Source organism: Parafrankia discariae (assembly GCF_000373365.1).
Classification (GTDB): Bacteria; Actinomycetota; Actinomycetes; order Frankiales; family Frankiaceae; genus Parafrankia; species Parafrankia discariae.
On the sequence record NZ_KB891102.1, the window covers coordinates 300,819 to 358,489 of the forward strand.

General features: G+C 73.3%; 45 protein-coding genes and 4 tRNA genes (1 of these 49 only partly in view). 19 read left to right on the top strand and 30 right to left on the bottom strand.

The features are described 5' to 3' along the window. Together metF and B056_RS0101240 are read right to left on the bottom strand one after the other, a co-directional pair. Positions 1–428, bottom strand: the start of a protein-coding gene (gene metF / locus B056_RS0101235) for a methylenetetrahydrofolate reductase [NAD(P)H] (RefSeq protein WP_035749742.1). 475 nt of this gene lie to the left of the window's left edge; only the first 428 of its 903 coding nucleotides appear in the window; its start codon is at positions 426–428; its stop codon lies beyond the left edge, outside the window. Positions 429–529: 101 nt separating this feature from the next. Further along, on the bottom strand, positions 530–1,216 hold the full coding sequence (locus B056_RS0101240; protein WP_018500084.1) for a DUF4097 family beta strand repeat-containing protein: 687 nt from the start codon (positions 1,214–1,216) through the stop codon (positions 530–532). 372 nt (positions 1,217–1,588) lie between these two features. On the opposite strand from B056_RS0101240, the gene crtI reads away from it, so the two are divergent. From crtI to B056_RS0101265, 5 genes are all read left to right on the top strand, one after another. After that, the gene (crtI, locus tag B056_RS0101245) at positions 1,589–3,109 is read left to right on the top strand and encodes a phytoene desaturase family protein (RefSeq protein WP_026239197.1); all 1,521 of its coding nucleotides are present in this window, start codon (positions 1,589–1,591) and stop codon (positions 3,107–3,109) included. 152 nt (positions 3,110–3,261) lie between these two features. After that, on the top strand, positions 3,262–4,467 hold the full coding sequence (locus B056_RS0101250) for an AAA family ATPase (RefSeq protein WP_018500087.1): 1,206 nt from the start codon (positions 3,262–3,264) through the stop codon (positions 4,465–4,467). After that, positions 4,464–5,669 carry a DUF58 domain-containing protein gene (locus B056_RS0101255; protein ID WP_018500088.1) on the top strand — a complete coding sequence of 402 codons (1,206 nt, stop codon included), beginning with the start codon at positions 4,464–4,466 and terminating at the stop codon, positions 5,667–5,669. Before B056_RS0101250 ends, B056_RS0101255 begins: the two co-directional genes overlap by 4 nt. Beyond that, positions 5,666–6,625, top strand: a complete 960-nt coding sequence (locus B056_RS0101260; protein WP_026239198.1) for a VWA domain-containing protein — start codon at positions 5,666–5,668, stop codon at positions 6,623–6,625. The genes B056_RS0101255 and B056_RS0101260 overlap by 4 nt, the downstream gene beginning before the upstream one ends. Before the next feature lie 110 nt (positions 6,626–6,735). Continuing rightward, on the top strand, positions 6,736–7,743 hold the full coding sequence (locus tag B056_RS0101265) for a phytoene/squalene synthase family protein (RefSeq protein WP_018500090.1): 1,008 nt from the start codon (positions 6,736–6,738) through the stop codon (positions 7,741–7,743). 213 nt (positions 7,744–7,956) lie between these two features. On the opposite strand, the gene serS is transcribed toward B056_RS0101265, so the two are convergent. Continuing rightward, complete coding sequence (gene serS / locus B056_RS0101270) at positions 7,957–9,219, bottom strand: serine--tRNA ligase (protein ID WP_018500091.1); 1,263 nt, start codon at positions 9,217–9,219, stop codon at positions 7,957–7,959. Between the two features lie 400 nt (positions 9,220–9,619). On the opposite strand from serS, the gene B056_RS0101275 reads away from it, so the two are divergent. Then, entirely contained in the window at positions 9,620–10,477 is an 858-nt protein-coding gene (locus B056_RS0101275) for a peptidylprolyl isomerase (protein WP_018500092.1), read from the top strand. A 112-nt stretch (positions 10,478–10,589) separates the two neighbouring features. Here B056_RS0101275 and B056_RS0101280 read toward each other — a convergent pair whose 3' ends face one another. Then, positions 10,590–12,386: a DEAD/DEAH box helicase gene (locus B056_RS0101280; RefSeq protein WP_018500093.1), complete on the bottom strand. Its 1,797-nt coding sequence runs from the start codon at positions 12,384–12,386 to the stop codon at positions 10,590–10,592. Positions 12,387–12,602: 216 nt separating this feature from the next. On the opposite strand from B056_RS0101280, the gene B056_RS0101285 reads away from it, so the two are divergent. Beyond that, positions 12,603–14,072 carry a helix-turn-helix domain-containing protein gene (locus B056_RS0101285; RefSeq protein ID WP_026239199.1) on the top strand — a complete coding sequence of 490 codons (1,470 nt, stop codon included), beginning with the start codon at positions 12,603–12,605 and terminating at the stop codon, positions 14,070–14,072. A 135-nt stretch (positions 14,073–14,207) separates the two neighbouring features. Here B056_RS0101285 and cutA read toward each other — a convergent pair whose 3' ends face one another. From cutA to pdxS, 13 genes are all read right to left on the bottom strand, one after another. Continuing rightward, on the bottom strand, positions 14,208–14,537 hold the full coding sequence (gene cutA / locus B056_RS0101290) for a divalent-cation tolerance protein CutA (protein ID WP_018500095.1): 330 nt from the start codon (positions 14,535–14,537) through the stop codon (positions 14,208–14,210). A 195-nt stretch (positions 14,538–14,732) separates the two neighbouring features. Further along, positions 14,733–17,576, bottom strand: coding sequence for a RelA/SpoT family protein (locus tag B056_RS0101295; RefSeq protein ID WP_018500096.1), 2,844 nt, complete (start codon positions 17,574–17,576; stop codon positions 14,733–14,735). A 17-nt stretch (positions 17,577–17,593) separates the two neighbouring features. Beyond that, on the bottom strand, positions 17,594–20,245 hold the full coding sequence (locus B056_RS0101300; protein WP_018500097.1) for a RelA/SpoT family protein: 2,652 nt from the start codon (positions 20,243–20,245) through the stop codon (positions 17,594–17,596). Positions 20,246–20,447: 202 nt separating this feature from the next. After that, positions 20,448–21,002 (bottom strand): adenine phosphoribosyltransferase, encoded by a 555-nt coding sequence (locus B056_RS0101305; protein ID WP_018500098.1) that lies wholly within the window; start codon positions 21,000–21,002, stop codon positions 20,448–20,450. A gap of 132 nt (positions 21,003–21,134) precedes the next feature. After that, entirely contained in the window at positions 21,135–22,388 is a 1,254-nt protein-coding gene (secF, locus tag B056_RS0101310; RefSeq protein WP_026239200.1) for a protein translocase subunit SecF, read from the bottom strand. 1 nt (position 22,389) lies between these two features. Next, a complete protein-coding gene (secD, locus tag B056_RS0101315) occupies positions 22,390–24,444 on the bottom strand; it encodes a protein translocase subunit SecD (RefSeq protein ID WP_018500100.1) in 2,055 nt (684 codons plus the stop codon). A gap of 235 nt (positions 24,445–24,679) precedes the next feature. Next, positions 24,680–25,255 (bottom strand): preprotein translocase subunit YajC, encoded by a 576-nt coding sequence (gene yajC / locus B056_RS0101325; protein WP_018500102.1) that lies wholly within the window; start codon positions 25,253–25,255, stop codon positions 24,680–24,682. A 112-nt stretch (positions 25,256–25,367) separates the two neighbouring features. After that, a complete protein-coding gene (gene ruvB, locus B056_RS0101330) occupies positions 25,368–26,429 on the bottom strand; it encodes a Holliday junction branch migration DNA helicase RuvB (protein WP_026239202.1) in 1,062 nt (353 codons plus the stop codon). Between the two features lie 76 nt (positions 26,430–26,505). Then, the gene (gene ruvA, locus B056_RS0101335; protein WP_018500104.1) at positions 26,506–27,198 is read right to left on the bottom strand and encodes a Holliday junction branch migration protein RuvA; all 693 of its coding nucleotides are present in this window, start codon (positions 27,196–27,198) and stop codon (positions 26,506–26,508) included. Further along, the gene (gene ruvC, locus B056_RS0101340; RefSeq protein WP_018500105.1) at positions 27,195–27,758 is read right to left on the bottom strand and encodes a crossover junction endodeoxyribonuclease RuvC; all 564 of its coding nucleotides are present in this window, start codon (positions 27,756–27,758) and stop codon (positions 27,195–27,197) included. The genes ruvA and ruvC overlap by 4 nt, the downstream gene beginning before the upstream one ends. Before the next feature lie 115 nt (positions 27,759–27,873). Beyond that, positions 27,874–28,629 carry a YebC/PmpR family DNA-binding transcriptional regulator gene (locus B056_RS0101345; protein ID WP_018500106.1) on the bottom strand — a complete coding sequence of 252 codons (756 nt, stop codon included), beginning with the start codon at positions 28,627–28,629 and terminating at the stop codon, positions 27,874–27,876. Further along, on the bottom strand, positions 28,626–29,237 hold the full coding sequence (pdxT, locus tag B056_RS0101350) for a pyridoxal 5'-phosphate synthase glutaminase subunit PdxT (RefSeq protein ID WP_018500107.1): 612 nt from the start codon (positions 29,235–29,237) through the stop codon (positions 28,626–28,628). Before pdxT ends, B056_RS0101345 begins: the two co-directional genes overlap by 4 nt. Continuing rightward, on the bottom strand, positions 29,234–30,199 hold the full coding sequence (pdxS, locus tag B056_RS0101355) for a pyridoxal 5'-phosphate synthase lyase subunit PdxS (RefSeq protein ID WP_018500108.1): 966 nt from the start codon (positions 30,197–30,199) through the stop codon (positions 29,234–29,236). Before pdxS ends, pdxT begins: the two co-directional genes overlap by 4 nt. Before the next feature lie 1,020 nt (positions 30,200–31,219). Here pdxS and B056_RS34670 point away from each other — a divergent pair. Beyond that, positions 31,220–31,804, top strand: a complete 585-nt coding sequence (locus B056_RS34670) for an LppU/SCO3897 family protein (protein ID WP_230202756.1) — start codon at positions 31,220–31,222, stop codon at positions 31,802–31,804. Here the strand turns inward: B056_RS34670 and B056_RS0101365 are convergent. From B056_RS0101365 to pgsA, 4 genes are all read right to left on the bottom strand, one after another. After that, complete coding sequence (locus B056_RS0101365) at positions 31,772–32,332, bottom strand: hypothetical protein (RefSeq protein ID WP_018500110.1); 561 nt, start codon at positions 32,330–32,332, stop codon at positions 31,772–31,774. The two genes, B056_RS34670 and B056_RS0101365, sit on opposite strands and share 33 nt — an antisense overlap. Positions 32,333–32,396: 64 nt before the next feature. Then, positions 32,397–33,530 (bottom strand): glycosyltransferase family 4 protein, encoded by a 1,134-nt coding sequence (locus B056_RS0101370; protein ID WP_018500111.1) that lies wholly within the window; start codon positions 33,528–33,530, stop codon positions 32,397–32,399. A 13-nt stretch (positions 33,531–33,543) separates the two neighbouring features. After that, positions 33,544–34,404 (bottom strand): phosphatidylinositol mannoside acyltransferase, encoded by an 861-nt coding sequence (locus B056_RS0101375; protein WP_018500112.1) that lies wholly within the window; start codon positions 34,402–34,404, stop codon positions 33,544–33,546. A gap of 25 nt (positions 34,405–34,429) precedes the next feature. Continuing rightward, the gene (gene pgsA / locus B056_RS0101380; protein ID WP_018500113.1) at positions 34,430–35,269 is read right to left on the bottom strand and encodes a phosphatidylinositol phosphate synthase; all 840 of its coding nucleotides are present in this window, start codon (positions 35,267–35,269) and stop codon (positions 34,430–34,432) included. A 307-nt stretch (positions 35,270–35,576) separates the two neighbouring features. On the opposite strand from pgsA, the gene B056_RS0101385 reads away from it, so the two are divergent. Then, entirely contained in the window at positions 35,577–37,844 is a 2,268-nt protein-coding gene (locus B056_RS0101385; RefSeq protein ID WP_026239204.1) for an elongation factor G-like protein EF-G2, read from the top strand. 78 nt (positions 37,845–37,922) lie between these two features. On the opposite strand, the gene B056_RS0101390 is transcribed toward B056_RS0101385, so the two are convergent. Beyond that, complete coding sequence (locus tag B056_RS0101390; RefSeq protein WP_018500115.1) at positions 37,923–38,492, bottom strand: HIT family protein; 570 nt, start codon at positions 38,490–38,492, stop codon at positions 37,923–37,925. A 303-nt stretch (positions 38,493–38,795) separates the two neighbouring features. Between B056_RS0101390 and B056_RS0101395 the strand changes: the two genes are divergently transcribed. Beyond that, the gene (locus B056_RS0101395) at positions 38,796–40,220 is read left to right on the top strand and encodes a cytochrome P450 (protein ID WP_035749832.1); all 1,425 of its coding nucleotides are present in this window, start codon (positions 38,796–38,798) and stop codon (positions 40,218–40,220) included. 268 nt (positions 40,221–40,488) lie between these two features. Here the strand turns inward: B056_RS0101395 and B056_RS0101400 are convergent. Then, a tRNA-Val gene (locus tag B056_RS0101400) sits at positions 40,489–40,560 on the bottom strand. Positions 40,561–41,098: 538 nt separating this feature from the next. On the opposite strand from B056_RS0101400, the gene B056_RS0101405 reads away from it, so the two are divergent. After that, entirely contained in the window at positions 41,099–41,530 is a 432-nt protein-coding gene (locus B056_RS0101405; RefSeq protein WP_018500117.1) for an SsgA family sporulation/cell division regulator, read from the top strand. Between the two features lie 147 nt (positions 41,531–41,677). On the opposite strand, the gene B056_RS34675 is transcribed toward B056_RS0101405, so the two are convergent. After that, on the bottom strand, positions 41,678–42,814 hold the full coding sequence (locus B056_RS34675) for a chorismate-binding protein (protein WP_018500118.1): 1,137 nt from the start codon (positions 42,812–42,814) through the stop codon (positions 41,678–41,680). Positions 42,815–43,371: 557 nt separating this feature from the next. On the opposite strand from B056_RS34675, the gene B056_RS0101420 reads away from it, so the two are divergent. The 3 genes from B056_RS0101420 to B056_RS0101430 all read left to right on the top strand — a co-directional run bounded on the left by B056_RS0101420 (position 43,372) and on the right by B056_RS0101430 (position 43,646). Continuing rightward, positions 43,372–43,443 (top strand) — tRNA-Gly (locus tag B056_RS0101420). Positions 43,444–43,486: 43 nt separating this feature from the next. Further along, positions 43,487–43,558: transfer RNA gene (locus tag B056_RS0101425), tRNA-Cys, on the top strand. A gap of 13 nt (positions 43,559–43,571) precedes the next feature. Further along, positions 43,572–43,646, top strand: a tRNA-Val gene (locus tag B056_RS0101430). Positions 43,647–43,866: 220 nt separating this feature from the next. Here the strand turns inward: B056_RS0101430 and B056_RS0101440 are convergent. Together B056_RS0101440 and B056_RS0101445 are read right to left on the bottom strand one after the other, a co-directional pair. Further along, entirely contained in the window at positions 43,867–44,745 is an 879-nt protein-coding gene (locus B056_RS0101440; protein WP_026239206.1) for an N-acetylmuramoyl-L-alanine amidase, read from the bottom strand. A 661-nt stretch (positions 44,746–45,406) separates the two neighbouring features. Further along, on the bottom strand, positions 45,407–46,216 hold the full coding sequence (locus B056_RS0101445; protein ID WP_018500121.1) for a DUF3097 domain-containing protein: 810 nt from the start codon (positions 46,214–46,216) through the stop codon (positions 45,407–45,409). Positions 46,217–46,331: 115 nt separating this feature from the next. On the opposite strand from B056_RS0101445, the gene B056_RS0101450 reads away from it, so the two are divergent. Further along, complete coding sequence (locus B056_RS0101450; protein WP_018500122.1) at positions 46,332–46,928, top strand: isochorismatase family protein; 597 nt, start codon at positions 46,332–46,334, stop codon at positions 46,926–46,928. A gap of 93 nt (positions 46,929–47,021) precedes the next feature. On the opposite strand, the gene B056_RS0101455 is transcribed toward B056_RS0101450, so the two are convergent. The 4 genes from B056_RS0101455 to B056_RS0101470 form a co-directional block, all read right to left on the bottom strand. Beyond that, the gene (locus B056_RS0101455) at positions 47,022–47,315 is read right to left on the bottom strand and encodes a DUF4193 domain-containing protein (protein ID WP_018500123.1); all 294 of its coding nucleotides are present in this window, start codon (positions 47,313–47,315) and stop codon (positions 47,022–47,024) included. Positions 47,316–47,519: 204 nt separating this feature from the next. After that, complete coding sequence (locus B056_RS0101460; RefSeq protein ID WP_018500124.1) at positions 47,520–48,053, bottom strand: DUF3145 domain-containing protein; 534 nt, start codon at positions 48,051–48,053, stop codon at positions 47,520–47,522. Between the two features lie 275 nt (positions 48,054–48,328). Then, complete coding sequence (locus tag B056_RS0101465) at positions 48,329–49,300, bottom strand: SPFH domain-containing protein (protein WP_018500125.1); 972 nt, start codon at positions 49,298–49,300, stop codon at positions 48,329–48,331. Positions 49,301–49,340: 40 nt separating this feature from the next. After that, positions 49,341–49,805, bottom strand: coding sequence for an NfeD family protein (locus B056_RS0101470; protein WP_026239208.1), 465 nt, complete (start codon positions 49,803–49,805; stop codon positions 49,341–49,343). 126 nt (positions 49,806–49,931) lie between these two features. Between B056_RS0101470 and glgX the strand changes: the two genes are divergently transcribed. The 4 genes from glgX (at position 49,932) to B056_RS0101495 (ending at position 57,628) form a co-directional block, all read left to right on the top strand. Continuing rightward, the gene (gene glgX, locus B056_RS0101475; RefSeq protein ID WP_018500127.1) at positions 49,932–52,109 is read left to right on the top strand and encodes a glycogen debranching protein GlgX; all 2,178 of its coding nucleotides are present in this window, start codon (positions 49,932–49,934) and stop codon (positions 52,107–52,109) included. After that, positions 52,099–54,657 (top strand): malto-oligosyltrehalose synthase, encoded by a 2,559-nt coding sequence (gene treY, locus B056_RS0101480; RefSeq protein WP_026239209.1) that lies wholly within the window; start codon positions 52,099–52,101, stop codon positions 54,655–54,657. Before glgX ends, treY begins: the two co-directional genes overlap by 11 nt. Before the next feature lie 93 nt (positions 54,658–54,750). Next, complete coding sequence (treZ, locus tag B056_RS0101485; RefSeq protein ID WP_018500129.1) at positions 54,751–56,589, top strand: malto-oligosyltrehalose trehalohydrolase; 1,839 nt, start codon at positions 54,751–54,753, stop codon at positions 56,587–56,589. Between the two features lie 181 nt (positions 56,590–56,770). Beyond that, positions 56,771–57,628, top strand: coding sequence for a pyrimidine reductase family protein (locus B056_RS0101495; RefSeq protein WP_018500131.1), 858 nt, complete (start codon positions 56,771–56,773; stop codon positions 57,626–57,628). The last annotated feature ends 43 nt before the right edge of the window (positions 57,629–57,671 follow it).

The following is a 57,671-nucleotide window of genomic DNA, read 5'->3' on the forward strand; positions in this document are numbered from 1 at the left end:
AGCTCGTCGGCGTACTCCAGGCCTTCGGGATGGCGCACCCATTCCGCCTGCGGGTCACCGGGCGGATCACCCCGCAGGGCCAGCACGTTGCGCACTCCCGCGCCGGCGTAGCCGCCGATGACCCGCCGCAGCTCGCCCACCGAGTGGTTCACCGCGGTCAGGTGCCCGATGGGTGTCAGCGTGGTCTCGGTGGCGATGCGCTCGGTGACCCGGATGGTTCCGTCCCGAGTGGAACCGCCGGCTCCGTAGGTCACCGACACGAAGGTCGGGTGCAGGGCCTCGATCTCACGCAGCGCGGTCCACAGCTGCCGCTCGCCCTCGGCCGTCCTCGGTGGGAAGAACTCGAAGGAGAAGGAGGTACGTCCGGAGGCCAGGCACTCGGCCACCGTTGGGGTCGACATCCGCGTCGTGCTCCCGACCGCCGTCATGAGAGGGACCCTGTCATGCAGAAGAGAGTAATCCGGTGGGGTCCCGCCCCCGGACACGGCCATGCCGGGCCCACGACGGCCGGCGGGGCGCCGGATCGGCGCTAGATCCGGACCGGGCCGCGCGGTGAGGCGGACCTGATCCTGATCCTGCCGGTGACGCTGCGGGCCAGCACCCGGCGCGCGGCTCCCGGCACGCTCGCCAGGTCGACGACGGCGGACTGCGGGTTTCCGGCCTCCGCCTCGACCGCGTACTCCCCCTCGGGCAGCACGAGGGTCACCATGCCGTCCTCGCTGACCGCGGACAGGTCCTCCGGCGGGCCGTCGAAGTGCAGGTTGACGTCACCGGTGCGGCTGCGGGCGCTGACCCGCCCGCCGGAGAGCTCCCGCCCGGTGATGCCGCCGCCCTCGGTGACCAGCACCAGGTCACCGGCGGAGCCCCAGAGGGTGATCTCCCCCAGCCGGACCTCGGCCCGGGCCTTCGTCCCGCGCGGCAGCTTCAGCCGGGCCAGCGCCTCGCTCGTCCGGCCGTCGATCCGCAGCACACCGCCCGAGCGGGTCATGGTCGGCCGTGCCCGCCCGGGCCGGCGGCGCGCGAGGATCTCGACGGCGACGTCCGACCGGTCGTACTCGCCGATCTCGACCCGGCCGGCGGCGAGCCGGACCTCCACGGACGTCACCTCGTCGACCGTGCGCTCGAGCCGTTCCGGGGGCATCCGGAGCAGGACGAGAGCGCTGCCGGTCACCACCAGCAGCGCGACGCCGAGCGCGACGACGACGAGATCGGACACGACACCTCCGCACGACCGCGGTACGACCGTTGTACGGCCGCCACCCGGCCTCGGTACGCGGCGACCCCACCGGGTCGCCGATCAGGACGGTCGAACGCTACCCGCTGCCACCGACACCGGGCCGCGGACCGAGGCCCCCGCCCCGGTGAGATGTTCGGCGCACGGCCGCCCGGGCCCGGGCCGACGGATGCTCCGGGAGGCGGTCCAGCGCGCGCGGCGCGCGGCGGCCACCGGCCCGGCACCCGGCTGCCCCACCGAGGTGGCCCCACCGACGAGGCCGCGGCGGCGGGCGGACCGCGGACCCGGCCGGGCCTGGTGAGACGGTGACCACCCGCCCGATGGACGGCCGGGCGGGTGCAGAAAGGATCTCCGATGCGAACAGTGACCGGGCCGACGGACCACGTCGTCATCGTCGGAGCCGGGCTGGGCGGACTGTCGGCCGCGCTCCGGCTGACCGGCGCGGGCCGGCGGGTCACCGTCCTGGAACGTGACGACGCCCCCGGCGGCCGGGCGGGGTCGCTGCGGCTGGGCGGCTACCGGTTCGACACCGGGCCGACCGTCCTCACCATGCCCGACCTGGTCGCGGACGCGCTCGACTGCGTGGGCGAGGATCTCGACCGGTGGCTGCCGCTGCGCCGCCTCGACCCGATGTACCGGGCCCGCTTCGCGGACGGGTCCGAGCTGGACGTCCGGGCCGACCCGGAGCACACCGAGCAGGGGGTGCGGGAGCTGTGCGGGCCGGCCGAGGCCGCCGGGTTCCGGGAGTTCACCCGGTTCGCGACCCGCATGTTCCAGGCGCAGATGCGTGACTTCATCGACGCCCAGGTCGACTCGCCGCTGGCCCTGCTGCGGCCCTCACTGGCCCGGATCACGGCGCTCGGCGGGTTCCGCCGCCTGGACACCGTGGTCGGACGGTACCTTCGCGACCCGCGGACCCGGCGACTGTTCTCCTTCCAGGCGATGTACGCCGGGCTCGACCCGCACGAGGCGCTCGCGCTGTACGCGGTGATCGCCTACATGGACTCGGTGGCCGGCGTCTTCCACGCCGACGGCGGCCCGCACGCGGTCGCCGCGGCCATGGCCGGGGCGGCGGCCCGGCACGGGGCCACCTTCCGCTACGGCACCGAGGTGAACCGGGTGGAGGTCCGCGGCGGGCGGGCGGTCGCCGTGCACACGACCGCCGGCGAGCGGGTGGCGGCGGACGTCGTGATCCTCAACCCGGACCTCCCGGTGGCCTACCGCGACCTGCTGCCCGCCTCCGCCGCCCCGCCGCGGCTGAACCGGCTGCGGTACTCGCCGTCCTGCTTCCTGCTGCTCGCCGGCGCCCGGGGCGCCCACCCGTCCGGGACGCACCACACGATCCACTTCGGCGGCGCGTGGCGGCGCACCTTCGACGAGATCATCCGGCGCGGGGAGCTGATGAGCGACCCGTCGTTCCTGGTCAGCACGCCGTCGGTCACCGAGCCCGCGGCCGCGCCGGACGGCGGGCACAGCTACTACGTCCTGTTCCCCACCCCGAACCTGACCGCGCCACTGGACTGGTCGGTCCTCGGCCCGCGCTACCGCGACGAGGTCGTCGCCACCCTGGAACGCGCCGGCTACCCCGGGTTCGGGACGTCGATCGACGTCGAGCGGGTGACCACGCCCGCGGACTGGCGGGCGCGGGGGATGGCCGCCGGCGCCCCGTTCGCGGCGGCGCACACCTTCCGTCAGACCGGCCCGTTCCGGCCGTCCAACCTGGCGCCGGGACTGGCCAACGTGGTGTTCACCGGCAGCGGGACCCGGCCGGGGGTGGGAGTTCCGATGGTGCTGATATCGGGCCGGCTGGCCGCCGAGCGGGTTCTCGGCCGTGATCGCGGCTACCGCACGCGAGCACTGAGGGCTATTCCCTGACGCCCCTTTGTGTCAGCGGGGTTTCGCGCCCCGGCGTTTCGGCACTGCATTAGGTGAGAACTTCCTGAAGGGTGTCTTAGAAGAGGCTTCCGACCACACTGTCCCGAGTCCGTTGGCACTCGATTCCGCACAGCGTCTGGGAGGATGGCGCCATGAACGAGTGGACGACCGATCCCGGCGTGGCGGCACCCGGTGTCGAGGTCCGGGTGCCCGCCGGCTCGGGTGCGGCGGCCAGCCGTCCGGCCGAGCCCCCCGTGGTCGAGGCGGCCACCGACGCGGCCCTGCTCGAACGGGCGTTGTTCGAGGTCAAGAAGGTCATCGTCGGCCAGGATCACATGGTCGAGCGCATGCTCGTCGCGCTGCTGGCCCGGGGGCACTGCCTGTTGGAGGGCGTGCCCGGCGTCGCCAAGACGCTGGCCGTGCAGACCCTGGCGACGGTCGTCGGCGGCTCGTTCGTGCGGATCCAGTTCACCAGCGACCTCGTCCCCTCGGACATCATCGGAACGAGGATCTTCCGCAGCAGCCGGGAGACATTCGACATCGAGCTCGGCCCGGTCTTCGCGAACTTCGTTCTCGCGGACGAGATCAACCGCGCGCCCGCGAAGGTTCAGTCGGCGCTGCTCGAGGTGATGTCGGAACGGCAGGTATCCCTCGGCGGGGTCACCCATAAGCTGCCTCGGCCCTTCCTGGTGCTGGCGACGCAGAACCCGATCGAGTCGGAGGGCGTCTACCCGCTGCCCGAGGCGCAGCGCGACCGGTTCCTGATGAAGGTCAACGTCCCGTACCCGACCGCGGCCGAGGAGCTCGAGATCGTCCGGCGGATGGGTGTGCGGCCGCCCACGGCCGAGCGCGTCCTCGAGCCGGAGTCCCTCATCAGGCTGCAGAACCGCGCGGACGACGTGTTCGTCCACCACGCGATCACCGAGTACGCCGTCCGCCTGGTGCTGGCGACCCGCTCCCCCGCCGACGTCGACCTGCCCGAGCTGGTCGGGCACCTCGCGTACGGCGCGTCCCCCCGGGCCTCGCTCGGCCTCATCGCCGCGGCCCGGGCACTCGCCCTGCTCCGCGGCCGGGACTACGTCGTCCCCGACGACGTGTCCGCGGTCGCGCTCGACGTCCTGCCACACCGGCTGGTGCTCTCCTACGAGGCACTGGCCGAGGGGCTCACCGCCGAGGAGATCGCCGGGCGCGTCCTCGACGCGCTACCGCCCCCCCAGGTCGCGCCCCGTCAGCAGGCCGGCGCCGACCGCGCCGGGCGCGGCGGGCACATCCCCCCACCGGTGACGCATTCCGGGCGCTGGCGCACCGACCCACGCACCGGCTTCCCCGAGTACTTCGACGGCGGATCGCCCCGGTGACGGCTCCCCGCGCGGATCCGGCCGCGTCACGGCCCACGGCGGCCGGCCGGCCCGGGGCCGCGGCCCAGGCCATTGTGACGTCGCCGTCGGTCGAGCGGACGCTGCGCCGCCTCGAGCTCACCGTGACCCGCAGGCTCGACGGCATGCTGCTCGGTGATCACCTCGGCCTCCTGCCCGGCCAGGGCACCGAGAAGGCCGAGAGCCGGGAGTACAACGTCGGCGACGACGTCCGGCGGATGGACTGGGCGGTCACCGCGCGGACGACCGTCCCACACGTGCACGACCTGATCGCCGACCGCGAGCTGGAGACGTGGGCGCTGGTCGACCTGACGGCCAGCCAGGAGTTCGGCACCGCCTCGGTCCGCAAGCGCGACCTGGCGATCGCCGCGGTGGCCGCGGTCGGCTTCCTCACCGCCCGGACCGGCAACCGGATGGGAGCCGTGGCCCTCACCCCGGCCGGGCCGCAGGTCATCCCCGCCCGACCCGGCCGCCAGGGCCTGCGAACGCTGCTGCGGACCCTGCTGACAGTCCCCGAAGGGGCACACGACCGGCCGCTGCGCCGGCCCGACCCGACGGCCGCGACCGATCTCGCCGCCGCGATCGCCGCCCTGGACCGCCCGCGCCGACGCCGTGGCCTCGCGGTGGTCGTCAGCGACTTCCTCTCCACCGACCTCGGCTGGGAACGGCCGATGCGCGTGCTCGCGGCGCGCCACCAGCTCCTCGCGGTCGAGGTCCTCGACCCCGCCGAGCTGACGCTGCCCGACGTGGGCCTGCTGCCGGTCGTGGACGCGGAGACCGGCGCGCTGGTGGAGGTGCCGACCTCCTCCCGGCGGGTGCGGGAACGCTACCGCCGGGCCGCGGCGGAACACCGCTCCGAGGTCGCCCTCGCGCTGCGCCGGGCGGGTGCCGCGCACCTGGTGCTGCGCACCGACTCCGACTGGCTGGTCGACATCGTCCGCTTCGTCTCGGCGAGCCGGATCAGCCGCGGCGCGGCCCGGCGCCCACCCGTGGACTCGACCCGGCCGCCGGGCCGCCCACGATCACTCCCGCCGGCCACCAGCCCGGCGAGAACCGGGATCTCGGCCGTGACCACCGGCCCGGCAAGGGCCGGCGCCGCGGCCGTGACCACCGGCCCGGCCCGGAGCGGCGCGGCGGTGGCCGCGCCCGCGTGGCGCCGGGGCAGGCGGGCGGCGGCACCGTGAGCTTCCTGGCCGGCCACTGGTTGTGGCTCTTCCTCGCCGTCGGCGCGCTGACGGCGGCCTACGTCGTGGTCTCGCTGCGCCGCCGGGTCTATGCCGCGCGGCTGTCGTCGACCGCGCTGCTCTCCAGCGTCCTGCCGCGCCGCCCGCAGTGGTGGCGCCGCCACGTACCGGCGGCGCTGCTGCTGCTCGCCCTGGCCGGCCTGGTCATCTCGATGGCCCGCCCGGCCCGGGCCGAACGGGTCCCGCGCGAACGAGCGACGATCATCCTGGCCATCGACGTGTCGAACTCGATGGCCGCCACCGACATCACGCCGACCCGGCTCGAGGCGGCCAAGCAGGGCGCCCAGGCCTTCGTCGACCAGCTCCCGCCGCGGATCAACCTCGGGCTGGTGTCGTTCGCGGGCTCGGCGGCCGTTCTCGTTCCCGCCTCGACCGACCGGGAGTCGGTCCGCTCCGGGATCCGCGGGCTGCAGCTCGGCCCGGCGACCGCCGTCGGTGAGGGCATCTACGCCTCCCTGCAGGCGATCTCCACCGCCGGGCAGCGGCTCTCCGGCGATGGACAGCCCCCACCGCCGGCCGCGATCGTCCTGCTCTCGGACGGTGAGACCACCCGGGGGCGACCGAACACGCAGGCCGCCACGGCCGCGCGTGACGCCGAGATCCCCGTCGACACCATCGCCTACGGCACCTCGGACGGCACCCTCGACGTCGGCGGCCAGCAGATCCCCGTGCCGGTCAACGAGGACGCCCTGCGTGAGCTGGCCGAGCAGACCGGCGGGTCGTACCACCGCGCGACCTCCGGTGACGAGCTGCAGTCCGTCTACCGGGGCCTGGGCAGCTCCATCGGCTACCGCACGGAGTACCGGGAGATCACAGGCTGGTTCGTCGGACTCTCCCTCGGCCTCGGGCTGGCCGCCGCCGCGCTCTCGCTCGCGCTGTCCTCCCGACTCCCCTGACCGCCGGCAACGCCGCTCCTCGTCTCCGGTGACGCCGATCCGCCGGTGACGCCGATCTGTCCTGCCCCTGGTCCGCCGGTGACCCTGGTCCGCCGGCTACGCTGACTGTCGTGAGCGGCCTGCGCAGCGAGCTGGACGCGGCCGGCATCACCGATCCGCGCCTGCGCAGCTCCTACCGCGACGCCCGCGAGCTGAACGCCGCCCACGGGCGCACCTACTACCTGGCGACCCTCCTGCTGCCACGGTGGAAGCGCCCGCACGTGCACGCCCTGTACGGCTTCGCGCGGTATGCCGACGAGATCGTGGACGACCTCGACTCGACGCTGACCGACGAGGCGAAGGCCCGGTGGCTGCGCCAGTGGGGCGACCGCTTCCGCACCGCGCTCGCCACCGACCCGGATGTGACCGAAGCCGGAAGTGCCGAGGCCGAAGCCGGCGAGGCCGGGGCCAGCGGGGTCGAGGCCGAAGCCGCCGGTGTCCAGGCCGGAGTGCTGCCGGCCTTCCTGCACACGATTCGGCGGTTCGACCTGCCGGTCGCGTACTTCGAGGCCTTCCTGGCCTCGATGGCGATGGACCTGACCGTCACCGGCTACGCCACCTGGGACGACCTCATGGTCTACGTCCACGGCTCGGCGGTGGTGATCGGCCTGCAGATGCTGCCCATCCTCGAACCCGTCGACGCCTCGGCGGAGCCGTACGCCCGCGACCTCGGCGCCGCCTTCCAGCTCGCGAACTTCATCCGCGACGTCGGGGAGGACCTGCGCCGCGGCCGCGTCTACCTTCCGCAGACCTCCCTCGACCTGTTCGGAGTCACCCGGGAGCGCCTCGCCACCGGAGTGGTCGACGGTCCCGTCCGCCGGCTGCTGGCCCACGAGATCGCCCGCGCGCGGGAGCTGTTCCGCTCGGCCCGGCCGGGCATCCGGCTGCTGCACCCGACGTCCCGCGACTGTGTCTGGACCGCGTTCCGCCTCTACGGCGACATCCTGGACGAGATCGAACGCGCCGACTACCAGATCCTCGACCGGCGGGTATCCGTGGGCCTCAGCCGCCGCGTCACCGTCGCGGCCCCCGCCCTGATCCGCGCCACCCGCTCCCGCCGCCACGCCTCGCCGAAGTAGACACCATCTGCCCGAACTGCCCACCCGCCTCGAACACCGGACCACTGAAGTGAGTTGTGGCAGCCGGGCCCCATGCGCCGGTGGGGCAACTCGCATTCGCCGACCGGGCCGTGGGGCTCGCCACCCGAGCGCCGAGTCGTCGATGTGAGTTGTGTGGGCCGGGCCATGTGCTGGCGGGGCAGCTCGGCATCCGCGCCCAGCGCAGGGCGCGGCTCAGAGGAGGGCGCGGCCGCCGAGGTAGGGGCGCAGTACCTCCGGGACCCTGAGCTGGTGGTCGGCGGTCTGGAAATTCTCCATGATCGCGGCCAGCAGGCGGGGGGTGGCCACCGCGGTGTTGTTGAGGGTGTGCGCGAAACGCACGTTGCCGTCCGCGTCGCGGTAGCGCAGGTTCGCCCGGCGGGCCTGCCAGTCGTGCAACGTCGAGCAGCTGTGGGTCTCCCGGAACCGATCGAGGGTGGGGAACCACGTGTTGATGTCGTTCATCCGGAACTTGCCCAGGCCCATGTCCCCGGTCGAGCACTCGACGACCTCGTAGTGCAGGCCCAGGTCGGCCAGGATGTGCTCGGCCGTCGCCAGCAGCTCGGCGTGCCAGCGGGCCGACTCGGCCGGGTCGTTCACGCACAGGACGAACTGTTCGACCTTCTCGAACTGGTGCACCCGCAGCAGGCCGCGGACGTCCCGGCTGGCGCTGCCGATCTCGCGCCGGAAGCACGGTGAGATGCCGGCGTAGCGGACCGGCAGGCGGCTGGCGTCGAGGATCTCCCCGGAGTGCAGGCCGACCAGGGCCACCTCCGCCGTCCCGGCGAGGAACGCGTCGTCGGCGGGGATCTCGTAGATCTCCTCGCGGGCCTTCGGGAGCATGCCCGTGCCGACGAGCGGGCCCTCCTTGACCAGCGCGGGGACCGACACCGGGGTGAAGTCCCGCTCGCGCAGCAGGTCGAGGGCGTAGGAGTGGACCGCCCGCTCGAGCATGACCATGTCGCCGACCAGGGCGTACGCCCGCTCGCCGGCGACCTTGCGGGCCCGGGCGAACTCGGCCCAGCCGCGCTTCTCGGCGAGCTCGGTGTGGTCGATCGGGGTGAAGTCGAACTCCGGCCGGGTGCCCACGGTGCGGATCACCACGTTCGCGGACTCGTCCGGGCCGACCGGGGCGCCCTCCCACGGGATGCCGGGGGTGAGCAGCATCAGCTCGGCCATCCGCGTGCTCGTCCGGGTGAGCTGCTCGCGCAGGTCACGGAGCTGCCGGTCGAACTCGGCGTGCTCGGCACGCAACTCGGCGCGGCGTGCCTCGTCAGCCTTGGCGAACTGCTTGGCGAAGGACTTGCGGCGGGCCTGGGCCTCGTCGACCTCGAACTGCAGTTTGCGGTTCTCCTGGTCGAGCTGGAGCAGTTCGTCGACGTCGAGGTCGACGCCCTTGAGGCGGACGGCCTCCTTCACTGCGTCGGGATCTTCCCGGATGAAGCGCTTGTCGAGCATGAATTCGTGTCAGCCTTCGTATCGGTCCCAGTGCGCAGACGCTATCAGCCGCGCCCCCAGAACCCCTTCCGTCCGGGGCCGCCGCCACCCGGCCCGGCACACCGGTTTCCACGGCATTCCCCCCGCGTACCCTGTGTGACGGCGGTGCGCCCGGTCACGCCCTCGGGTTCCGTGTCGCACCGACGCCCCGGACGGGCTGCGCGTTCTGGACGGACCAGGAGCGACTCACAGGTCGCACACAGATCCGGATGCGCACACTCGTGGCGGACCGGCGCCGGCACGCCGACGAGGATCGCCGACCGGGGCCGATCACCTGATGGACGGATCACGACGGATCACTTGGTGACGACCTGATGACCATCCGGTAGTCACGCCGACGAGGAGCGGGAGGCCGGCGAGGGTGTCGAGCACGAAGGAACGGCGGCAGCGCGAGCTGGCCGCCGCGCGGGCGGCGCGCCAGGCGCAGCGCCGCCGTCAGGCGTACCAGCGGCGGCAGCGCCGCCTGACGATCGTCGCGGCGGTGGCCGTGGTGGCCATCGTCGGCTCGGTGATCGCCGCGGTCCTGCTCAGCGGCGGGGACGACAACGAGCTCACCGTGGCCGATCCCGCCGCCAGCCCGTCGGCGTCGGCGGCGCCCGCGGTGCCGGCCGGGCAGACGAGCAAGGTCGGTGACTGCGTCTACACCTCGAGCGGCGAGTCCCCGTCCCGTCCGGTGGGGCTGCCGACCGCCGCCGCCACGGTGAGCAGGGCCCCCGCCACCATGGTCATCACCACTGACCAGGGCACGATGACGGCCGCGCTCGACGCGGACAAGGCGCCCTGCACGGTCAACGCGCTGCGCACGCTCGCCGAGGCGGGCTTCTACACCGACACAGCGTGCCACCGGCAGACCGGCGGCGCCGACGCGGGCATCAACGTGCTGCAGTGCGGGGACCCGACCGGCAGCGGATCGGGCGGCCCGGGCTTCGGCTACGCCAACGAGAACACCGAGGGCGTGAACTACAACCGGGGTGTCCTGGCCATGGCGCACAGCAGCCAGCCGGACAGCAACGGCAGCCAGTTCTTCATCAACTACGCCGACCCGAGCCAGCAGGGCGCCGCGGGGCTCGCCGGCGGTTACACCGTCTTCGGCCACATCACCGAGGGCCTCGACGTCCTGGACAAGCTGACGTCCCCGGGTGTCGAGGGCGGCGGGTCGGACGGCGCTCCGGCCAGCAAGCCGCAGATCAAGTCGATCGAGATCACCCAGGGCCCCTGACCTCGATCCGCCCTACCGGCCTCATCGCCCTGTCGGCCCCGGCCCGGACCTGACCGTCCGGGCCGGGGCCGACAGGGCGGGACCGACAGAGCGGGGCAGCGGGCGGGGCGACTCAGCCGGCCCAGCGGCGCATCGTGTCTATCCGGGCCTGGAGCTGGGCCGTGCTGGCCTGGGCGCTCGGCGGACCGCCGCAGGTGCGACGCAGCTCCGCGTGGATCATCCCGTGCGGCTTGCCGGTGCGGTGGTAGTGCGCGGCGACGAGTTTGTTCAGCTCGCGCCGCAGCTCACCGATCATCTCGTGGACGGGCCGGTCGGCCGGGTCTGCGGCGCCCGGCTCCCCCTGCCTGGCGGCCGGCACCACGGGTTCGCCGGCCGCGGGCCGCGCCTTCGCCGCGGCGGCCTGCTGCGCCGCCTGGCGCTGGCGCAACAGGGTCGCGACCTGGTCGGGCTCGAGCAGGCCGGGCAGGCCCAGGAAGTCCTCCTCCTCGAGGGAGCCGGAGTCTGCCGGCGTGCCGAACTCGCCGCCATCGAAGATCACCCGGTCGAGCTGGGCGGAGGAGCCGAGCGCGGTGAACAGGGTGTCGGGCTTGTCGGGAGCGTCGCGGCGGCGGTTGGCCTCGCGCAGCGCGTCGTCGTCGAACGCGTCCGGCTCGCGCTGTGGCTTGTCGAGCGCGTGGTCGCGCTGGACCTCCATCTCGCCGGCCAGCGCCAGCAGCGACGGGACGCTGGGCAGGAACACCGAGGCCGTCTCCGAGCGTCCGCGGCCGCGGACGAACCGGCCGACAGCCTGGGCGAAGTACAGCGGCGTCGAGGCCGAGGTGGCGTACACGCCGACCGCCAGGCGGGGGACGTCCACGCCCTCACTGACCATGCGGACGGCGACCATCCAGCGGTCCGCCGACTCGCGGAAGGAGGCGATCTTCGTGCTGGCGGTCGGGTCGTCGGAGAGGACGATCACGGGAGACACCCCGGTGATCCGCCGCAGCAGACCGGCGTAGGCGCGGGCGTTGGTGTGGTCGGTCGCGATGACCAGGCCGCCGGCGTCGGGCATCCCGCCCCGGCGCACCTGGGAGAGCCGGGTGTCGGCGGCGGCCAGGACCGCGGGCATCCAGTCCCCGCGGGGGTCGAGGGCGGTGCGCCACGCCGCCGCGGTCTGCTCGCTGTTCAGCGGCTCGCCGAGCCGGGCGCTGAGCTCCGCGCCAGCGCTGGTACGCCAGGACATCTCGCCCGAGTAGGCGAGGAAGAGCACTGGACGGACCACGCCGTCGCGCAGCGCCTCGGCGTAACCGTAGGAGGAGTCGGCGACGCTGCGCGTCACCCCCTCGGCGTCGGGCAGGTAGGTCACGAATGGGATCGGGTTGACGTCGGACCGGAACGGGGTTCCGGTGAGCGCCAGCCGGCGGGCGGCGGGCTGGAACGCCTCCCGGACCGCCTCGCCCCAGGACAGGGCGTCGCCCGCGTGGTGGATCTCGTCGAGGATCACCAGTGTCCGGCGCGCGGCGGTTCGCATCCGGTGCAGGGCGGGGTGCGCGGCGACCTGGGCGTAGGTGACCGCGACCCCGGTGTAGTCCGACGCGGTGGCGCCGGCCGAGTTGCGGAAGTTCGGGTCCAGGTCGATCCCGACCGCGGAGGCGGCGTTGGCCCACTGCCGCTTGAGGTGCTCGGTCGGGGCGACCACGGTCACCGCGCGCACCTCGCCCGCGGCCAGCAGGTCGGCCGCGATCTCCAGCGCGAACGTCGTCTTGCCGGCACCCGGGGTCGCGACGGCCAGGAAGTCACGGCCGCCGGACGCGCTGCGCGACCGGTAGGTCTCCAGGGCTGCGTGTTGCCATGCCCGCAGGGGCCGGGCCTCGCCGCGCGCACGGGGGCCGCGCCCGCTGGAGCCTGATGGCAGGGGTCCGACTCTCACGACATCAGACTCTATGGTGGTGCGCCGAGCCGGCGACGACACCGCGCACCGCGGCGCCACCCGGCCACTCCCTGTGGGCGGCTCAGTCTGTGAGCAGCTCAACCGGTGCCATGATTTGTCGCTTTCTTGTCACCGAAGGACCACACAGGGGGTATCACCGTCTTTGCTAACTCAGGGTTAAGCTCCTGAAGTCAACCGCTTGACTCGGAGGTCCCGATGCAGCGCTCGACAGTACCGTCGGCTGGTCGCGCCACGCCGAGGACTGCGCAGGCGAACGACCACAGGCCGGCATCGACCGGGATCACCCGCACTCCGAACGTGCGGTTGCGTACCAGCCGGGAGGAACGCGGCTGGTCGCAGGAACGACTGGCCAGTGAGATCCGGCGTTTCTCCGTCGTACACGAGGGCCGCGAGGCCGGTGTGACGGGAAATATGATCTGCAAATGGGAGAAGGGCGACAAAAAGCCCAGCCTTCGATACCAGCGGCTGCTGCGGGCGTTGTTCGAACGGTCATCCGCCGAGCTCGGATTCGTGGACGACGACCCCAACACGGGCCTTCCGGCGAACGCCCCCGGCACGGACAAGGCCTCCCGGGAGCTCATGCCGGCCGGTGCGTTGCTCCTGCAGGCGACCGAGGCCGACGGCAGCCTGCCCAACGGTCTCCCGGTGGAGCGGCGTGGGTTCCTGCGGCTGTTCGCGGCCGCCGGCGGTGTCGCCGTCGTCCCGCTGGGCATGGGCGGCGACGACGCGCCGTGGGAGCGGCTGTCCGCCGCGCTGCGCCGGCGCACCACGGTCACCCCGGAGCTGGCGGACGAGCTGAGCCGCTGCACCGCGGGCCTGTACGGCCTGGAGGAGCGGGTTCCGGCCCGAGCCCTGTTCCCCCGCGTCACCGGGCATCTGGGGACGCTCACGCAGCTTCTGGAGTCCAGCGGTCGCTCGCCCGTCCGCCGGGACCTCGCCTCCACCGCCGGGGAGACCGCCGCGCTGGCCGGCTGGCTCGCCTTCGACATGAACGACGTCCCCTCGGCCCTGGCCTACTACCGGGTCGCCATCGAGGCGGCGCGGGAGGCCGACGACAGCGCGCTGTGGGCCTGCGTGCTGGGCTACGAGAGCTACCACAGCGCGGGCATCGGCCGCCACGACCAGGCCTGCGCGCTGCTGGCCGAGGCGCAGCGCCGCGCCGCGACGGGCAGCACCGTCATGACCAGGGCCTGGCTGGCCGGGCGGGAGGCCGAGGAGCAGGCGGCCCGCGGCGAGGGGCGGGCCGCGCTGACCGCCCTCGACCGCGCCCAGGACGCGTTCGACCGCGCTGACGACGGTGACCGGGTCTGGACCCAGTTCTTCGACCGCGGCCGGCTGGACGGCATCAAGGTCACGACCTACACCCGGCTGCGGCGGCCGGCCGCGGCCCACGCGGCGGCCACCGAGGCGCTACGGGCCACCACCACCCCGTACAGCGGCACCAAGAAGCGGTCCCTGCTGCTCGGTGACATCGCCGAGGTCCACATCCAGCGCCGGGAGATCGAGGCCGCCACCCAGTACGCGACCGAGTCGCTCGCCATCGTCGCGGCGACCGACTTCTCCCTCGGGCTGACCAGGGTCCGCCGCGTCCGGGAGCAGCTACGGCCCTGGCAGCAGACGCAGGCCGTCCGCGACCTCGACGAGCAGCTCCGCGCGCTCACCTGAGCGCCGCACGACCAGCACCTGCTAGAGGCATCCCGGTCACCCGGGCACACCCCACCGGAGACATCCCACCCGGAGACATCCCACCGGCCGAGCGGGCGGCCCGGTCGCCGGGATGTCTCCGGGCGACCGGATGTCTCAGTTATGGACCGTCGGTTCGGTCTCCGCCGTGATCCAGTCGAGATAGTCCGTATGCCCATGGACGATGGGGGTCGCAATGATCTCCGGCGTCTCATAGGGATGCGCGGCGGAGAGCTCCGTGATCAGCTCGGTCACCCGGTCGGTGGTTGTTTTGGCGAGGCAGAGCCATTCCTCGGACTGTTCGATCTCGCCGTTCCAGCGATAAGTGCTCCGAATCGGCCCAAGCACCTGGAAACAGGCGGCCAGCCGCCGCTCGACGAGAGCCCTGCCGATACGATCCGCGGCGTCCGGTGAGTCGATGCTCGTGATGACCTGAAGGTATCCCACGCGTACTCCCACCCATCACCGATGGCTACACGGGATACTCTACATCGCATCTACCGCGCCACCGTCGATTTTCCACCGACGGCGGCGACGGGCACATTCGACTCGATCTCCGCCGCTGCCCGGAATGCGGGGAAACCTGACTTCCGGGGTCATAGCGACACGGAGAGCATAAATCTCCCGGGTGACCACGCGACGTCATACCGTCGTCTGACATGCCCGGTAACAGTCGTACACCCCGCCGACGCCGCGCACGGCCGCCAGCACCCGATCGAGCTGGTCCGGGCCCGTGACCTCGATGGTGAAGCGGGCACGCGCCACCCTGTCCTCGGATGTCGACGTGGACGCCGCCCGCACCGACGCGGAGGTGTCCGAGAGGACCTCGGTGATATCCGCCAGCAACCCGTACCGGTCGAACGCCTCGACGGCGATTTCGGCGGGGAAGGTCTGACTCTCCGGAGCAGTCCACCCCTTGACGGTCACCTGCTCGCGCGACGCCGCCGAAGCGGTGACGTTCGCGCATTCCTGGCGGTGAAGAGAGACCGAACTGCTGTGCGTGGTGAAGCCGACGACCGTGTCACCCGGGAGCGGAAGACAACATCGCGCGAGCCGCACCGGCACATCCGCGCCACCGATCTCGGCGAAGCCCGCCCAGTTCCGCGTTCCCCGGCGGCCGGAGCCGTCGCCCCCCGCCGCCGAGGCGGATTCCCGGCCCTGGGAACTCCCCGCACCGGGCCCGTCCGGACCACCCAGGCGATCACCACGCTGCGCCGCGGCGGAACGCCGGGTGCGCCGCGTGCCACGGGACGGCGTGCCGTTCTCCCCCCCGCTCCTGGAGCCACCGGAACCGGCTCCACCCACCGCACCCGGGGAGCCGGCGCTTCGGCCCTGGCCAGGCTCTCCCCGGCCGGCGGCGCCGTCCGAAACGACGCCGGCGTCCGACCCCACGGATTCATTCGGACCGGCCGCGTCGTTAAATCCAGCCGAACCATTCAATCCGGCGGCACCGTTGAAACCGGCGGCACCGTTGAAACCGTCGGCATCGCTGAAAGCAGCCGAACCCTTCGATCCGGCGGCGCCGTTGAAACCGGCGGGATCGCCCGAGACAATCGAACCGCCCAGGGCGGCCCCGGCGCCGGATCGACGGGAACCGGTGCGCGTTCTCGAAGCACCGGAATGGGCGCGCGGCGAGCCCGGGCCGCCGCCCGCGCCAACCCGCGGACCATTCAGGTCGGCGGCGTCGGCGGCGGCCGGGTCGGCCGCCCGGGCCGGCTGCGCGGACGGCCGCAGCCGGGTGACCCGCCCGCCGCCCCCCGCTCCCGCCCCCCGGGCGGTCCACGGCGCGCCCGCGGCGCGGGCGTCGGAGGCCGCACGCTCGGTCACCACCAGCGGCCGGTCCGCGGCCGCCTGGGCGGCGCGGGCCTGCGCGTCGCGCCGCTGCCGGGCCAACCTCTTGCGGATCCGGACCCGGGCGCGCGACGTCCGGACGAACTCGAGCCAGTCCTCGCTCGGGCCGGCCCCGGGCAGGTTCGAGGTGAGGATCTCGACGACGTCGCCGTTGCGCAGCCGGGTGTGCAGCGGCACGAGCCGGCCGTTCACCCGGGCGCCGATCGCCCGGTGGCCGACGTCGGTGTGGACCGCGTAGGCCACGTCGACCGGCGACGACCGCGCCGGCAGGGCGATCATCTTGCCCTTGGGGGTGAACGTGAGCACCTCGTCGGAGTTCAGGTCGGACGACAGCGACTCCAGGAACTCCCCCGGGTCGACGGTGTCGACCTGCCAGTCGAGCAGGCTGTGCAGCCAGGAGAGCCCTTCGAGGCGGGCGCCGTCCGCACCGGGGCCGACGGGCTTCGCGACGATCCCGGTCTCGGCCAGCCGGTGCATGGACGGGGTCCGGATCTGGATGTCGATCGTGCGCCCGGTCTCGTCCATCACGCTGGTGTGCAGGCTCTGGTACATGTTGAACTTGGGGGTCGCCACGAAGTCGCGCAGCCGCCCGGGCACCGGTCGCCAGATCCCGTGGATGACACCCAGCGCGGCGTAGCAGTCCGTGATGTCGTCGACGAGCACGAGCACGCGGACGATGTCGTTGTAGTCCCGCGGCGGGCGGCCGCGTTCCTGGCCGCGTTTGTGGATCGAGAAGATGTGGCTGGTCCGGATGGACACCGCGCCGTCGACCCGGGCCTCGGCCAGGCCGGCGCGCATCCGGGCGACCATCGCGGCGAGCACGCCGCTGGCCCGCTCGGCGGCGGTGAAGTCGTCCACGACGGTGGAGATCCGGCGGTGTTCCTCGGGGTCGAGCACCGCGAACGCGCGGTCCTCGAGCTCCCGTTTGATCACGCTCACGCCGAGGCGGTGTGCCAGCGGGGCGAGCACCTCGAGCGTGACCCGGGAGATCTTCTGCTGCTTGGCCGGGGACATGAAGCCGAGGGTCCGCATGTTGTGCAACCGGTCGGCGATCTTGATGACCAGGACGCGGTAGTCACGGGCGAGCGCGACGATCAGCTTGCGCAGCGTCTCGGCCTCGGCCGCCTCCCCGAACCGCATCTTGTCGAGCTTGGTGACGCCGTCTACGAGGTTGGCGACCTCCCCGCCGAACTCGGCGGCGACCGACTCGAGGGTGTAGCCGGTGTCCTCCACCGTGTCGTGCAGCAGCGCGGCGATCAGGGTGGTCGTGTCGACGCCGAGCTCGGCGAGTGCCTCGGCGACGGCCAGCGGATGGCTGATGTACGGGTCGCCGCTGCGCCGGGTCTGGCCGGCGTGCAGGCCGTCCGCCACCGAGTAGGCGCGGATCACCGCGCCGATGTCGGCCTTGGGATGGAAGTCCCGATGCGCCTCGACGAGATCACGCAGTTCGGGGGGCACCTGCGGGGCGCGCGGCGCGGCCATCCGGCGGGCCAGGTGCGCCAGGCGCATGCTGGCCTGACGGGCCGCGGCGATCGTCCGGGAGTCCGCGTCACCGTCCGCCCTCGACAGTGCGGGCAGTGCGGGCGAGAAGCCGCCGCCCGCCGGCAGACCCGCTCCCGCGGCCTCAGCATTCACGGCGTGCCCCCTCGCAGTCAGCTCTGTGCGTCCGAGGTGACTCGGAAACAGTCGTACACGCCGTCGGTGGATCTGACGGCGTCGAGGATGTGACCGAGATGCTTGGCGTCGCCCATCTCGAAGGTGAACCGGCTGACCGCCACCTGCTCGCGCGTCGTGGTGACCGACGCGGAGAGGATGTTGACGTGGTGGTCGGACAGAACCCTGGTCACGTCGGAGAGCAGCCGGGTCCGGTCCAACGCCTCCACCTGGATCACCACCAGGAAGACCGAGCCCGATGACGGCGCCCACTCCACCTCGACCGTCCGGTCGTGCGGGCCGCCCCGCAGACTGGCGAGGTTGGCGCAGTCGGCACGGTGCACCGACACGCCCTTGCCCCGGGTGACGAAGCCGGCGATGGCGTCGCCGGGCATCGGCGTGCAGCAGCGGGCCAGCTTGGCCCACACGTCCGGGGAACCGGTGACGAGCACGCCGGCGTCACCGGTGGCCCGGCGCAGGGCCCGGATCGGCAGCTCGATCTCGGCCGCGTCCTCCTCGGCGCCCTCGGGACCGCCGAGCCCCTGCAGCAGCCGGTTCACCACCGCCTGCGCGCTGATGTTGTTCTCGCCGACCGCCGCGTACAGCGCGGCGACGTCGGCGTAGCGCATGTCCTTCGCCAGGGTCAGCAGCGCGTCGCCGGTCATCAGGCGGGCCAGCGGGAGGCCGTGGCGGCGCATCGCCCGGCCGATCGCGTCCCGGCCGGCGACGATCGCGTCCTCGCGGCGCTCCCGGGCGTGCCACTGGCGGATCTTCGTCCGGGCGCGGGACGAACGGACGAAGGTCAGCCAGTCCTCGCTCGGGCCGGCCGAGTGGGCCCGGGAGGTGAAGACCTCGACCGTGTCGCCGTTCTCCAGCGAGGTGTCGAGCGCGGCCAGCCGGCTGTTGACCCGGGCGCCGACGCACTGGTGGCCGATGTCGGTGTGCACGGCATAGGCGAAGTCGATCGGCGTCGACCCGACCGGCAGCGGGATGACGTCGCCCTTCGGCGTGAAGACGAAGACCTCGTCGTCGGCCATGTCGAAGCGCAGGCTGTCGAGGAACTCCCCCGGGTCGGCCGTCTCACGCTGCCAGTCCAGGATCTGGCGCAGCCAGTTGCGCAGGTTCGGGTCGGCGCCCCCGGCGCCGCCGTTAGCGCCCGCCCGCCGCGACGCCGACGAGCCGGACGACCTGGAACCGGACGCTTTGGAACCGCCGGACCGGGAGCCCGCGCCGGAGCCGTCCTCCTTGTACTTCCAGTGCGCCGCGATGCCGTACTCGGCGCGGTTGTGCATCGAGTGGGTGCGGATCTGCAGCTCGACCGGCTTGCCCTCGGGGCCGATCACCGTCGTGTGCAGCGACTGGTACATGTTGTACTTGGGCATCGCGATGTAGTCCTTGAACCGGCCCGGGATCGGCTTCCAGTTCGCGTGGACGGTGCCCAGTGCCGCGTAGCAGTCCCGGACCGAGTCGACCAGGACCCGGATGCCGACGAGGTCGTAGATGTCCTCGAAGGACCGGCCGCGGACGACCATCTTCTGGTAGATCGAGTAGTAGTGCTTGGGGCGGCCGGTCACCACGGCCTTGATCCGCGCCTCGGCCAGCTGCGTCTGCACCTGGGTGGACGTCTCGGTGAGGTAGACGTCGCGGCTGGGCGCCCGGTCGGCCACCAGGCGGACGATCTCGTCGTAGCGCTTGGGGAACAGCGCCGCGAAGGCCAGGTCCTCCAGCTCCCACTTCAGGGAGTTCATCCCGAGGCGGTGGGCCAGCGGGGCGTAGATCTCCAGCGTCTCGCGCGCCTTGCGCTCCTGCTTGTGCTCGGGCAGGAAGCGCAGCGTCCGCATGTTGTGCAGCCGTTCGGCGAGCTTGACCACCAGGGCCCGCGGGTCGCGCGCCATGGCGACGACCATCCGGCGGATGGTCTCGGTCTGCGCGGCCTCGCCGACCTTGACCCGGTTGAGCTTGCTGACCGCGTCGACGATCAGCAGCACCTGCAGGCCGAACTCGGCCTCGATCGTCTCCGGCGGGAGGTCGGTCTCCTCCAGCGTGTCGTGCAGCAGCGCGGCGCACAGCGTCGGGATGTCCATCCCGAGGTCGGCCAGGATGCTGGCGACCGCGATCGGGTGGGTGATGTACGGGTGCCCGGAGAAACGGACCTGCCCGGCGTGGGCCGCGTCGGCCACCTCGAACGCGCGCTGCACCGGCCCGATGTCCACCCGCGGGTGGTTCGCGACCAGCCCCCGCAGCACGGGGTCCAGCGACGAGGGCGGCGTGGCGCGGTGCGCCCCCAGCCGGGAGAAGCGGCGGACCCGGCGTGGCAACGGCGGCGACTCGTGCCCCAGCCGGGGTACCACCGGCGAGCCGCTCTCGGCGTCCTCGCCGGCCGTGTCCGGGACGGGCGGGGACGGCGGCCCGCCCTCGGCGCCGTCCCGTCCGCCGTGCGCGGCGGACGGGACGGCGCGCGGGAGCTCCCCGCCCGCCGAGGACGTGCGGTCCATCGCCGCCGGCGTGCGGTCGGTCGCCGCCGGCGCGCGGTCGGTCGCGGACGGCGTGCGGTCGGTCGCGGGCAGGGCAGCCGGGACCGGCCGCGTCTCCCCGGCGGATGACGCGGCCGTCGGCACGGCTCCGGTGGTCACCGGCGGCGCCTCGGGCACAGGCCGCTCCTGCTCAGCACTTCAGCCGTGGCACGGATGTGCGAAGGGCTCCTGACATCGAGGTTAACGCTGCGGCGGCACCGAGCCTTCCGCAACCCCGCCCGGCCAGGGGCGCGCTGGCGGGCCGGGGGCAGGCCGTTCGCGTCAATGCCGAGTGCCGGTCACGAACCGTGACCGGACCCGGGCCACCCACCGGACACGGTCAGATCTTCATGATCGAGGTGATGTCGAGCGTGCCGGTCCGGTCGCGCCCGGAGAGGAAGGTCAGCTCCATCAGCACCGCCAGCCCCACCACGTCGGCGCCGCACCCGCGCAGCAGGGTGTGCGCGGCGGCCGCGGTGCCGCCGGTGGCGAGCACGTCGTCGACGATCAGGACCCGCTCGCCCGCCGGCACGGCGTCCTCGTGGATCTCCAGGACGGCCGTCCCGTACTCCAGCGCGTACGCCTCGCTGCGGGTCCGGCCGGGCAGCTTGCCCTGCTTGCGGATCGGGACGAGGCCGGCGCCGACCCGGTCGGCGACCGGCGCGGCCAGCAGGAAGCCCCGCGCCTCGATCCCGGCGATCGTGGTGGCGCCCAGCGCGCGGGCGAGGTCCGCCAGCGCGCCGACGACCACTCCGAAGGCGGCCGGGGTCGAGAGCAGCGGGGTGATGTCCTTGAAGACGACTCCCGGCTTGGGGAAGTCCATGACGTCGCGCACGTGCGCGCCCAGCACGGCCTCGGCCGCACTCAGGTCCGGCTGGCTGTCGACGCTTGTCATCGTGGTGACCTCTCCGATCTTCGTTGTCACCGCCCCGCGGGCGGCGGTTCGCGCCGATGTCGTGCCGGTCGTGGTTCTGGCTGTCTCTGTGTTACTCCGGCTGTCTCTGTTACTCCGTCGAGGCGGGTGCCCCTAGCGTCGCTTCTTGCCGCTCGGTCGGCCGCGCTGGGACGGTTTGCGGTTCGGGGCGCGGCGCTGGGCCGACGGCAGGCCACCACGCCCGGCCGCGCCGCTCGCGGCCCCGGCCGGCGCCGCGCGCATCCCGGTGGCGACGCCGACGGTGTCCGCCGGCTCCCGGCCGTCGTCGCGCCGGCCGGAGTCCTGGTCGGCCGGCGGGGCCGACGTTCCCGGGTCCGCTCCGCCGCGTCCCACCGATCGGCCGCCGCCCCCGGGCTCGGTCGTCTTGGCCGCGCGGGCGGCGCTCGCCCGGGCCCGCATGACCCGGGCGTCGAGCGCCCTCACCGCCGGCTCGCCGCGCTTGAGGTCGACCAGCAGCGGGGTGGCGAAGAACAGCGACGAGTACGTGCCCGAGGCGATACCGACGAACTGGGCGAGGGCGAGGTCCTTGAGCGTGCCCGCGCCCAGCAGGCCGGCGCCGACGAACAGCAGCGAGGCCACCGGGATGAGCGCGATCAGCGACGTGTTCAGCGAGCGGACCAGCGTCTCGTTGAGCGCGTCGTTCGTCGCCTCGGCGTAGGTGCGCCGCGAGGACGTCGCCATCCCCGCCGTGTTCTCACGGACCCGGTCGAAGACGACCACCGTGTCGTACAGCGAGAAGCCGAGGATGGTCAGGACGGCGATGACCGTGGACGGGGTGACCTCGAAGCCGACGAGCGAGTAGACGCCCATCGTGACGATGAGGTCATGGACCAGCGCGGCCATCGCCGCGGCCGCCATCTTCCACTCGAACCGGATCGACAGATAGATCATCACCAGAACCAGGAACACGATCAGGCCCTGGATCGCCTTACTCGTGATCGTCGAACCCCAGGACGACCCGACGGTCGAGACGGCGATGTTCTCGTCCGGGTTGGTGACCTTGAAGTGGGTCGCGAAGTCCTGCTGCAACGCCTCGGTCTGCTGGTCGGTCAGCGTGGGCGTCTGCACCCGGAACTGGTGGGACGTCTCCAGCTGCTGGACGACGCTGTCGGACACGTCGATCCCGTTGTCGCGCAGGAGGCTGTCGACCTGCTCGACCGTCCCGCCGTTCGACGGAAACTGGAAGACGGCGCCGCCGGAGAACTCGATGCCCAGGGTGAACCCCCGAAAGATCATGCTGAGCGCGCAGATCGTGATCAACGTACCGGACACGATGTACCAGACCCGGCGGCGGCCGACGAAGTCGGCGTTGAACTCGCTGCGGTAGAGCCGACCTATCAACGACATGTCAGTGCTCCCGCCTCTGTCCGGCCGTGCGCCGGCCCGCCACCCGCGGCCCCGTGCCCGGTTCCTCGAGCCGAGGCCCTGGATCCGGAGGGTCAAGGTCACCGGTGGCCGACGGGTCACCGCCCTCGGTGTCGGAGCCGGCGCGCGCGCTCCCGGCCCCGGCGGCGCCGCCGGGCTTGCTCACGTCCACGCGCCGAGCCAGCCGCGGTCGGTCCGCCGCGGCGGCACCGCCGACTGAGCGCACCGTCAGCCCGGAGAACCGGCTGGTGCTGAAGAACGGTCGCCGTACCAGCGCGGTGACCAGCGGCCGGGTGAAGATGAACATGATCAGGACGTCGATGAGCGTCGACAGGCCGAGAGTGAAGGCGAAGCCCCGCACCGACCCGACCGAGAGCACGTAGAGCACCGCCGCGGCGAGGAAGGACACCGTGTCCGCGGACAGCATGGTGCGCCTGGCCGCCGGCCAGGCCCGTTCGACCGAGGTCCGGACGCTGCGACCGGCGCGGACCTCGTCCTTGATCCGTTCGAAGTAGACGACGAACGAGTCCGCGGTCACACCGATCGACACGATCAGTCCGGCGATGCCGGCCAGCGTCAGGGTGAACCCGATCGCGTCGCCGAGCAGGACGACCGAGGCGTAGATGAGCGCCGCGCTGACCCCCAGCGAGGCGATCACGACGATGCCCAGCGCCCGGTAGTACAGGAACGAGTAAAGGATCACCAGGGCGAGCCCGATCGCCCCGGCCAGCAGCCCGCCGTGCAGCGACTCCTGGCCCAGGGTCGGGGAGACCGACTCGGCCTGCGAGCGTTCGAAGGCCAACGGCAGCGCGCCGAAGCGCAGGACGTTCGCGAGGTCCTCGGCGTCGGACTGGGAGAAGCTCCCCGAGATCTGCGCCGAGCCGGCGATCCGCTCGTTCGTCTGCGGCGCCGACTGGACGATGCCGTCGAGCACGATCGCGACCTGCTTGCCGATCGTCTTCTCGGTCAGGCTCGTGAACTTGCTCTGGCCCGAGCCGGTGAAATCGACGTTGACGACCCACTCGCCGGTGGTGACGCTCGAGGTTCCGCCGGTGCTGAGCAGGCCCGCCGAGGCGGTGGACACGTCCGTGCCGACGAGGGCCGCCGGCATGAGCAGGTACTTGGTCGTGCCGCTGCGGTCGCAGGCGGCGATCCAGTCCTCGGGGCGGTCCAGGCTCACCGAGGTGCTTCGCACGCCGGTGGCCGAGCAGGTGAGGTTGGCGAACTTGGTCGCGACGTCGGCGGGCGGCGTCGGCGCGTTCGGGTCGGCCGCCGCCGCGGCCGGGTCGGTCGCCGCCGCCGGATCGGTGGCCGCCGGCTGCGTGGCGGCGGGGGCACTGGGCGTGGGCGCGGCGGCCGGCGCGGGCGAGCCGGACTGGCTGGTCGCGGCCGCGAGCTCGACGCGGGGCCCGGAGCCACCGGCCCCGTTCGTGAAGCTGGCGGGCTGGGCCACCAGACCGGGCTGCTCGCCGCTGCCCGGGACAGGCCCGAGCGCGGCGGGCCGCTGCGAGGCGGGCGCGCCGGTGCCCGTCGGCGCCGGTGCGATGTCGGCCGGGGCCGGCGTCGCACCCGGCGCCGGCGTCGCCGTCGGGGCGGGTGTCGCGCCCGGGGCGGGCGTCGCGGTGGCGGCCGGTGCGGGCGCCGACTGCGCTACGTCGGACCCGTAGACCTCCCGGAAGCGCAGCTCAGCGGTCTGGCCCACCAGGTCGACGACGTCGTTACGGCCGCGACCCGGCACGGAGATCTCGATGGTGTCACCCGCGCGGCGGACCTCGGCCTCGGCCACGCCGAGGCCGTCGACCCGCTCACGGATGATGTCCACGGCCTTGTTGAGGGCCCCGTTGTCGACCGATCCGCCGGTGATCGAACGCGGGGTGAGGATGACGCTGGTCCCGCCCTGGAGGTCCAGGCCGAGTTTGGGCGTCCAGAGCCCGGTGACGGCCATCAGGCCGTAGAGGAGGGCGAGCAGAGCACCGAGTACTCCGAGTCGGGCGCCGACGGAGACGCCTCCGGAGGCTCGTGCCGAGCGACGTGCCAACGCCAAGTCCCTTCCTCACACACCGTCACCGATCCCGGCGGCGCTCAACGATTCCGAACGAGTGTCACCGAGGGTACGTTCCGACAGGCCGGCTGTGACACCACCGGCTGCCGACAGGCGCGTGACGGTCAGCGACGGCAGGCACCACAGCCGCACCACAGACCCCGGATCGGCATCCCGAAGCACCCTGAACCGGGCGCAAGAAGACACGGAACGCCTGCGGCCACGACACGCCCTACAACTCCTTGCGCGGCGGCCGCGCGGCGTCGCCCGCGCTCTCGGCACCACGACCGGCGTCGTTCCCGGCGGTTCCGTCGGCCCCGGTGCCGGCCTCCCCGGCCCCCGGGCCGGAGTCGCCGCCGAGGGACTTCCCGCCCGGGCCTGGCCTGGGCGGGTCGGTGTCCGGGTGACCGTCGGTGTTCGCGCGCCCGTGGACGGCCGACTGGCCGTCGGCGTCCGGGTGACCGTCGGTGTCCTCGTCGTCCGCGTCCGCGTCGCCGTCCTGGCCGGGCGCGCTGATCACCCGGGCGATCGCGGACCGGCCGAAACGGCAGACGACGTCCGGCGCGATCTCCAGCAGGACGTCGGCGCCGTCCATCTCGACGACGGTCGCGTACAGGCCGGCGGTGGTCAGGACCAGCGTGCCGGGGACGATCTCGGAGAGCTGCTGCTGTTGCGCGCGTGCACGGCGACGCTGGGTGGAGAAGAAATAGACGATCAGAAGGACGATCAGTATCGGGAAGATCAGCCCACTGATGGAGCTGCCGCCACTGTTGTCCGCCGCGTTCGTCACGGCCGCGAATACCTGCACGTCCCGCCCTCCTGGGTGTCGCGGCTGATCGTACGTATCCGCGCCACACCCGCAGCGGGCAGGCCGGTGGTGTGTTCCCCGGCAGCACCGGCCGACCCCCCCGGACGGCGGTTCAGGACGCCGGGGAGTCCTCCCCGAACAGGGCCGCCGGTGCCTGTGACCTGCCGAGTTGGTCCGCCTGCGGCTCAAGGCCCAGGTGGGTGAACGCGGCCGGGGTCGCCATCCTCCCCCGGGCCGTGCGGATCAGCAGGCCGGCCCGGAGCAGGAACGGCTCCGAGACGTCCTCGACCGTGTCGGCCTCCTCGCCCACCGCCACGGCCAGGGTGCCCAGCCCCACCGGCCCGCCGCCGAACCGGCGGACCAGCGCGTCGAGCACCGCCCGGTCGAGACGGTCCAGGCCGAGGGCGTCCACGTCGTAGATCCGCAGGGCGGCGCGGGCCACCTCACGGGAGACCACACCGTCGGCCCGGACCTCCGCGTAGTCGCGGACCCGGCGCAACAGCCGGTTCGCGATCCGCGGGGTGCCCCGGGAGCGGCCCGCCACCTCGGCCGCGCCGCCCTCGGTCAGCCGCACGCCGAGCAGCCGGGCGGAGCGGGTCAGCACCAGCGCCAGCTCGGCGGCGTCGTAGAAGTCCATGTGGGCGGTGAAGCCGAACCTGTCCCGCAGCGGCCCGGTCAGCAGGCCGGAGCGGGTCGTGGCGCCGACCAGGGTGAACGGCGCCAGGTCGAGCGGGATCGCCGTCGCACCCGGCCCCTTGCCGAGGACCACGTCGACGCGGAAGTCCTCCATCGCCGCGTACAGCAGCTCCTCGGCGGGGCGGGCGATGCGGTGGATCTCGTCGAGGAAGAGCACCTCGCCGGGCGTGAGCGCGGTCAGGATCGCCACCAGGTCACCGGCCCGCTCGATCGCCGGGCCGCTGGTCATCCGCAGCGGGACACCGAGCTCCTCGGCGATGATCATCGCCAGGCTCGTCTTGCCCAGCCCGGGTGGGCCCGACAGGAGCACGTGGTCGGGCGGGCGGCCACGGCCGCGGGCCCCCTCGAGCATGATCGAAAGCTGCTCCCGCACCTTGCGCTGGCCGACGAACTCGTCCAGGTTCTTCGGGCGCAGGCCGGCCTCGAACGCCTGCTCCTCGGGGGCCGCCGCCGCCGAGACCAGGCCCTCGCCGCTCACGGCGACCGCCGGGGCGTCGTCATCAGCGGCCTGGTCAGCCGCGCGCTCGTCAGCAGCGGCCTCGTCATCAGTGGGCTCATCGCGGCCGCAGCACGGCGAGGCTGGCCCGCAGCAGCGCCGCGGGGTCACCGTCACCGTCGTCGCCCGCCGTGCCGTCGGTGCGGGCGACGGCCGTGCCGTCGGTGCCGCCGTCGGCCGGGCCCGGCGGCACCGCCCGGGCGGCGACCACCGCGTCCAGGGCCTCCTTCGCGGAGTAGCCGAGGCCGACCAGCGCGTCCCGGACCTGCTCGCCCGCGGCGCCGAGCCGCGGATCGACGGCGGCGGGCGGCAGCGGCGTCGCCACGCGTGGCGACGGGACCGCGGCGGACGGCGGGCCGAGCCTGTCCCGAAGGTCGAGCACGATGCGCTGGGCGCTCTTGCGGCCGATGCCCGGCACCTTGGTCAGCGTGGCCAGATCCTCCTCCGCGACGGCCCGACGGATGACGTCCGGACTGTGCACGCCGAGCACGGCCTGGGCGAGCCGGGGGCCCACCCCGGCCGCGCCCTGCAGGATCTCGAAGACGTCACGCTCGTCGGCGTCGCGGAACCCGTACAGCGTCAGCTCGGTCTCCCGCACGACGAGGGTCGTCGCCAGCCGCGCGCGCTCCCCCACCCGCAGCCGGGCCAGCGTCGACGGCGTGCACCACACCAGCACCCCGACCCCGCCGACGTCGACGACCACCGAGCCGGGCGAGAGCGCCTCCACCGTGCCGCTGACCGACGCGATCACCGCCGGCCACCCGATCCGCCCGGCAGGCCCGACCCCCCGGGCGCACCCGGGCTCCGCGCGGGGGTCGCGGCCCGCATCCGGGCCAGCGCCGGCCCGCGCCACAGGTGGCACAGCGCCAGGGCGAGCGCGTCGGCGGCGTCCGCCGGGCGCGGGGCCTCCGGAAGATCCAGCAGCTTCGTCACCATGAACCCCACCTGGGCCTTGTCCGCGCGCCCGCTGCCGGTGACGGCGGCCTTGACCTCGCTCGGCGTGTACAGGCCGATCGGCAGCCCACGCCGGGCCGCGGCCACGATGGCCACCGCGCCGGCCTGGGCGGTGCCCATCACCGTGCGCACGTTGGCCTGACTGAAGACCTTCTCGACCGCGACCGCGTCCGGGCGGACCCGGTCCAGCCACTCGTCCACGCCCTCGGAGACGGCCCGCAGCCGATCGGCCACCTCGTCCGAGGCGGGCGTGCGCACCACGCCGACCTCGACCAGGCTGGCCCGGCGGCCGGGACCGCCGTCGACCACCCCGAGGCCGCAGCGGGTCAGCCCCGGGTCGACTCCGAGTACACGCACCGAGCCCTCCCGACGACACTGACGAACATCCGTTCGATCCTAGTGGTCGGGGCAACACCGACATCCACGACACGCCGAACGGACGGCCGCCCGGCGGTACCCGGACGGCACCGGCTCAGCTGGAGACGAGTTCCATCACGTCGTCGGAGATGTCCGCGTTGAACCAGACGTTCTGGACGTCGTCGAGATCCTCGAGCGCCTCGACCAGCTTGAGGACCTTCCGGGCCGGCTCCGCGTCGAGCGGGACGCTCACCGTGGGCAGCCAGGAGATGTCCGCCGAGGCGACCGTCAGGTCCGCCTCGGTCGCCGCCACCCGCACGGCGTGCAGGTCGGTGGCCTCGGAGACGACCTCGAACGCCTCCCCGACGTCGTTGACCTCCTCCGCCCCGGCGTCGAGCACGGCGAGGAGGATGTCGTCCTCGGTGAGGGTCGGCGTCTTGTCGATCAGGATGACGCCCTTGCGGTTGAACAGGTACGACACCGAGCCCGGGTCGGCGGGGGTGCCGCCGTTGCGGGTGATCGCGACCCGGACGTCGGAGGCGGCCCGGTTGCGGTTGTCGGTGAGGCACTCGACGAGCACGGCGACCCCGTTCGGCCCGTAGGCCTCGTAGGTGACCGACTCGTAGTTCACCCCGCCGGCGAGCTCGCCGGAGCCCCGCTTGATGGCCCGGTCGATGTTGTCGTTCGGCACCGACTGGGACTTCGCCTTGGCGATCGCGTCCGCCAGCGTCGGGTTCCCCGCCGGGTCGCCGCCGCCCGTCTTCGCCGCCACCTCGACGGTCTTGACCAGCTTGGCGAACAGCTTGCCGCGGCGGGCGTCGACGACCGCCTTCTTGTGCTTGGTGGTCGCCCACTTGGAGTGACCGCTCATGACCTGCCCCTCTTGAGCGCGAGCTCGGATCGGACGATCTCCACGAACAGCCGGTGCACCCGGATGTCCCCCGTCAGTTCAGGATGGAACGACGTGGCCAGCAGCGGCCCCTGCCGGATCGCGACCGGCCGGTCGCCGACCCGGGCCAGCACCTCGACGCCGTCCCCCGCCTTTTCTACCCACGGTGCCCGGATGAAGACGGCGTGCACCGCCGGCCCGTCCACGCCCTCGACCAGCAGGTCGGTCTCGAACGACTCCACCTGCCGACCGAAGGCGTTACGCCGGACGACCACGTCGAGCCCACCGATGAGCGGCTGGCCCGGGCGGCCGTCGATCACGTCCTGCGCGAGCAGGATCATGCCCGCGCAGGAGCCGAACACCGGCAGGCCACCGGCCACGGCGGCCCGCAGCGGTTCGAGCAGGTCGAACACGCGCAGCAACCGCCCGATCGTAGTGGACTCACCACCGGGCAGAACCAGGCCGTCCAGCTCCGCCAGCTCGCCGGCCCGGCGCACCTCGCCGGCGTCGGCCCCGGCCCCGCGCAGGGCGCGGACATGCTCGCGCACATCGCCCTGCAACGCCAGGACGCCGATCCGCGGGGCGCTCACCAGCCGCGGTCGGCGAAGCGCGCCTCGGGCCGAAGCTCGCCGACGTTGATGCCGACCATGGCCTCACCGAGGCCGCGCGACACCTTGGCCAGCACGCCGGGGTCGTTGTACATGGTCGTGGCCTCGACGATCGCCCGGGCGCGCCGCGCCGGGTCGCCGGACTTGAAGATGCCCGAGCCGACGAACACGCCGTCCGCGCCGAGCTGCATCATCAGCGCCGCGTCCGCCGGGGTGGCGATGCCGCCGGCGGTGAACAGCACGACCGGCAACCGGCCCAGCCGGGCGACCTCGGTGACCAGCTCCACCGGCGCGCGCAGCTCCTTGGCCGCGGCGTAGAGCTCCTCGGGCGGCAGCGCCGAGAGCCGGGCGATCTCCGCGCGGATCGTGCGCATGTGCACCACGGCGTTGGAGACCTCGCCGGTGCCGGCCTCACCCTTCGAGCGGATCATCGCGGCGCCCTCGGAGAGCCGCCGCAGCGCCTCACCCAGGTTCGTGGCCCCGCAGACGAAGGGAACCGTGAAGTTCCACTTGTCGATGTGGTGGTGCGGGTCCGCCGGGGTGAGGACCTCGGACTCGTCGATGTAGTCCACACCCAGCGACTGGATGATCTGCGCCTCGACGAAGTGCCCGATCCGGGCCTTGGCCATGACCGGGATCGAGACCGCCTCGATGATCCCGGAGATCATGTCGGGGTCGCTCATCCGCGCCACGCCGCCCTGTGCCCGGATGTCCGCGGGCACCCGCTCCAGCGCCATGACCGCGACGGCGCCCGCCTCCTCGGCGATGCGGGCCTGCTCGGGGGTGACGACGTCCATGATGACGCCGCCCTTGAGCATCTCCGCCATGCCGCGCTTGACCCGGGCGGTGCCGGCGTGCCGCTCCGCGCCGTCCGCCGGCGCGACGGGGCCGGATGGCGAAGCGCCCGGGGCGGGGGCGGGGGCGGTCAGGCCGTCGGACATCATGTGTCGTCTCTTTCGGGTAGTTCGGACAGGTACTTCGGACGGGATCTCCGGACGGGATCCGCGGTGCGGACCCGCCGGTGGAACCCGCCGTCCGGTGGTGCCGACCCGTCCGGTGGTGGCGGCCCGTCGGTGGCGTCCGCCGCCGGACCGGGTGCCGGCGGCGCACCGGTGGCACCGTGCCGGCGCACCGACGGCGGCGGCCCGGCGCGGGGAGCCCCGGCCGAGGGCCGGCGGACCGGCGGCCGGCCGACCGGCGCGGACCACGCGGGGACCAGGCTGTTCGGTGGTCGTTCCGGGCCGGACGGACCCGGACGGACATGGATTCGGCTCCATGGTACGGCCGAGACGCGCATGCCCTACCCCATCTTCGGCATCGTGGAGATCGCCACCGACGGTGGCGATCTCCACAGCGGGGCCCCGGGCCGGGCGGCGCACCGGGGGCACACCGGGTGTCCGTACCGATTTCCGCCCGGTGACCAGCGCAGTATCCTGCCGTGCCACGACGTGGAACCTTCCAGGAGAGTCATGACAAGTCCCTACGGCGGTGGACCGCCCGGCCCGCGGCCCGGACCTGGGCAGCCCGCTCCTGGACAGCCACCCTGGGGCGGCGGCGCGCCCGGTGGGTACGGCCCCCCGCCCGGCACCGGGCCGTACCCCGGGCCACCGCCCGGCGGGTCGTACCCCGGGCCACCGCCCGGCGGGTCGTACCCCGGGGCCCCGCCCGGCGGCCCGTACCCGGGCCGGCCGGCTGGTGGCCCGACGTCCTTCCCCGGCCCGCCGTCGCCGGTCGGGCCGTACGCCGCTCCTGGGCCCGCGGGACCGCCGGGACCGCCGGGACCGCAGCCGTGGGCGCAGCCGGCGCCCGCCGGCTGGCCCGCGGGGCCGCGGTGCCGGATCTGCGGCGCGGCTCCGGCCGTGCCGGCGACGATCCGCGGACATCAGGGCTTCATCATCTTCATGCGGTTCCGCTCCGAACACGGACCGTTCTGCCGCACCTGCGGCACCGCGACACTGCGCACCATGAACGCGCGGACGCTCTGGCAGGGCTGGTGGGGCATCGCCTCGCCGTTCATCACCCCGGTGATCCTGCTGCTGAACTTCACCGAGCACTCGAAGATCGGCAGGCTGCCCCCGCCGGGGCCCGCCCTCGCCCCGCCGCTGCGGCCCGGGCGCCCGCTGTTCCGCCGGCCCGAGGCCCTCGGCCTGCTGGTCCCGCTCCTCGTGCTGGCGCTGGTCGTGGCGGCGATCGCGACCCGCGACCCGGACGGGGGCGGGGCCCGCTCCGGCGACTGCGTCCGCCGGGACGGCCAGCGGATCTCGATCGTCGACTGCTCGTCACCCCGGGCTCAGTACGTCGTCCTGAGCAGGCTGGACGGCGACTCCGACGCCCGATGCGACCTCTGGGCACGGACCACCGCGAGCTACACGCAGACCGGGCCCGGGCCTGACTTCGTCCTGTGCCTCGGGCCGGTGCCCGGCGCGGGAGCGGGGCAGCCCGGCCAGGGTGACCAGCCCGGCCAGCCCGGCGTGCCGGGCCAGCAGGGGACGACACGCAACGCGAGCGCTCAGGGCTCAGGCTCCGGGCAGCCCGGCCGGGTCGTCTGAGCGGGGCGGGTCCTCCTCCCGGGCGGGCAACGCGTCGTCGATTTCGAAGTAGGCGGGCAACGGCCGGTGCCCCGACAGGTGCAGTACCCGCACCAGGCGCCGGCCGGCCAGCGAGCGGACGTCGCCGACCGCGTCGTTGTGGAACTGGCGGGCCAGGGCCACCCGGGCCGCCGCCGAGTCGACGGCGGCCACCTCCGCCGGGGCGTGCCGCCCCACGGCGACCACGGCCGGGGCACGCAACGCCCGGCTCAGCTCGTTCTCCGCGTCCTCCGCGGCGGTGCCCAGCCCGGCGCCGGCGAGCAGGTCGGCGTGGCCGACCCGGGCTCGCCCGGCCGCGCCGGCGAGCTCGGCGAGGTCGCGGCGGGTGGCGAGCTCGTACGCCGCGTCGGCCCGGGCGACGAGCTGGGTCACGAGTCCGGCGCGCGTCGCGTCGACCCGGCCGGCCAGCCGGTCGAGCCGGCTCGCCAGCCAGGTCAGGTAGGTGGCGATCACCACGACGGCCACCACCACGACCACCACGCCTGTCATCTCGCGCAGCGTAGTCAACCGCGGTGGACAGATCACCGCCGGTAGGTGGTCCCGGCCGGCCGGCTCAGCTCTCCTCGGGGGCGGCCACCGACACCGGGCGGTCGCCGGAGATCATCTCGTACACACCGACGATGCGCTGCGCGATCACCCTCCAGTCGTACTGGGCGACGACGGCGCGACCACGCTCGGCCAGCCGGGCCCGCTCGGCGGGGTCCTCGAGCAGCTCGGCCAGGTTCGCCGCCAGCTCCGCCGGCTCCCCCACCCCGAACAGCCGCCCGGCCCGCCCGTTGTCGAGCACCCGCCGGAAGGCGTCGATGTCGCTCGCGACCACCGGCGTCCCCGCCGCCATCGCCTCGAGCAGCACGATCCCGAAGCTCTCCTGCCCGGTGTTCGGGGCGCAGTACACGCTGCCGGAGGCGAACACCGCGGCCTTGTCGGCCTCCGGGACGAGCCCGACGAGATCGACCCGTCCGAGCAGCGCGGGGTCGATACGGGCGCGCACCGCCTCGGTGTCGCCGGGGCCGGCGACCAGCAGCCGGACGTCCGGCACCCGCTCGACGAGCAGCGGGAACGCGGCCATCAGCACGTCCAGGCCCTTGCGCGGCTCGTCGATCCGGCCGAGGAAGGCAACCGTCGGCGCGGTGCCGTAGCCGGGCAGCGGGCGGGCGTCGGCGAAGGCCCGCACGGCCACCCCGTTCGGGATGAGAATCGCGCCGGTGCCGAGGTGCTCCACCAGCGTGCGCCGCGCCGCCTCGGACACCGCGATCCGCGCCCGCAGCTTCTCCAGCGACGGCCGCAGCGCGCGGTGCCCCGCGGTGAGGATTCTGGACCTGGGGTTGGCGGTGTGGAAGGTGGCGACCAGCGGGCCGTCGGCGAGCATGCAGGCCAGCAGGCTGACGCTGGGCGCGGTCGGCTCGTGCGCGTGCAGCACGTCGAAGTCGTGCTCGCGCAGCCACCGGCGCACCCGGGCGGCCGAGACCGGCCCCATGAGCAGCCGGGCCACCGAGCCGTTGTAGGGCACCGGCACCGCGCGGCCGGCGTCCACGGCGTAGGCCGGCAGCGTGGACTCGTCGTCCACCGGGGTGATCACCGAGACCTCGTGCCCGGCGTCGAGCAGCGTCTCGGCGAGGTCCCGCACGTGCGCCTGGACGCCCCCGGGCACGTCCCAGGTGTAGGGGCAGGCGAGTCCGATCCTCACCGCCGGCCGCTCCTCACGACGGGTCGGGCCAGATCCGCTGGAGCATGTGCCAGTCGGCGGGATGCGCGGCGATGCCGGCGGCGAACTCGTCCGCGAGCCGCTGGGTCATGGTCGGGATGTCGGTGTGCCCGACCTCGGGGTGGATCCGCGCGCTCCAGCCGTCGTCGTCGAACCAGAGCGTGACCGGCAGCAGGATGGCCCCGGTGCGCAGCGCGAGCGCGGCCGGACCCGGCGGCATGGTGGCCGTCGCGCCGAAGAAGGTGACGGCGACCCCGGCGGAGGTGAGGTCGCGGTCCGCCAGCAGGCACAGGGCGCCGCCGGCCCGCAGCCGCTCGGCCAGCAGGTCCGCCGGCGGCTGCGTGCCGCCGGTCAGCGGGATGACCTCCATGCCGAGCGCGGTGCGGAACCGGACGAACCGCTCGAAGAGCTCCTCGGGACGCAGCCGCTCGGCCACCGTCGTGAACGGGATGCCGGTGGCCACCAGCCACGCCCCGGCCTGCTCCCAGTTCCCCATGTGCGGCAGCGCCAGGATGACGCCCCGACCGGTCGCGTGCGCGCGGCGCAGCCGGTCCTCGTCGAGCACCCGCATGGCGCCGACCAGCCGGTGGGTCGGCAGGTCCTGGAGGCGGAAGACCTCCATCCAGTACCGCGCGTAGGAGCGCAGCGCGGACCGGGTCAGCGCGTCGAGGTCGGTGCCCGGCGGCACGACCCGGGCCAGGTTGGCGCGCAGCCGCGCCGTCCCGCGCCCGCCGCGGCGGTGGGCGAGATCCGCGGCGCGGGCGAAGCACCAGGCGGCGACGCGCTCGGGCAGCAGCCGGACGAGACGCCACCCCAGCACGTAGCCGAGCAGCGTCACCCGCCCCGCGGACGTCATCGACGGTCGGTTCCGGTTCGGGCGGTCAGTGGCCGGGAGCGATCCGCGGCACCGCGGGCACCGACGGCTGCTGCGGCTGGTGTGCCGGCGTCGCCGCCGGCGGCGTGTCGCCCGCGCCGGCCGGGATGGGGGCACCGTCCGGACCGCTGCCCGCGGTCATGACCGAGGCGGACCCGGACGGGTCGCCGCCCGCCGCGCCGGGCTGCCCGGCCGCCGGGTCGGACGCCGGTGCGCCGGCCGGCGGGGCGAGGGTGGGCCGCCCGGACCGGACGAACTGCCGGTGCACGTGCACCACCCGCTGGCTCACGGTGAGCAGGGTCGCCCCGACCAGGAACCACAGCGCCACGGGCAACAGGTAGGGCACGCCCAGGCCGTACAGACCGGCGGCCACGAGCAGGATCAGCAGACGCTCGCCCCGCTCGGCGAACCCGACGTCGCAGCTGAACCCCAGGCCCTCGGCACGGGCCTTCACATACGAGGTCACCGAGCCGGCGACCAGGCAGAGCAGCGCCGCGCCCGCCAACGGCAGCGAGTCACCGTCGCCCGCGTACCAGATCACCAGCGACCCGAAGATCGCGCCGTCGCCGACCCGGTCGGAGGTCGAGTCCAGGAACGCGCCCCACTTGGAGGAGATGCCGCGGGCCCGGGCGATCACCCCGTCCATCAGGTCCGAGAAGACGAACAGGGTGATGACGAGCGTTCCGACGAAGAACACCCCGCGGGTGAAGAAGCCGAGGGCCCCACCGGCCACCCCGATCGTGCCGATCACCGTCACCATGTCGGGTGACACCGACGAGCGCGCGGCCCACTCGCTCAACGGATCGAGCACCTTCTGGATCTGGGGTCGCGCCTTGCTTGCGAGCATGTCCGTCCCGTCGTCTCTGGCGTACCGCCCGGGTTGGGCGGTCTCACAGTACCGCCGTCACGATCCGCTCATATCCGATCACGATCAGAGCCCGGGTTGTGCTACACGTCACAGCAGAGGACTCTTCGGGTACATACCAGTGCCCGCGGCGGACACCCGACAGACACGGCAAGCAAGGCACGGCAGGCACAGCACGCCCGCGGGGCACGGCCCCTCGGCCGGCCGCGGGCACCGCGAGCCAGGCGGGTCCGCGCCGGTGGAGTCGCGCCGGCGCACCGACTCCGCCGCACCCTGCAGGGAGGCCGGAATGTCAGCAACTCCGCGCGATGTGCGCAACGTGGTCCTCGTCGGGCACACCGGTGCCGGCAAGACGACCCTGCTGCGCCATCTCCTCCAGGTGGCCGAGTTCCTCGACGAGCGGTCCACCGCCACCATCACGCCGGCCGCCGACGGCAACGGCAACGGCACAGCCGGGAGGAGTGGCAACGGCCGTGCCGATGCCAACGGCACCGGCGGCCAGGCCGGGGGCGGGGGCGACGGGGGCGCGCCCGGGGTGGGTGCCGCCGGGGGCGGCGCGGGCACGGTCCCCGGCGGAGAACCGGCCCAGCGGAGCATCTCGCTCGTCCTGGCCTCCCTGCGCCACCGTGGCCTCGCGGTGAACCTGCTGGACACCCCCGGCTACCCGGACTTCGTCGGGGAGCTGCGGGCGGGCCTGCGCGCGGCGGACGCCGCCCTGTTCGTCATCAGCGCCCTCGAGGGCATCGACGGCTCGACCAGGATGCTCTGGGAGGAGTGCGCGGCCGTCGGCATGCCCCGCGCGATAGCCATCACCCGGCTGGACCATCCCCGGGCCGACTTCGACGCGACCCTGCTCGCCTGCCAGGAGACCTTCGGCGTGGGAGTCCTGCCCGCGTACCTGCCCGAACCCGGCGGCGGGCAGGCGTCCCGGCTCGTCGCCCTGCTCACCGGACGGGTGGTCGAGTACTCGGCCGGCACCCGCCTCGAGCACGAGCCCGCCGCCGAGCTGACCGGCCCGGCGGGGGCGGCCCGCGGCGCGCTGGTCGAGGGGATCATCGCCGAGAGCGAGGACGAGAGCCTGCTGGAGCGGTACCTCGGCGGCGAGGAGCTGGACCCCAAGATGCTGCTCGACGACCTGGAGACCGCGGTGGCGCGCGGATCGTTCTACCCCGTCCTGCCGCTCGCGGTGCCGGCCCGCGCCGCCGCCGGGGCGCGTGGGGTGCCACCCGGCCTGGGCACCGTCGAGCTGCTCGACCTGTTCGCGCACGCCTTCCCGTCCCCGCGCGAGCACCCGCTGCCCAGCCTCACCCGCCCGGACGGCGCACCGTGCCCACCGGCGGTCGGCGACCCGGCCGGGCCACTGGTCGCCGAGATCGTCCGCACCACCACCGACCCGTACATCGGCCGGATGTCCCTCGTCCGGGTCTTCTCCGGCATCCTGCGCCCCGACGCGGCCGTACACGTCTCAGGCCACGGACGGGCCGCCGCCGGACATCCCGACCACGACGACGACGAGCGGGTCGGGGCGCTCTCGCAGGCCGTCGGGATCGCCCTGCACTCGGTCGACGAGTGCGCCGCCGGCGGGATCTGCGTGATCACCCGGCTGTCCACCGCCGAGACCGGCGACACCCTCTCCGACCCGGCGGACCCGCGCCACCTGCCCGCCTGGACGATGCCGGAACCGCTGCTGCCCGTCGCGGTGCGCGCGCCGGCCCGCTCCGACGAGAGCAAGCTCTCCGCGGCGCTGGGCCGCGTCTGCGCCGAGGACCCCACCCTGGCCGTGGCGCAGGACGCCGAGACCGGCCAGCTCGTCCTGTGGTGCATGGGCGAGGCGCACTGCGACGTCGTCCTGGACCGCCTGCGGGAGCGGTTCGGCGTCACCCTCGAGAAGATCCCGCTGCGGGTGCCCATGCGGGAGACTCTGCGCGGGCCGGCCGAGGGCGTCGGACGGCTGGTGAAGCAGTCGGGCGGGCACGGGCAGTACGCGATCTGCCGCCTGCGGGTCGAGCCGCTGCCCGCGGGCAGCGGCTTCGAGTTCGTGGACGAGGTCGTCGGCGGCGCGGTCCCCCGCCAGTTCATCCCCTCGGTGGAGAAGGGGGTCCGGGCCCAGCTGGAACGGGGCCTGCAGGCCGGGTTCCCCGCCGTCGACCTCCGGGTGCGGCTGGTCGACGGAAAGGCGCACAGCGTCGACTCGTCCGACCTGGCCTTCCAGGCTGCCGGCGGCCTGGCGCTGCGGGAGGCCGCCCGCGCGGCCGGCGTGGTGCTGCTCGAACCCGTCCTGGAGGTCCACGTGACCGTGCCCGACGAGCACGTCGGCGCGGTGATCAGCGACGTCTCCGCGCGGCGCGGCCGGGTCGTGGGGATGGCGCCGGTCGGCAACGGCGATCCGGAGGGCCCGCCGCGCACCGCCGTCCACGCGGAGATCCCCGCGGCCGAGATGACCCGCTACGCGGTGGACCTGCGCTCCGTGAGCCACGGAACGGGCCTGTTCAGCCGCCGCCCGCTCGGCTACGAGCCGGTTCCCGACCATCTGAGGGCCAGGTTCACCGAGCAGTAGTGACCCCGCCCAGAGTGACCCCGCCCGGGTGACAGCGGGTGACGAAAAACGGCCGCCCACCCGCTCCGCGCGGGTGGGTCAGGCCGTCCGCTCGGTGCGCCGCCATGCCTGCGCGAGCAGCTCCCGGGTCTGGCCGAGCAGCGCCGGCAGCACCCGGGTCGCGCCGACGACGGGCATGAAGTTCGTGTCACCGCCCCAGCGCGGAACAACATGCTGGTGCACATGGGACGCGATTCCCGCACCGGCAACCGAGCCCAGATTCATACCGGTGTTGAACCCGTGCGCGCCGCTGGCCACCCGCAACGCGCGCAGCGCGTGCTGGACGAACAACGACATCTCCACCGTCTCGTCGTAGTCCATCTCGGCGTAGTCGGCGACGTGACGGTAGGGAACCACCATCAAATGGCCGGCGTTGTATGGATACAAATTAAGAACGGCGTATACGGATTTTCCCCGCGCGACCACGAGACCGTCCTCGTCCGTCATCGCCACGATGGCGCAGAAGGGGCACTCGTCGTCCGGGGACCGCCCCGCTCCCTTGATGTAAGCCATGCGATGCGGCGTGTAAAGACGCTGGAAGGCGTCCGGATGGCCGACACCCGCCTGCTCGTCGAGGGGCGTGCCGTCCGGCGCCGCGGTCGCGCTCACCAGCCCGGCCCCGACACCGGCGGGATCGGCTCCCCTCGGCCCCGCCCTCCGACCTGCGCAACCCTCACCACGCTGCCGCCTCCCGCGCCCCGCGAGCCCCGACCCGCCGCCGCCGATCACCAGCCGGCCCACCGGTACCCGTCCGAGACACCACGGTACCCATCCGCGTGCCACGCGCGGGTGGCCGGCGCAGGCCGCCCGCGGCAGCGAGGGACGGGGCGTTCGACCGCCCGTCCGGGGTCCAGGATGGCTACCGAGGGCGCGGTACGGGGCCGCCGCCCGCAGTGCCTCCTGGAGCCGCACATGTCGATCGACCGCCTGCGCATCACGGGGCACACCGGGGCACCGGCCCCGGGGCCGGCCCGGGCCACCCCGGCGTTCCTGCGCGAGCTGCTCGCCGACCCGCTCAGCCTCTTCACCCGGCTGCGCGCCAGCTACGGCCCGATCGTCCGGGTGCCCGTCGGGCGCGGCGGCTTCCACCTCGTGTGCGACCCCGACGCGGTCGAGCAGGTCCTGGTGCGCGAGCAGCGCGCCTACGCCAAGGGCCTGCGTCGGCGCACCATGCCGCCGGGCGAGGGCGTCCAGCCGCTGGCGCTGCTGCTCGGGTCGGGCCTGCTCACCAGCGGCGGCGACCTGCACCGGACCCGCCGCCGGCTGATCCAGCCGATGTTCCACCACGAGCGGATCGCCGGCTACGGCGCGGCGGTCTCCGAACTGTCCCGCGCCGCCGCGCTGGGCTGGGCGGACGGCTCGCGCCGGGAGGTCCACACCGACATGAGCGAGCTGACCCTCGCCATCGTCGCCCGCACCGTGTTCGGCGTCGACGTCGACAGCGAGGTCGTCCGGCGAGTGCGCCGCGCCGTCGCCGCGAACATGCGCCTGTCCCGGCTGGCGGTGCTCCCGGGAGCCCTGCGCCTGCAGCGGCACCTGCCGCTCGGCCCGCTGCGGGCGGCCCACGACGCGCGGGACGACCTCACCGCCGTGGTCATGGAACTGATCGAGCAGCGCAGATCCCGCGGCGCGGCCGGTTCCGACCTGCTGTCCACCCTGCTGGCGGCCCGCGACGCCGACACCGGCGCCCCGCTGGACGACACCTCGATCCGCGACGAGGCGCTGACCATCCTGCTGGCCGGCCACGAGACCACCGCGAACGCGATGACCTGGGCCTACCACCTGCTCGCCGGCAACCCGCAGGCCCGCGACCGGATGCACGCCGAACTCGACGACGTCCTCGGCGGCCGCGAGCCGACCACCGGGGACCTGACCGAGCTGCCCTACACCCGGGCCGTGTTCAGCGAGACCCTGCGCCTGTACCCGCCCGCCTGGGTCCTGCTGCGCCGCACGACGAGGGACGTCACCCTCGCCGGCCACCACCTGCCCGCGGACACGAACGTCCTGCTGAGCCAGTGGGTGATCCACCGGGATCCCACCTGGTGGCCCGCCCCCGGGGAGTTCCGCCCGCAGCGGTGGCTGACCCCCGACCCCAGCCGCCCGAAGTACGCCTACTTCCCCTTCGGGGGCGGAACCCGCCAGTGCATCGGCAACACGTTCGCCGAGATGGAAGGCGCCCTGGCCCTGGCCGCGATCAGCTCCGTCCGAACCCTGGCGCCAACCCCCGGCCGCCCGGTGACCCCCGTCCCCCGAGTAACCCTGCGCCCCCGATCCCTGCAGATGACCGCCCGCCCCCGCGTTCCCCACCCCACCCCCGCCACCCACCAGCCCCACTAGCCCTCACGCCATCACCCACCAGCCCTCACGCCACCAGCCGCACCGGCACACGTCACCAGCCACAGCCACACCTCAGCCCCTCCGCCCACCAGCCGCACAGCACCCCCAGCCACCAGCCGGCACCCCCACCAAAGTGCCACCCCAAACAACAAAAAACCCCCCAGCCAACCACCTGGGGGGTTCGGGGGGCTGGGCCCCCCGGCAGACACAACGCGAGACCCCCGGAAAGATCCCCCAAAGGGGATCGACCAGAAAGCCCCCGATCGCGTGGGCGTACGTGGTTTCGAACCACGGACCTCTGCCGTGTGAAGGCAGCGCTCTACCACTGAGCTATACGCCCGATTTGGTCTGGTTGAACACCCTACCGGATACCCCCGCACAAGGGGCTCGAGCCTGGACGATCTTCCGGAACCGATCCTCGGCTGGGACGTGTTGCGCCCCGGCTGAGGTTGGACTCAGCTTACACGGACGGGACGGGGCGTCGGACGGGGGTGGCCGCCGGACGGATGCGGGCATGTCAACCCTCCGGCCGATCGCCGGACAGCGCCGGGTTGACCGGGACTCGCCGTGGTTGAGACGGGTCCGGACAGGGAAGGCTATGAGTGGCACGGCCTCGGCAGAACGGCCATTGTGCTCGGGGGAACCCTCAGTCGAACGCGGACAGCGATCGTCCGGCCACGTAAGGCCGACGGCCGCGCATACCGCGCCGGCCGGGTCTTCTCTGAGGACTTCGGTCGGGCTTCCTGGGTAGGGCAACTCGCCCGAATCGCCGTAACGGATGTTGTCTTGGCATAACCTTGTTTTCAACGGGACTCAGAGAGGGAACTATCTCGTTACACGGGTGCTCGCCCGCACCACGCACCATGAGAGGCCGCCCGATGACTATTCGTCACGATTCGATCACCGCAGAACTCGCCCTTCGGCTCGTCGTTCCCGGCGGCGCCCCGGTTCCGGTCGCCGCCACCGTCCGTTACGAGCCTGCCGACCCTTATGCGGTCAGCATCGGCTTCCGTACCGGCGCCGACGAGGTCGTCGAATGGACATTCGCCCGGCAGCTGCTGAGCGACGGCGTGCGCCGGCCAGCCGGCGACGGCGATGTCCAGGTCTGGCCCGCCGCGCAGTCTGGCGGGCGGATCGTCTGCCTGTCGTTGTCCAGTCCATCCGGTCACGCTCTGTTCGAGATGCCGCGCGCGGAGGTGCTGGCCTTCCTGCGCCGCACGTACTCCGCCGTGCCGCTCGGCGGCGAGAGCGACGTCATCGACCTGGATGCCGAACTCGCCCTGCTGATCTGGGGCGGCCCCGAGCGGTGATCTCACCAGGGTCGGCACCGTGTCCGACCCTGGCAGGCCGGTGCGGGCACTTCCGGCACAGATCAGGCGCACGACCATTCGCCTGGTGGGGAACCATCCCCACCAGGCGTTTTGCTGTCTGCGGCAAGCGGCGTTCCGTCTCAGCGGTCAGCGGGCCGCCACGATCCGGCGCGTCCGGGCCGCCTCACGCGGCGGCGAGGTGGGCCCGGGCCGGCCGTCCCGCCCCGGTGACGAGGCCAGGGCGAGCAGCCGGTGTGCCTTCAGCTCGGTCTCGCGCCATTCGGCCTCCGGGTCGCTCCCCCAGGTGATGCCGGCGCCCGTCCCGAACCAGATGCGCTCGTCGGCGAGCCAGAACGTACGGATTCCCACTGACAGCCAGCCGCGCCCGCTGTCGGCGTCCACCCAGCCGATGCCGCCGCAGTAGTGGCCGCGCGCGACCGGCTCCAGCTCACTGATGATCCGCAGCGCGCTCGACTTGGGTGCGCCCGAGACCGAACCGGGCGGGCAGGTCGCCGCCAACAGCTCCGCCCAGCCCACCCCCGGCGCCAGCGTGGCCTGCACGGTCGACACGAGGTGCACCAGCCCGGGATGTCGTTCCACCGCGCACAGCGCGGGCACCGTCACGCTGCCTGGACGAGCGACCCGTCCCAGATCGTTGCGGACGAGGTCGACGATCATGACGTTCTCGGCGACGTCCTTGTCCCGCAGGTCCGCGACCGTCCGCCCGGTGCCCTTGATCGGACCGGACCGGACGAGATCACCCTCCCGGGACAGGAAGAGCTCCGGCGAGGCCCCGACGATGCGCACGCCCGCCTCGGGGGCGTCGAGCACCACCGAGTAGGGAGCGGGGTTACCCGCGGCCAGGACGCTCGCCAGCGCGGCGAGGTCGGTGCCCGCCGCGCCCGGGAGCGTGGGCGCCGAGAGCAGCCGGCACAGGTTCACCTGGTAGACCTCGCCGGCGGCGATCTCGGACCGGATCGCGTCGACGCCGGCGATGTAGGCCGCCGCGTCCATGCTCGTCACCCAGTCCGCGCGGGCGGGGCCGCGCCACGGGCCGGCCGCGAGCGCGGTGACGTCGGGCGCCGGGCGCACGTGCCGGAACCGGACGCAGCGGGTCCGGCCCTCGAAGTCGACGACGACACCCCAGAAGCCGCCGCGGTCGAGCACCCGGAGGTCGTCGTGCACCTCCACGACCCCGGTGGCGAGCCTGCCGCCCGCCAGCAGATAGGACTCCCGGCCGCGTACCCGCGCCGGGACGGGCCCGCCGGTCGCTCGTAGACGCACCTTCGTGCCGCTCCTGTCCGTCGAGCCCCCGCGCCTTGTGCCCCCATTCGCCACTGTCATCCCGATCACCGTATCGCCGTAGTTGCCGTACCCCACGCCCAGGTCACCGTGCGCGTTACGCCGGAGACGGCGGAGGTTCTGCCCTGTGCCCCTGTCTACGCGCCCCCGCCCGTCCACCCCTGTTCCGTCTACCCCTGATGTGGGCCACTCCCCACCAGGCCCGATCCCCGCGGAGCCGGCCGGCGAGCATCCATGCCGGCCGATCCGCCGGCCGGTTCCACCCCGCGCCCGCCGCCGGCCCGGCCCCACCCGCCGCGCACCAGGCCCGCGCGACCCGCCGACACACCGGCAACACCAAGATCACGCTCTAACGCAACACCTCAGCGACACCAGGCCGACATCCGGGCGACATCTCGGCACGGTGGCGCCCACATTCGACGACCGCCCCGATCGTCCGCTAGAGTGCTACCTGCACCGCCAAGCGGGACGCCAGCCAGACCGGCGCCCCACCTGCTCGTGGTAAGTTCCTCCTCGCGGCAGAAGCAATAGCGGAGCATGCGGACGTGGCTCAGTGGTAGAGCATCACCTTGCCAAGGTGAGGGTCGCGGGTTCGAATCCCGTCGTCCGCTCGGAAGCGGTGTGGTCAGAAGTAAAGCCATCACGGCCTTTCACGGCGGAGTGGCCGAGTGGTTTAGGCAAGGGCCTGCAAAGCCCTGTACGCGGGTTCGATTCCCGCCTCCGCCTCTGATCAGGTTCCGGGCGATTAGCTCAGTGGGAGAGCGCTACCTTGACACGGTAGAGGTCACTGGTTCAATCCCAGTATCGCCCACCATCCGCGCCACCAGCGCAAAGAGCCATCCCTCAGGGGATGGCTTTTCTGGTTTCCGAGACCGCCGCGGGAAGCGGCGGGAAGTCGTCGGCGGCCCGCCGGGTCCCCGGCCGGACCGGACCGGGCCACCGCCAGTCCGGGTTCAGGCTCGGGTAGGCCTCCACGTCTCGGGCTCGGCGCCCACGCCCGCTCGGGCTCGGCGCCCACGCCCGCTCGGGGCCGGCTAGCCCACCGCCGGCCCGGCCGCACCGGGCTCGGCGCCGGACGGGCCGCTTACCAGGAAGGCCGCCAGGCCGTCGACGATGCCCTCGGCCGCCCGCTGCCGCCAGGCCGCGTCGCCGATCCGCCCGGCGTCACCCGGATTGCGCATGTTTCCGCACTCGAGGAAGACCTTGGGAACACGAGAGAGATTGAGCCCGCCGAGATCCGACCGGACCGTGATCCCGTCCTCCCCCAGATAGTCCGCCCGACGCTGGCCGGTCGCCGCGCCGAAGGAGCCGCGCAGCAGATCCGCCAGTCGTGCCGAGGCGGTGAGAATGCCCCCGTTTCCGCCGTCCGGACTGGCCGCGGGCGCGATGACGTGAAATCCGCTCCCTTCGGCCGGCCCGCCGTCGGCATGAATGGAGACCACCGCGTCCGCGCCGGCCGCGTTTCCGATCCGGGCCCGCTCGTCGACGCAGGGACCGATACCCGTGTCGTCATCACGGGTGAGTATCACTGTCGCCCCGCGGGAGCGCAGCAGGCCCGCGGCCCGCGTCGCCACATCGAAGGTGAAGGCGTGCTCCGAATATCCGGCCTCGGTCTCCGCGCCGGCGGTGTCGCATTCCTTCTGGAACCCACCGGCGTCGACAAGGCGGTTGATGACCGACCCGGCGGCGCCGTTCCCGCCGTTGTGCCCCGGGTCGAGCACGATCGTCCGGCCGGCCAGCACATGGGGATCACGCAGGGACATCGCCGCCGCGGAGGCCGCCTGAGGCCGCCGACCCGGGTCCGACGATCCGGGCCAGAAGGCCATCCCGGCCAGCGCGACGGCTATGGCGAGCAGGGAGGCCACGCCGAGGAACACGTAGGGCGAGACCCTCCTGGGGGTGTACCCGGGCATGTCAGCCCCCGATTCTGTCCGCCCCCTCCTGGGCACGGCCTGTCCGGCGTCCGGCGTTGACTGGAGCGAGATCCGCGGGGCTGGGCCGGAAGACCGGAAAGTCCGACCCGACCGTACGCGACCGACCGCCGCGCGGACTCATCGGGGGCGGCCACGGAGACCCCGGCCGAGGCTCCGTGTGGTCCCGGGTCGGGGGTCTCGACGGCCGCCGTCGAGCAGGTCCCAGACCGTCATCGACCGGCCAGGCGGGCCGGGCAGAGCCGGCGAGGGCCGACCGGACGTCGGCCGGGCGGGGAGGGAGGGCCGGACATCGGCCGGGCCGGAGAGGAAGGGCGTGGGCAGCGCCGGGAGCCCGGGTTGGCTTCTCGCCCTTTCGTTTCCCCCTCGCCGTTTCGGGGGTCGATCTAGGCCGAATCCGCTCCGAGAGGGCGAGAACGAAATGAAACGGCGAGCAGGCCACCCGGCATCTCGCGAAGTTTGTCCGATACATAACGAGTCCGGTCCTGCCTTGGCGGTCCGCCCGCGGCCCGAACCGCTGTCGGGGCCGGAGATCCCGGTCGGGGCGCGAGACGCGAGGTGGCCACGGGCCGGAGCGGCCGACCCGAGGCGGGTGACCGAGGCGGGTGACCCGGCGCGGCCGAGTCACCCCGACGCGGCCGAGCTACTCGGTGACGAAGTCGATCAGCCGCTCGACGGCCCCGAGCAGGCCCGGTTCGAGGTCGGCGTACGAGTTGACGGCGCCCAGTACCCGGCGCCACATGTCGGCCGGCTCGGCGACACCCAGGGCCCGGCAGACGCCCTCCTTCCACGGCTGCCCGCGCGGCACCCGGGGCCAGGCCTCGATCCCGACCGAAGAGGGCTTCACGGCCTGCCAGATGTCGATGTAGGGGTGCCCGGTGACGAGCACGTGCTCGCCGGCCACCTCCGCGGCGATGCGGCTCTCCTTGGACCCCGCGACGAGATGGTCGACGAGGACCCCGAGCCGACGCCCGGCCGCCGGCCGGAAGCCCGCGACGATCGACGGCAGGTCGTCCACGCCGTCCAGCGGCTCGACGACGACGCCCTCGATCCGCAGGTCGTCGCCCCACACCCGCTCGACCAGCGCGGCGTCGTGCAGGCCCTCGACGTAGATGCGGCTGGCGCGGGCCACCCGCGCCGGCAGGCCGGGAACGGCGATCGATCCCGAGGCGGTACGGCTGGGCCGGGCGGGCGCGGCCGGACGGGGGCGGGCCAGGGTGACCCGTTCGCCGTCGAGGAGGAAGCCGCCCTCGCCGAGGGGGAAGACCCGGCGGCGCCCACGGCGGTCCTCGAGCATCACGCCACCGGCCTCGACGCCGACGACCGCCCCGCAGTAGCCCGAGTCGGCGTCCTCGACCACCAGGTCCGGCTCGATCTCGACCGTCCGGGGCTTCCTGGGCGCCCGGCGTTCAGGCTGGGCCAGGACGTCGTGTCCGTAGTCGCGGCTGCGCACGCCCGCAACTTACAGTGGGACAGGCACGGGCATTCCCGACGACACGCCGTCCTCCACCCACCGGCGGGAAGCAACCCACGGGCGGAGCGCGACGCTCGGATCGAGGTGGGGCGCGATGGCGACGCGGTACGGGCCGGGGGTGGCGCTGGTCGTCATCGACCTGCAGAACGACTTCGCCGCTCCCGGGGGCAGCCTCTACGTCGCCGGCGGCGAGGAGGTCGTCGCCGGGGTGAACCGGGAGATCGCGGCGGCGACGAGCGCGGGTTGCCCGGTCTTCTACACCCAGGACTGGCACCCGCCGTCCACACCGCACTTCGTCACCGAGGGCGGGATCTGGCCGCCGCACTGCGTGCGCGACACGCCCGGGGCGCGGCTGTGTCCCGGGCTGACGGTGGCCGGTGAGGTCATCCGGAAGGGCGTGGACGGGCGCGACGGGTACTCGGGCTTCTCCGTCCGTGACCCGCGTTCGGGCGAGCGGTCGGCGACCGTGCTCGGCGAGCGGCTCGCCGCCGGGTCGGTCGGCACGGTCGTGGTGGTGGGCCTGGCGGGCGACTACTGCGTGCTGGAGACGGCGCTCGACGCCCGCGCGCTGGGTCTGGAGGTGACGCTCCCGCTGGAGCTGACCCGGTTCGTCGAACTAATGAAGGGTGATCGCGAGCGCGCGATCACCCGGATGGTCGAGGCCGGCGTGCGGGTGGAGGGCCCGGTCTGACGGTGAGGCGGCTGACGCCGCCCCGCCGGGTCACCCGCCGCGGCGCTGCCGCGGGCTCCCGCGGCGGTGCCGCTGTCGGTGCGAAGCCGCTCCTCAGGCGGCGCAGTCCCGGCACACCATCCGCCGGGCGTCGTAGAGCTGGCTGCGGTGGTGGACAAGGTAGCAACTGGTGCAGGTGAACTCATCTGCCTGCCGAGGCAGGACGCGGACGGTCAGCTCCTCTCCGGACAGGTCGGCGCCGGGCAGGCCGAGCTCGGTCTCGAACGGATCGACATCGTCACCGAGGTCGGCCGCCGCGTCCGCCCGCCGGGCCTTGAGCGCCTCGAGGCTCTGCTCCGAGGTTTCCTCGATATCGGCTGTGCGGGGGGTGTCGTAATCGGTGGCCACTGAAGTACTCCCAGAAAGGTTGTGCGCTCGTCGTGCGCAACCCACAACGCACGACCCCGGGGGTATGTGCCCGTCAGGCCCACGCGAACACGATGTGGGCTTGACCACAGGCAGGTGAGCACGGGCTCACAAGGACCCACACGAGCCGCTAACGGGGCAATCTCCCGCACACGCTCCCCGGGTGCGGTATGTCGTCGGTGGACGTCACCCGGTACGGCGCAGCCAGGTGACCGGAGCTCCGTGCGCCCCGCGGCGCAGCGGCTCGAGGACGTCGTCCCAGGCGGTTCCCAGCAGTCGGTGCAGGCCCCGGGAAAGGGTCTCCCGTCCCTCGCCCCGCTCCATCAGGGCCAGCAGCGCCGCCTCGCCGACGACCACGTCCCCGTTGGCGGCGATCGCGGCCCGGTGCAGGCCGAGATCGGGAGTGAAGGAGTAACGCTCCGCGTCGCAGCCGGGTGAGGGCCCCTCGACGGCCTCGAACGTCACATGGCCCAACCGGCGCAGGACGGCGGCGAGCCGCCCGGCGGTTCCCGGGCTCGCCCGCCATTCCAGACCGGCATACAGGAACCCAGGCCGGCCCGGCTGCGCCGTCCAGGTCAGGGAGACCGGGGCGGACAGAGCACCGGACACGGCGAACTCCAGGTGCGGGCACAGTGCCGGCGGACATGCGAGCACCGCCAACTTGCCCGGCACGGCGAAGGACGACGAGCCGGAAGACAGCTCACGAGCTGTCGAGGACATTGCCACCACGCGGGACCTCCGTCGACGAGGAACGCCTTCCCCTGCGTCTCGTCACGTCGGACCCCTCGAATACCAGTCGATCGTGCCATGACCGGCGTTCAAGGACTAGACCCACCCCCTCCCCTGGTGCCACATGTGGTGACCCCCACCCCGACAGATGGGCTGGTCCGCGGGCCGCGCGGGCCCACCGGCCCGGCCGCGGACAGGCGATGGGCAGGTCCGAGTCCGGCCCGTCCGGCCCGTCCCGTCCGGCCCGACCCGTCAGTCGCGGACCGTCAGTCGCGGTCCGGCCCCGGACCGGGCGGGTCAACCGGGCTGACCGGGCTGACCGGGCCGGACGGGCTGACCTGGCCGGAGGGGCCGGACGCCCGGCTGCCGACGTCGAACAGGCCGCCCGGCCCGGCCAGGCCGCCGAGGGCGGCGGTGAGCTCGCTGGGGACGATCCACAGCTTGCTCGCCTGGCCCTCGGCCAGCCGCGGGAGCATCTGCAGGTACTGGTAGGCGAGGAGCTTCTGGTCCGCGTCGCCCTCGTGGATGGCGCCGAAGACGGTGCCGATGGCCTTCGCCTCACCCTCGGCGGTGAGGATCTGGGCCTCCCGGTGGCCCTCCGCCCGCAGGATCGCGGCCTGCTTCTCACCCTCGGCCCGCAGGATCTCGCTGGCTTTGACGCCCTCGGCGGTCAGGATCGCGGCCCGCCGGTCACGCTCGGCCCGCATCTGCTTCTCCATCGAGTCCTGGATGGAGCGGGGCGGGTCGATGGCCTTGAGCTCCACCCGGTTGACCCGGATGCCCCACCGACCGGTCGCGTCGTCGAGCACCCCGCGCAGCTGCCCGTTGATCTGGTCGCGCGAGGTCAGCGTGCCCTCGAGGTTCATTCCGCCGATCACGTTACGCAGCGTGGTCACGGTGAGCTGTTCGATGGCGCGGATGAAGTCGGCGATCTCGTAGGTGGCCGCACGCGGGTCGGTGACCTGGAAGTAGATGACGGTGTCGATCCCGACGACGAGGTTGTCCTCGGTGATGACCGGCTGCGGCGGGAAGCTGACCACCTGTTCCCGCAGGTCGATGCGCTCCCGGATCCGGTCGACGATCGGCAGCACGATCGCCAGGCCGGGGGTCAGCGTGCGGTGGTAGCGCCCGAGGCGCTCGACCACCATCGCCCGGGCCTGCGGCACGATCCGCACCGTCCGGGCCAGGAAGATCAGGACCACCAGTGCCGCGACCGCGGCGGCGATGACTCCGCCCATGTTCACTCCTCCAGCTCACGGCGCGCGGTGTCGCCGCGCCCTAATCCAGCTCCCGGCGCGCGGTGTCCCCGAGCTCCGCGTCCGCGTGCACGAGCACGTGCGCGCCGTCGACGCGCAGCACCCGCACGGTGGTCCCGACCTCGAACTCGTCCGTCGCCGGGTACGCCCACGCGGACCAGACCTCGCCGGCGAGCCGGACCCGGCCGGTCGTCCCGTCGACCCGCTCCAGCACGACGGCCGGCGCCCCGGCCAGGGCCTCGGTTCCGGTGCGCAGCACGGGGCCGCTGGTGAGATGGCGGCGGGCGACCGGCCGCAGACCGAACGTGAGCCCGCCGGCCGCGACCGCGAACCCCACGAGCTGCACGATCAGATCGGCCCCCAGGACGGCGAGGCCCGCTCCGACCAGTGCCGCGAGCGCGAACATGACCAGAACCAGATCGAGCGTGAGCAGCTCGCCGACGACGAGCACGCCGGCGACGATGATCCACACGACCTCGTCCGCCATGACCATCACCCTAATAAGATCAGTTAGCCTGCGATCAACGAAACCTCAATGGCGGCAGGGACGACCCGGTCCCGGTTCACGCGCCCCCAAGTCACCGACGGGCGGCGAGCCGTAGGCTTCGTGCGTATGTCGCAGGTCTGGCCTGGCAACCCTTATCCCCTCGGTGCCACCTTTGACGGATCGGGGACGAATTTCGCGATCTTCTCGGAGGTCGCCGAGCGTGTCGAGCTCTGTCTGTTCGACGCCGTGGGCGCCGAGCGGAGGATCGAGCTTCGCGAGCGCGACGCGTTCGTGTGGCACGCCTACCTGCCGACGGTCCTGCCGGGGCAGCGGTACGGGTACCGGATCCACGGTCCCCATGATCCCGCGCGTGGCCATCGCTGCAACCCCAACAAGCTGCTCCTCGACCCGTACGCCAAGGCGGTGGACGGCGAGATCAACTGGGACCAGGCCGTCTTCGGCTACGACTTCGGCGATCCCGACAGCGTGAACACGGCCGACTCCGCGCCGCACATGATGAAGTCCGTGGTGATCAGCCCGTTCTTCGACTGGAACGGCGACCGCCCGCCGCGCCGTCCCTACAACGAGACCGTGATCTACGAGGCGCACGTACGCGGCCTGACCATGCGGCACGAGGGCCTGCCCGAGGAGTACCGCGGGACCTACGCGGGCGTGGCCCACCCGGTGATGATCGAGCATTACCGCCGACTCGGCGTGACGGCGATCGAGCTCCTGCCGGTGCACCAGTTCGTCCACGACGAGCACCTCGTCAGCCGTGGGCTGCGCAACTACTGGGGTTACAACTCCATCGCCTTCCTGGCCCCGCACAACGGCTACTCCTCCGCGGGCGGCGACGGCCGGCAGGTGCAGGAGTTCAAGGGCATGGTCCGCAACCTGCACGAGGCGGGCATCGAGGTGATCCTCGACGTGGTCTACAACCACACCGCCGAGGGCAATCACATGGGCCCCATGCTGTGCTTCCGCGGCATCGACAACGCGGCCTACTACCGGCTGGTCGACGACGACCCGCAGTACTACATGGACTACACCGGCACCGGCAACAGCATGCGGGTGCGCCATCCGCACGTACTCCAGCTGATCATGGACTCGCTGCGCTACTGGGTCACCGAGATGCACGTGGACGGTTTCCGCTTCGACCTGGCGGCGACCCTCGCCCGCGAGTTCTACGACGTCGACCGGCTGTCGTCGTTCTTCGACCTCGTCCAGCAGGACCCGGTGGTCTCCCAGGTCAAGCTGATCGCCGAGCCGTGGGACCTCGGCGAGGGCGGCTACCAGGTGGGCAACTTCCCCCCGCTGTGGACGGAGTGGAACGGGAAGTACCGCGACACCGTCCGCGACTTCTGGCGCGGGCAGGACCACGGCATCGCCGAGTTCGCCTCCCGGCTCACCGGCTCGTCCGACCTCTACGAGGACAGCGGCCGGCGCCCCTGGGCCTCGATCAACTTCGTCACCGCCCACGACGGTTTCACCCTGCGCGACCTGGTCTCGTACAACGACAAGCACAACGAGGCCAACGGCGAGGAGAACCGGGACGGCTCCGACGACAACCGGTCCTGGAACTGCGGCGTGGAGGGCCCGACCGACGACGTCGCGGTCAACCTGCTGCGCGACGCCCAGGCCCGCAACCTCCTCACCACCCTGCTGCTCTCCCAGGGGGTGCCCATGCTGGTAGCCGGCGACGAGATGGGCCGAAGCCAACAGGGGAACAACAACGCCTACTGTCAGGACAGCCCGATCTCCTGGCTGGACTGGTCCGACGCCGAGCGCAACGCCGGTCTCATCGATTTCACCGCCCAGCTCTCACATCTTCGGCGGACCCATCCGGTCTTCCGGCGGCGGCGGTTCTTCCAGGGCGTGTCGATCCGCGGCCAGGTCGACGGCGCGGCCACCGTCGACCTGGCCGCGAAGGACATAGTCTGGCTTCGTCCCGACGGTAGCGAGATGTCCGACACCGACTGGGAGTCCGGAACGGCGCGCTCGCTCGGCTGTTTTCTGAACGGGCAAGGCATCCCGGATCCCAACGCGCTCGGCGAGGCGATCGTCGACGACTCCTTCCTGCTGTTCTTCAACGCCCACCACGAGCCGATCCAGTTCCGGGTACCACCGGTCGACTTCGGCACCACCTGGGAGATCATCGTGGACACGCGCTCGTCCAGCGCCGAGATCGCGGCGGTACTCGGTGGCACCGACCTTGATCCCGTCGACGTCGACCGGGTGGTCAAGGCCGAGGACCCGCTCGAGGTGGACGCCCGCGCCACGCTTGTGCTGCGCCGTGTCAACTGACCGGCCCGGCGGACCCGAGCGCCACGCCCCGCCCGAGCGCCGCCGCGAGGGCGCCGGGGGGCGGGAGAACCCGCGTGGGGAGGGCGAGGGCCGCGTCGTCCCGACCGGTACCTACCGGCTGCAGCTACACATGGAGTTCTCGTTCACCGACGCCGCGGTGATCATCCCTTACCTGGCCGGGCTGGGAGTCTCCCACCTCTACCTGTCACCCGTGCTGGAGGCCGCGCCCGGGTCGACCCACGGCTACGACGTGGTCGACCACAGCCAGATCAGCCCCGAGCTGGGCGGGCTCGGCGGGCTGCGCCGGCTGGTCGCCGCCGCGCGCCGCGCCGGGCTCGGCATCATCGCGGACGTCGTGCCCAACCACATGGCGGTGCTCACGCCGGGCACCACGAACACGGCGTGGTGGTCGGTGCTGCGCGAGGGCCCGGACTCCCCCTACGCCTCGTGGTTCGACATCGACTGGGACTCCCCCGACAACCCCGGCCGAGTGCTGCTGCCGCTGCTCGGCCAGTCGCTGGCGGACAGCCTCGCCGCCGACGAGATCGCCGTCGAGCAGGACGAGGACGGCGAGTGGATCGTCGTCTACTACGACCACGTGCTGCCGGTCGCCGCCGGCACCGCCGACCCCTCCGACGTCGCCGCCACCCTGGACGCCCAGTACTACCGCCTGTGCTGGTGGCGGGTCGGCGGCACGGAGCTCAACTACCGGCGCTTCTTCGACATCCCCTCGCTGGCCGGCCTGCGCCAGGAGGAGCCGGACGTCTTCGCCGCCACCCACCGGCTGCTGATCGATCAGGTGCGCTCGGGCAACCTGGAGGGCCTGCGGATCGACCATCCCGACGGCCTCGCCGACCCCGAGGACTACCTGCGCCAGCTCGCCGAGGCCACCGGCGGGGTCTGGACGGTCGTCGAGAAGATCGTCGAGCGGGACGAGGCGCTGCCCGAGGGCTGGGCCTGCGACGGGACCACCGGGTACGAGACTCTCAACCGGCTCACCAGGCTGTTCCTCGACCCGGTGTCCGCACGCGCGATGTCGACGCTGTACACGGAGATCACCGGAAGGTCACCGGACTTCGCGCCGGTGGCGCGCGAGGCGAAGATGGACGTGCTGACCTCCGTCCTGCGGCCGGAGGTCGACCGGCTCACCGGGCTCGCCCTCGCCGAGGCCCGCCGCGACCGCGCCGACCTGACCCGGGCCGGCCTGCGCGAGGCGCTGCGCGAGGTGCTGGCCGCCTTCGAGGTGTACCGCGCCTACATCCGCCCCGACGGCACGCCCAGCCTGGAGGCCCGCGGCCACATCGTGCGGGCCTGCGAGCAGGCCCGCCTCGCGCTGCCCGGCCGGGCCAGCGAGATCGACCTCATCGAGGACCTCGCGCTCGGCGGGCCGAGCGAGTTCGTGGTCCGCTTCCAGCAGACCTGCGGCCCGGTGATGGCCAAGGGCATCGAGGACACCGCCTTCTACCGGTACGTCCCGATGGTCGCGCTCAACGAGGTCGGCGGGGCGCCCGGCGACTTCCCGGCGTACCCGACGGGACATCCACGCAGCGCCGTCAACGAGTTCCACGAGGCGAACATCACCATCCAGCGGACGTGGCCGCTGACGATGACCACGCTCTCCACGCACGACACCAAGCGGTCCGAGGACATCCGCGCCCGGCTCGCCGTGCTCTCGGAGGATCCCCGGGGCTGGGCCGACATCGTGCGGCGGCTGACCCGCCTCGGCGAGCGGCACGCCGACCCGGAGGCCGGCTGGCCCGACCCGGTGACGATGTACCTGCTGGTGCAGACGCTCGTCGGCGCCTGGCCGATCTCGGCCGACCGGGTCGCCCAGTACATGGTCAAGGCGGTGCGCGAGGCCAAGCTGTTCACGACGTGGACCGACACCGACCCGTCGTACGAGGCCGCGCTGACGAACTACATCGAGGGCGCGCTCGAGGACGAGGAGTTCGTCGCCGCGCTGGACACCTACGTCGCCACCCTGGTCGAGCTCGGCCGGCAGAACAGCCTCGCGCAGAGGCTGCTCCAGCTGACGATGCCCGGCGTCCCGGACGTCTACCAGGGCCAGGAGCTGTGGGACCACTCCCTGGTGGACCCGGACAACCGCCGTCCAGTCAACTTCGGCGAGCGGACGAAGATGCTCACCGAGCTGGGCGTCGAACCCGGCTCCGAGCTCGCGGCCCCGCGGCGCCCGCCCGTGCTCGACGACTCCGGGGCGGCGAAGCTGCTGGTGGTGGCACGCTCGCTGCGCATCCGCCGGGACCACCCCGAGTGGTTCGGCGAGGAGGGCACCTACCGGCCGCTGTGGGCGTCCGGGTCCGCGGCGGAGCACGTGGTCGCGTTCAGCCGCTCCGAGTCGGTGGTGACCGTCGTGCCCCGCCTCGTGCTCGGGCTGCGCCGCGGCGGCGGGTGGCGCGACACCACGGTGATCCTGCCCGAGGGCCGCTGGGCGGACGTCCTCACCGGGCGGCGGCACGACGGTGGCACGGCCTACGTGCTGCGCCTGCTGCGCGACTTCCCGGTCAGCCTGCTGATCCGCACGCCCTGAAGTGTGGCCCGGGTCGGGCCGGATCCACGGCCCGGCGGAACCCGCGGGCCGGAAGCGTCACCGAGGGGACGTCGGACCGGTAGACATTGAGTCATGAGTTCCTTCCGGGTATGGGCGCCTGACGCGAAGACGGTCAGTCTGGTCATCGCGGACGGCGGCGGCGCGGACGGCGGCGACGCCACGGCCGCGGCAGGCGGCACCGGCGGCGGCGAGGCCGGTGTCCGGCAGGACACCGTGCACGAGATGTCCGGCATCGACGGCGGCTGGTGGACGGTGGACGTCCCCTCCGCCCACCACGGAGCGGACTACGCCTACCGCCTCGACGACGGTGAGCAGGAGCTGCCCGACCCGCGGTCGGCCTGGCAGCCGCACGGCGTGCACGGCCGCTCCCGGCTCGTCGACCACACCCGCTTCCCGTGGACGGACGGTCACTGGCACGGGGTGCCGCTGTCCGGCAGCGTGGTCTACGAGCTGCATGTCGGCACGTTCACGCCGGGTGGCACCTTCGACGCGGCGATCGAGCGCCTCGACCACCTGGTGGACCTCGGCGTCGACCTCGTCGAGCTGCTGCCCGTGAACGCGTTCCCCGGCCGGCACGGCTGGGGGTACGACGGCGTCGGGCTGTTCGCCGTGCACGAGCCGTACGGCGGGCCCGACGGCCTCAAGCGCTTCGTCGACGCCGCGCACCAGCGCGGGCTCGGCGTGATCATGGACGTCGTCTACAACCACCTGGGCCCGGACGGCAACTACCTGGGCCGGTTCGGCCCCTACTTCACCGACCGCTACACCACCCCGTGGGGCCCGGCGGTGAACCTGGACACCCCCGGCTCGGACGAGGTCCGCGCGTTCATCATCGACAGCGCGCTGGCCTGGCTGCGGGACTACCACTGCGACGGGCTGCGCCTCGACGCCGTGCACGCGTTCGTCGACAGCCGGGCACGCCACCTGCTGGAGGAGATCGCCGACGAGGTGCACCGGCTCGGCACCCAGCAGCGCCGCCCGCTGTTCGCCGTCGCCGAGTCGGATCAGAACGACCCGCGGATGGTCGCCGCCCCCGAGGCCGGCGGGCACGGGCTGGACGGCCAGTGGGCCGACGACGTCCACCACGCGCTGTGGGCGGCGCTGTCCGGCGAGCGGCAGGGCTACTACGGCGACTTCGGCTCGTTCGAGACGCTGGAGAAGGCGCTGGGCTCGGCCTTCGTGCACGACGGCGGCTACTCCGCGTTCCGCGGCCGTTCCCATGGCCGGCCGGTGCCGCCGCGGACACCGGCCTACCGGTTCGTCACCTTCCTGCAGAACCACGACCAGATCGGCAACCGGGCGACGGGCGACCGGGCGACCGCCACACTCAGCGACGGCCGGCTGCGGATCGGGGCCGCGCTGCTGCTGACCGCCCCGTTCACGCCGATGCTGTTCATGGGCGAGGAGTGGGGCGCCACCACCCCCTGGCAGTACTTCACCGACCACACCGACCCGGGGCTGGCGGACGCCGTCCGGGAGGGCCGCCGTGGTGAGTTCACCGCGCACGGCTGGGGCCCCGAGGAGGTCCCGGACCCGCAGGACCCGGCGACCTTCGAGCGCTCCCGGCTGGACTGGAGCGAGCCCGGGCGCCCGGGGCACGCCGCCCTGCTCGACTGGCACCGCCGGCTGATCTCGCTGCGCCGCCGGCTGCCGCAGCTCAGCGACCCGTCGCTGGCGTCGGTGCGCTGCTCCTACGACCCCGCGGCGAACTGGTTCGTGCTGCGCCGGCTCTCCCGGGCGGGTGACGTGGCGGTCGTGTGCAACCTCTCACCCGAGCGGCAGGCCGTCCCGGTCGAGGGGGTGCCGTTCGACGCGCCGGCCGCGTCCAGCCCCGGGTTCACCTACATGCCGGGCCGCGTCGAGCTCGCCGGCGAGTCGGTGGTCGTCGTGCGGCTGCTGCCGCACCACTGAGCCGCGGGCGGCCCGCTCACCGCCGGCGGGCCGCCGAGCGGGTGAGCCCGTAGTAGAGCAGGCCGAGCCCGGCCAGGCTCACGACCAGTACACCGATCAACAGGGCCACGTACGTGTTCACGCCTCCATCCTGGCAGCAACGGCACCCTCGCTCGCGGCGGCGCCGGTTACAGTCGGGCCGATGCGCATTCTTCTGTCCGGTGACGCCCCGATTCCTCGCGGCGGCGCGGCTCCCCAGGACGGCGCGGAGGCTGCGCGTGCCGCGGGCGATACCGACGTCCACGTCCCGGTCGGCCTCGACCTTGGCCCTGGCCTCGGCCCTGGCCCTGGCCCTGAGGCCGACGTCGACCTCGACGTCGCCTACGCGCTGCCGGAGCCGACTCCGGGCGTCCCGTACGTCCGCTCCAACTTCGTGGCGTCCGCGGACGGCGCCATCGAGCTCGACGGGCGCTCCGCGGACCTGGGCGGCCCCGCCGACCTGCGGGTGTTCCGGACGCTGCGCTGGCTCAGCGACGTGGTCCTGGTCGGCGCCGGCACCGCGCGCACCGAGGACTACGGGCCGGTCCTCGTGCCGGCCGAGCGACGGGAGCGGCGGGCCGCCGCCGGGCTCGCGCCCGTTCCCCCCGTCGCGGTCGTCAGCGGGCGGCTCGAGCTCGACCCGGACGCCCGCCTGTTCACCGCCGCCGTCCGGCCGCTGCTGCTGACCTGCACCGCCGCCCCGTCGCCGCGGCGACGGGCACTCGAGGCCGTGGCGGAGATCGTGGTGTGCGGCGACGAGACCGTCGAGCCACGCGCCGCGCTCGCCGCGCTCGCCGAACGCGGGCTGCTGCGGGTGCTGACCGAGGGCGGCCCGCGGCTGCACGCCCAGTTCGCCCGGGCCGGCCTGCTCGACGAGCTGTGTCTGACCCTCGCCCCGCTCCTCGCCGGGCCGGGGCGCCTCGGGCTGATGGGGGGCCCGGTGTGGCCGGCGCCGGTCGGCCTGCGGCTCGGCCACGTCCTGGAGGAGGACGGAGCGCTCTTCCTACGCTACCTACGCTGACCGCTGACCGCCCTGGGCACGGGTTCCCGACCGGCGGCCACGG

Excerpts from the sequence above, each read along its gene's own strand:
- crtI (WP_026239197.1), top strand. The coding sequence starts at position 1,589 with ATGCGAACAGTGACCGGGCCGACGGACCACGTCGTCATCGTCGGAGCC.
- B056_RS0101250 (WP_018500087.1), top strand. The coding sequence starts at position 3,262 with ATGAACGAGTGGACGACCGATCCCGGCGTGGCGGCACCCGGTGTCGAG.
- serS (WP_018500091.1), bottom strand. The coding sequence starts at position 9,219 with ATGCTCGACAAGCGCTTCATCCGGGAAGATCCCGACGCAGTGAAGGAG.
- B056_RS0101285 (WP_026239199.1), top strand. The coding sequence starts at position 12,603 with ATGCAGCGCTCGACAGTACCGTCGGCTGGTCGCGCCACGCCGAGGACT.
- B056_RS0101305 (WP_018500098.1), bottom strand. The coding sequence starts at position 21,002 with ATGACAAGCGTCGACAGCCAGCCGGACCTGAGTGCGGCCGAGGCCGTG.
- secF (WP_026239200.1), bottom strand. The coding sequence starts at position 22,388 with ATGTCGTTGATAGGTCGGCTCTACCGCAGCGAGTTCAACGCCGACTTC.
- B056_RS0101345 (WP_018500106.1), bottom strand. The coding sequence starts at position 28,629 with ATGAGCGGTCACTCCAAGTGGGCGACCACCAAGCACAAGAAGGCGGTC.
- pdxS (WP_018500108.1), bottom strand. The coding sequence starts at position 30,199 with ATGATGTCCGACGGCCTGACCGCCCCCGCCCCCGCCCCGGGCGCTTCG.
- B056_RS34670 (WP_230202756.1), top strand. The coding sequence starts at position 31,220 with ATGAACGCGCGGACGCTCTGGCAGGGCTGGTGGGGCATCGCCTCGCCG.
- B056_RS0101365 (WP_018500110.1), bottom strand. The coding sequence starts at position 32,332 with ATGACAGGCGTGGTGGTCGTGGTGGTGGCCGTCGTGGTGATCGCCACC.
- B056_RS0101375 (WP_018500112.1), bottom strand. The coding sequence starts at position 34,404 with ATGACGTCCGCGGGGCGGGTGACGCTGCTCGGCTACGTGCTGGGGTGG.
- pgsA (WP_018500113.1), bottom strand. The coding sequence starts at position 35,269 with ATGCTCGCAAGCAAGGCGCGACCCCAGATCCAGAAGGTGCTCGATCCG.
- B056_RS0101385 (WP_026239204.1), top strand. The coding sequence starts at position 35,577 with ATGTCAGCAACTCCGCGCGATGTGCGCAACGTGGTCCTCGTCGGGCAC.
- B056_RS0101395 (WP_035749832.1), top strand. The coding sequence starts at position 38,796 with ATGTCGATCGACCGCCTGCGCATCACGGGGCACACCGGGGCACCGGCC.
- B056_RS0101405 (WP_018500117.1), top strand. The coding sequence starts at position 41,099 with ATGACTATTCGTCACGATTCGATCACCGCAGAACTCGCCCTTCGGCTC.
- B056_RS0101440 (WP_026239206.1), bottom strand. The coding sequence starts at position 44,745 with ATGCCCGGGTACACCCCCAGGAGGGTCTCGCCCTACGTGTTCCTCGGC.
- B056_RS0101450 (WP_018500122.1), top strand. The coding sequence starts at position 46,332 with ATGGCGACGCGGTACGGGCCGGGGGTGGCGCTGGTCGTCATCGACCTG.
- B056_RS0101460 (WP_018500124.1), bottom strand. The coding sequence starts at position 48,053 with ATGTCCTCGACAGCTCGTGAGCTGTCTTCCGGCTCGTCGTCCTTCGCC.
- B056_RS0101465 (WP_018500125.1), bottom strand. The coding sequence starts at position 49,300 with ATGGGCGGAGTCATCGCCGCCGCGGTCGCGGCACTGGTGGTCCTGATC.
- B056_RS0101470 (WP_026239208.1), bottom strand. The coding sequence starts at position 49,805 with ATGGCGGACGAGGTCGTGTGGATCATCGTCGCCGGCGTGCTCGTCGTC.
- glgX (WP_018500127.1), top strand. The coding sequence starts at position 49,932 with ATGTCGCAGGTCTGGCCTGGCAACCCTTATCCCCTCGGTGCCACCTTT.
- treZ (WP_018500129.1), top strand. The coding sequence starts at position 54,751 with ATGAGTTCCTTCCGGGTATGGGCGCCTGACGCGAAGACGGTCAGTCTG.
- B056_RS0101495 (WP_018500131.1), top strand. The coding sequence starts at position 56,771 with ATGCGCATTCTTCTGTCCGGTGACGCCCCGATTCCTCGCGGCGGCGCG.